Source organism: Thiemannella venezuelensis (assembly GCF_014203605.1).
GTDB lineage: Bacteria > Actinomycetota > Actinomycetes > Streptosporangiales > Streptosporangiaceae > Planomonospora_A > Planomonospora_A venezuelensis.
Genome location: NZ_JACHJJ010000021.1, coordinates 1 through 54407, shown reverse-complemented (window position 1 = coordinate 54407; position 54407 = coordinate 1). Strand labels below are relative to the sequence as shown.

Genomic DNA, 54407 nt, shown 5'->3' with positions numbered 1-54407 from the left:
GCGCGCCGCCTCCCGCGCCAGCCGGGCGCGGTTCGCCAGGCTCCCGCCGTAGGAGTCGTCGCGCCTGTTGAGGCGGGGGCTGAGGAAGGAGCTGATCAGGTAGTTGTGGCCGAGATGGATCTCCACGGCGTCGAACCCCGCCTCCGCGGCCAGCAGCGCCGCGTCGGCGTGGGCGCGGACGATCCGGTCGAGGTCGGCGACGGTCGCCGCGCGGGTCATGGTCATGCCGAGCGGGTTGAAGCGCCGGGACGGCCCCAGCGCGGGGAGCCGGTTGGAGGCGGGGTTGGCCACCGGCCCGGCGTGGCCGATCTGCGCGGAGACCGCCGCCCCCTCCGCGTGCACAGCCTCCGCCAGGCGGCGCAGCCCGGGGACGGCCTCGGGCCGCATCCAGATCTGCCGCCGCGTGGTACGGCCCTCCGGGGCGACCGCGCAGTAGGCCACCGTGGTCATCGCCACCCCCCCGGCGGCCGTCCGCCGGTGGAACTCGACCAGGTCGTCCGAGACGAGGGCCTCGGGGGTCCTGCCCTCGAAGGTCGCGGCCTTGATCAGGCGGTTGCGCAGGGTGATCGGCCCGAGCTTCGCGGGGGTGAAGACGTCGGGCGGGTTCGCGGTCATGCCTCACTGTGTACCAAACAAGCGCTTGCCTGAAAACCTCTCCGGTCCCCGCCGGGGCGTCCCGGCGCCCACCGGACCGCCAGGCGCGGGACCACGGCGGCGAGGGTCTGGGTGCACGGGTGCGGGGGCGACGGGAGCGGGATCGAATCTGTCTGCGCCGGCCTCTAGCGTTGCGGGCATGACCCAGATCCGAGAATTCCGCACCGGCCGCGGCCGGCCCCCCGCCGTCGTGACCGCGCACCGCTCCGCCGGCGCCGCGCGCGCGTGGTCGCGGTGATCACGACCCGCGGTCTGAACCGGGCCACCCTCCACCGGCAGCTGCTGCTGGAGCGGGCGGCCCGGTCCGCCTACGACACGGTCGAGCACCTGGTCGGGATGCAGGCCCAGGAGCCGTTCTCCGCCTACTACGGGCTGTGGTCGCGCCTGACGGCGTTCGACCCGGCCGAGCTGTCCGCGCTGCTGGAGGAGCGCCGGGCGGTGCGGGCGCCGCTGCACCGGGCGACGATCCACCTGGTCACCGACGCCGACCACGGCCGGATCGAGCCGCTCTTCCGCGACCTGCTGCACCGCAGGTTCGCCTCGTCCCCGTTCCGGGCGGTGCTGGACGGGTTCGATCCCGGCGAGTTCCGCGCGGTCGCCGCCGCGCTGGTCGCGGAGGCGCCCCGCACCCGGTCCGAGCTGGCCTCTCTGCTCGCCTCCCGGTGGCCCGCGCTGGACGCCGCATCGCTCGGATACGCCGTCACCTACCTGCTGCCGGTCGTCCAGGTGCCGCCGCGCGGGGTGTGGGGCCGCTCCGGGCGCGCGTCGTGGACCACCGCCGCGTCGTGGCTCGGACCGGCCGGGGAGCCGGCGGACGTGGAGTCGCTGGTGCGCCGCTACCTGGCCGCGTTCGGGCCGGCGTCGGTGAAGGACGTCCAGGTGTGGTCCGGCCTGACCAGGCTGCGGCCGGTGCTCGGGCGGATGGGTCTGCGGGTGCTGCGCGACTCGCGGGGCCGCGAGTTGTTCGACCTCCCGGACGCGGTGCTGCCCGACCCGGACACCCCGGCTCCGGTGCGGTTCCTGCCCGAGTTCGACAACCTCCTGCTCGGTCACGACGACCGCACCCGGGTGATCTCGGACGAGGACTACCGCCGGGGGATCGTGATCGGCGGCAAGCCGGCGCTTCTCGTGGACGGGTTCGTGCACGGCACGTGGGCGGTGTCGTCCGCCGGTCTGGAGGTGCGGGTCTTCCGGCCGCTGACCGCCCCGCAGCGGGCGGAGGTGGAGGAGGAAGGAGCGCGGCTGCTGGAGTTCGCCGGGCACGGGCACACGTCCGTCGCGATCGTCCGGTGACGGGCCGCGCCGGGCGAGGCAGCCCGCTCCCCGGGTGACGGGGCGCGCCCGCCCGTGCCCGCCGGGCGGGGCCCAGGCCTTCAGGAGAGCCGGTCCGGCGGGACCGGCCCTCCGCGCGCCGCGCCGCGACGCGGCGGCCCCGGTTCCCGCCGCCCACGCCCGCCGGCCGGCTCCCCCGTCCCGTTCACCGGGGCGCCGGGCAGGGAGTCGCGGGCGACGTGCGCGAGAGTGATCTCGGAGAGCATGGCCTCCTCGTGGTCGTGCAGCGCGCTCCACACGTCGGCCAGCGGCCGGGCCACACCCGGGTAACCGCCGTTTCCGCCCCCTTCGGGGACGCCCTCGACGATCGCGACGATCTCGGCGAGGTTGATCTCGCCGGCGGGGCGGGCCAGCCAGTAGCCGCCCTCGGGACCGCGCTGGCTGTGCAGCACCCCGGCCCGTCGCAGTTGCAGCAGGATGCTGTCGAGGAACCGGCGGGGAATGCCCTGGGCCGCCGCGATCCGCTCGGCGGGCACGGGACCGGGCGGCGCGGCGGCCAGCTCGGCCGCCGCGCGCAGGGCGTACTGGGTCCGGGCGGAGATCCGCATGACGGCGCCCGGTCAGGTGGTGACCTGGTGCAGGCCCCAGCGCCGGCGCAGCGCGGTGTCGGCCGCGCCGAACAGCAGGTCCACCCCGATGCCGACGACCAGGATCACGATCATCGTGGCGAGAAGGCCTGCGGAGTCGGCCAGTTCGCGGGCGAAGTGCAGCTGCTCGCCCAGGGACGGCCGGTTGGCGATGATGACCAGCAGTTCGCCGGCCATCAGCGAGCGCCAGGCGAACGCCCAGCCCTGCTTGAGCCCGGCCAGGAAGGAGGGCAGGGACGCGGGCAGGATGACGTGCCGGTACAGGCTCAGCCGGCGCAGGCCCAGCATGTGCCCGGCGCGCAGCAGCAGCGGCGGGGTGTAGTCGACGCCCGCGATGAGCCCGTTGGCCACGGACGGGGCCGCGCCGAGGACGACCACGAAGGTGATGGCGCTCTCGGTCAGTCCGAACAGCAGGATGGCCAGCGGGAACCAGGCGATCGACGGCATGGTCTGCAGGCCGGTGATCAGCGATCCGACCGCCCGGCGCAGCGGCCGGATCCGGGAGACCAGCGCGCCGACGACCAGGCCGGTGGCGATGGCCAGCGCGAAGCCGACGACCGCGCGCCGCATGGTGACGGCGACCGCCTGGTAGAACTCGGCCTCGCCCAGGCGCCGGCCGAGCTCGGCCAGGGTGGTGCCCGGCCCGGCGAAGACGTACTCGGGCCACCAGCCGGCCAGCACGACGGCCTGCCAGGCGGCCAGGACGATCGCGACCGCCGAGGCGACCGGCCACAGCCCCGCCCAGACGCGCACGGCCAGGCCGGTGCGGCGCCGGGTGCCCAGCTCCAGCGCGTCCAGCCCGGCGATCTGCCGCGCGTGGATGTCGGCCTGTCCTGCGCCGTCCCGGAGGGCACCGCCCTGGTCCCGGAGAGCGCTGTCCCCTCCGGCGCGGTCTCCGGTCTGCGGAGCGGGTGTGTCAACGGCCATGGCGGAGGACCTCCTGACGGAGCCGGTCGGTGATGGCGGCGGCCTGCCCGGCCACCTCGGCCGAGTCGGTGCGGCGCGGACGCTCCAGCTCGACCGGGAAGTCCTGCACGACCCGGCCGGGCCTGCTGGACAGCAGCACCACCCGGTCGCCGAGCCGTACGGCCTCGCGCACGTTGTGCGTGACGAACAGCACCGACAGGTTCCGCTCGCGCCAGATGCGCTCCAGTTCGTCGTGGAGCAGGTCGCGGGTCATCGCGTCCAGCGCGCCGAACGGCTCGTCCATCAGCAGCACGTCGGCGTCCTGCGCGAGCGCGCGGGCCAGCGCGACCCGCTGGCGCATGCCGCCCGACAGTTCGTGCGGGCGCTTGGCCCCGAAGGCGCCCAGGTGGACGATCTCCAGGAACTCCGCGGCGCGGGCGCGGCGCTCGGCGCGGGCCGGTTTCCCGGACCCCTCGCCGCCCTTCCGGGCCCGCAACGCCATCTCGACGTTGGCCGAGACCGTCAGCCACGGGAACAGCGCCGGTTCCTGGAACATCATCGCCACCCGCCCGGTCTCGGCGTCGATCCTCCCGGCGGTGGGCCGGTCGAGCCCGGCCACCAGCGACAGCAGCGTGCTCTTGCCGCAGCCGGAGGCGCCCAGCAGGCAGACGAACTCGCCGGGGGCCACGTCGAGCGAGACCCCGTCCAGGGCCAGCAGGCCGGCGGCGCCCTGGCCGTACATCTTGGAGACGCCGTCCAGCCGGATGGCGGTCTCCCTCCCGGCGGCCGGGGTCGCGTGCGAGGCGGTCAGCGGAGCGGTCATCGGTCATCTCCTTCCGGTGCCGGGCGACGGGGCCCGTCCCTCACTTGTCCGAGATCTGCGACTCGCCCTTGGCGGCGAGGATCTCGTTGAGGGTCTTCAGGTCGTAGATGCCGGTCAGGTCCACCGGGTCCAGCAGGCCGACCTTGACGGCGTGGTCGGCGCTGCCGACCAGTGACGAGGCGATGGGGTCGTTGGTGAAGGTGATGTTCTTGAACGCGCTGTCGAGCACCTCGGGCCTGAGCGGCTTGCCGGTCAGCTTCTCCAGCGCGGTGTTGACGGTCCGGGCCGCGCCCGCCGGATCGGCGTTGATCGCGGCGTTGGCCTCGACGTGGGCCTTCAGGAGCTGCTTGACCGTCTCGGGGTGCTCGGCGGCGAACTCCTGGCGGACGATCAGGTGGGTGATCACGAACTGCCTGCCCGGCCAGAGGTCGCGCTCGTCGATGAGGATCCTGCCCTTGCCCTCGGTGACCAGGCGGCTGGCGAACGGCTCGGGCACCCAGGCGCCGTCGATGTCGCCGGTGGCGAAGGTCTGGATGGTCTGGGAGTTCTCCTGCGGCACGATGGAGACCTCGCCGCCGCCCTTGGTGTCGGTCTTGATGCCCTGGGAGTCCAGCCAGTAGCGCAGGGCCACGTCCTGGGTGTTGCCGAGCTGAGGCGTGGCGATCTTCTTGCCCTTGAGGTCGGCGACGCTGCCGATCTCCGGCTTGACGACCAGGTAGACCCCGCCGGACGCCGCACCGGCGATGATCTTGATCGCCTTGCCCTTGGACTTGGCCCAGGCGTTGATGGCCGGGTTCGGGCCGACGTAGGTGGCGTCGATCGAGCCGGAGAAGACCGCCTCGATCGCGGCGGGACCGGCGTTGAAGGTGCTCGTGGTGAGCCTGGTGCCGCCGAGGTGCTCGGCGAACAGGCCCTTCTCCACGCCGACGAGGGCGGTGGAGTGGGTGATGTTGGGGAAGTAGCCGAGCCTGACCTCCACGGGCCCGGAGCCGCCGGCGGCGGCCTTCTCCACCGCCCCCGCGCCCCCTCCGCAGGCCGCCGCCGCGACCGTGAGCCCCAGCGCGGCCAGGGCGAGCGCCACTCCGCGAAGCCTGCGAGCGTTCATCATTCTCCCTATTTCCCACTTATTTAGTAGATTTAGTGTGTTTATAGAGTGCGGCGGGCGCCGCGTCAAGCCCCCGCCCCCGTCGCCTCCCACACCCCCGTCCCCGCCTGGTCCGTGACCGCTCCGGCCCGGCCGCTCCGGTGGCCGGGCCTTTCACGTACTGGGCCTTTCACGTACTGGGCCTTTCACGTACTGGGCCGGGTGCGGGGACGGCCGTCAGGTGTCCCTCATGCGGGGAGGTGGGGCGGGGCGAGCGGTACCGGGATGGCCGGGAACGGGTTGTCCGGCAGCAGGATGACCTGGCGGCCGGCGTCCCCCCGCAGGGCCGCGTCCACGTGGAGCAGCGCGGCGCCGATGCCGGCCGCCCCGACCATGTAGCCGGTGTCGGCCGACACCTCTCCCGGCCGGAGCCTCCGGTAGGCCTGGTACCAGCGCAGCCCCCTGCCGTCCCGGTCGGTGCCGCGGCCGATCAGGTCGTCGGCCAGCGTGCGGGCGAACTCCAGATGCCGCTCACGCCCCGTCGCGGCCCACAGCCCGGTGAACAGCTCCACCAGCCCGGCGGTGCCGCAGCACTGGCAGGCCGTGTTCCAGAACCCGGCCGTGCGCCGGTGCGGGACACCGCTGCGCACGATGCCGTGCGCCAGCCGCTCGGCCCAGTCCAGGTCGCCCGCCTCACCCGTCACCCGGTACAGCTCGTAGAACGTCCGCGCCGCCCCGGCCGATCCGGAGCAGAACCCCAGGTAGTGCAGGTCGCGTCCCTGCGGGAGGTGGTGCGGGACGACGGCGCACCTGCCGGTGACGGCGCTGACCGTGCGGACGAAGTCGGCCCCCCGTCGCGCGGCCTCCAGGAAGAACGGGTCGCCGGTGGCGCCGTACAGGCGGGCCAGCAGGAAGGCCGTGCCGGCCGTACCGGACAGGAACCCCGGGGCGACCGCGTCGGCGGGCAGCCTGGGCCAGGGTGAACACGGTGCCGGTCAGACCGTGGTACAGCGTCAGGTCCGGCCGATCCCGCCAGGTGGCGGCCAGGTAGCGGGCCCCGGCCCGGGCGTCCTCCAGGTACGCCTCGTGACCGGTCGCGGCGGCGAGCTCCAGGAAGAACAGCACGATGCCCGCCGCCCCGGCGTACAACGAGGCCGGCCCTCCGGCCGCGGCCGAGCGGCCGCGGGCGTCGGGGTTGGCCCGCCAGTGCCGCCCGCGCCCGTCGTCGACGGCCGCCGAGCGGATCCAGTGCCCGGCCATGATCGCGGCGGTCAGTGGGCTCTCGGCGCGCGCTCCCGGCGGGCGGGTCCGGTCCATGCTCACGACCCCATCGTCCCACAAAATTGGTAGGGAATTAAGGCTTCCTTCCCCGAAGGCGGGAGGGCTCCTGCGGACCGCACAGGATAGACGCCGGGCCGCTCCGCGTCACGCCACCCATCGAATCCGGCATTTCTCCTGCAATCGACCGACTTATCCGAGTTTCCCTGAATAAAGTTCGGCCTTATCGGACGGCGACCACCCCCTTCGCGGAAGGGCGGAGGCGAGTGGACGGAGCGGCTGACGGCCATGGATCCGATCGGCGACGATCTGCTGAAGGTCATGGTGGCGGAGCTGGGGTACCGCGAGGGCCCCGGGCAGCGCACCAAGTTCGGCGAGTGGTACTCCACCGAGGTCGTCCGGGACGCCCAGTACCGCACGGCTCCCTGGTGCGACATGTTCATCGCCTGGGCGGCGGAGCGGGCCGGGGTCGAGCAGTACGTCGGCCAGTTCGCCTGGACCCCCTCCCACGCCCGCTGGTTCGAGACCCGGGACGCCTGGTCCGACACACCCGAGCCCGGGGCGCTGGTCTTCTTCGACTGGTCCGGGGGCAAGGACATCAAGGGAGTCGACCACGTCGGCGTCGTCGAGCGGGTCGAAGGTGGAACGATCCACACCATCGAGGCCAACGTGGACCGGGTCTGGCTCAAGCGCAAGGCCCGCGACGAGCGCGACGTCGTCGGCTACGGCCTGCCGCGCAAGGTCGCCGAACACCTCGCGCAGGGCCCGGTCCAGGGCGGGCAGGCCCCCGGCCCGCAGGCGGTGGAGGTGCACCCCTCACCCGCCGCCGAGTCGGTCTCGCTGATCCTGCACTCCCCCGGCGGGACGTTCCCGCTCCTGGAGCCCGCCCCGCTGGCCACGCTGATCGCCCTCGTCCTGGGCTGGACCTTCCTGGTGGCCCGGTGGCAGCCCCGCCCTCCGGCGGGCGGCAGGCACCGCAGGCGGGCCCGGCGGCCGCCCGTCCCGCACGGGCCTCCGCATGCCGCCGCGAGCCGCCGGGACACCGGCCGGACGGCCCGCACGGAATCCCCGCCCTCCGAGTTGATTAATTAGGTTAGGCAAAGCTAAGTTGCTCTCACCGGCATTTCCGAGCGAAGGCAGCGCAACGACCGTGAGCAGCGAGCACACCCTGGAGCAGACCGCCGTCCCCACAGCGGAGGAGGCCGCGGAGGCTCCCGGCTACCGCCTCTTCGACCTGCGGGTCCTCCGGACGTCACGACTCAGCCCGAACTTCACGCGGATCACCTTCACGGGCGACGACCTGGCCTTCTTCGCCGACAAGGGATTCGACCAGCGGATCAAGGTGCTCTTCCCGCTGCCCGACGGCACCCTCACCCCGCTCGCCGACGGCGCCGACTGGTACATGCGGTGGCGGGCGCTCCCGGAGGAGCTGCGCAACCCGATCCGCACCTACACCGTGCGCGCCGTACGGCAGGAGCCGCGCGAGCTCGACGTCGACTTCGTGCTCCACGGCGACACCAGCCCCGCCTCCCGCTGGGCGACCCACGCCGCCCCCGGCGACCCGGTCCTGGTGGTCGGCCCCAACGCGGCCTGCCAGGGCCCGACCGGCGGCCAGGAGTGGGCGCCCCCGGCCGGCGCGGCCCGCCTGCTGCTGGCCGGCGACGAGACAGCGGTCCCGGCGATCTCCGCGATCGCCGAGTCCCTCTCCGGGGACGTGCGGGCCCGGGTCCTGCTGGAGGTGCCGGAGGCCGCCGACGCGCTTCCGCTGGCCGTCCCGCCGGGGGTGGAGGTCACCTGGCTGCCCCGCGAGGGGGCCCGCCACGGCGACCTGCTCGTGCCCGCCGTACGCGAGGCCCTCGCCGGGCTCCGCGTGTCCGGCGGCGCGGCGGGCCCGCTGGAGGACGTCGACGTGGACGCCGACATCCTCTGGGAGGTACCCGAGGAGGCCTCCGGCGGCGACGGCTTCTACGCCTGGCTGGCCGGTGAGGCGGGGGTGGTCAAGACGCTCCGCCGCCACCTGGTCCAGGAGGCCGGGGTCGACCGCTCGTCGGTGGCGTTCATGGGCTACTGGCGGATGGGCCGCTCCGAGGCCAACTAGGAGCCGTTCGGAGTTCGGATCATGTGGTTGAGGCGAGGAGTTTCAGCCGCATGACCGAACCTCGAAGGCAGAGTCCGGCCTCGTGGCTTTCCGGGGCCTTGCCGTAGCGGGTCGCCGGACCGCGCCAGGCCTTGATCTTCTGGAAGAAGCGTTCGACGGCGTGCCGCCCTCCTGCGCCTTATGCGGAGATCGTCAGTACCGCCTTGCCCTTCAGGCGGCCGCGCGCCAGCTTCTCCAGCACTGCCGCCGTATCGGCCCAATCTCCCCGGTGTCCCAGCTCCACGCGCAGCTGCCCCGAGGAAGCCAGTCTCAGCAGCTCGGCCATGTCACGGGAGTCGTCCGGACCTCCCTCGGTGTGCACGAAGTGCCGCAGCGTCAACCCCTGACCGCCTTCGAACAGCCGGAAGAAGTCCAGCTCGATCGGCTCCGCGCCGGCCTGCCCAAACCACAGGAACAACCCGCCGGTGCGCAGTTTGAGGGCCGCCTGCGAGCCGGTCCGGCCGCCGACCGACTCCAGGACGACGTCGTAGGCACCGGTGGCGGCCTCCTCCACCGTGTGGATCACCTTCGCCCCGGCCTCGATCAGATGCTGCCAGGGATCGTCGGGGCGGGCCACCGCGGTGACCGACGCACCCGCCGCCACCGCCAGCTGCACCAGGAACAGTCCGACACCGCCGGTAACCCCGGTCGCCAGCAGCCGCCGCCCCCGGACGTCTCCGGCCGCCCGCAGGAGCCGCAGCGCGACCATCCCTGCCAGCGGCAGCGCCGCCGCGACGGTCGTCTCAAGGCCGTCGGGGACGACCGCCAGCCGCCCGGGCGGCACCGCGACCCGCTCCGCCGCCGCGCCGCCGCCCGGCAGGTGCAGCACGACACGCTGGCCGGCCTTCGGTCCGCTGCCGTCGGCGGCCGCCCGCTCCACGGTTCCCACCGCGTCGATCCCGGGCCGGTAGGCACCCTGCCCTGCGGCGAGATACAGGAAGTCCGGGCGGTTCAGGGAGAAGGCCTCGACCGCCACCAGTGCCTCCCCGGGGCCGGGAACCGGTTCGGAAGCAGTGCCGAGCTCGACCAGAGCGCCAGTCCGGCCGGTGGGTATGAGAGCGCGCATGATGGTCTCCGATCAGGATGGATGCGTGACATCCGTGCTGTACTGGTAGCAGCACTACCGTTTCAACGTATCAGCAAAACGGTAGTTCTACTACCGCTTCATTCTCCTGAAGGACGCACCGGTGCCCGAAGCCCCAGCCGAACGCAGCCAGCGAAAAGACCAGCTACGCAACCGCCGCCGCCTGCTGACGGCGGCCAAAGACGTCCTGACCGAGTACGGGGCCGATGTCAGCCTCGCCGAGATCGCCCGCCGCGCCGGCGTCGGACCCACGACCCTGTACCGCCACTTCGCCAACAAGGACGCGCTGGTCGAGGCCCTGCTCGACGACCTGTCCGCAGGCGCCCTGCAGATCGCCGAACGCGCCCGCGCCCTCGACGACCCCTGGGAGGCCTTCCGCCTGGTCTTCACCGAATCGTGCGTGCTCTCACCCCAGGACCTGACGCTGTTCGACCTGCTGTCCCGCCACAGCCCCCACGCCGCCTCCCGCGCCCGAGCCCTCACCGCCGACGTCGTCGGCCCCCTCACCGCCCGGGCGCAACGGGCAGGCGAACTGCGCCCCGACATCGACGCGCAGGACGTGGCGGCGCTGATGCGTCTCACCGACGTCCTGCCACCTGGCCCTCAGCGCCGCAAGGCCTTGGAGGTACTGCTGGACGGTCTGCGCACCACAACGTGAGAGGTGACCCGCCTGCGGAAGGGGTCTTCCCGCCCCCGACCGGCTGCGGCCGGGCGGCGGAGCTTTCGGCCCTCGCCCAGGCCGGCGCGCGAAGGAAGGCGTCGGCCGGCGGCCGGCTGGGAACGCGGACGCCAGATGTGACAGGTCATCGGTGGGGTCGGTCGGGTCCGAGCCCTTTGCTGATTCGGGCGCGCAGGGAGTGCAGGGCCTGCCTGAGCTCGGCCGGTTCGATGTCGGTGATGTCGGCGTCGAAGGTGAGGAGCAGTCCTGCCAGCCCTGGCCATCACCATGCGCCGAGGGTGAGTCGGCACGTCGTTTCGGTGTCGTACCCGACTGTTGATCCGCCGGGGGCGAACCGGGCGACGGTGGAGGCGGGCAGGGCGAGGATGGCCGAGCCGCGGCATTGCCATTCGGCGGCGGCGTCTCCGCGATCATGTGCGGTCATGACGAAGGCGGCGGGATCGCCGTGCGGGATGTCACGCCGGTCGAAGGGGGTGTGCGTGGGCATGTGCGGTTCGATGCGGTCCACACGCATCGCGCGCCATCGGTCCGCATCCGGGTCGAAGGCGACCAGGTACCAGCATGCGGCCCAGACCACGAGGTCGTGCGGCTCCAGCGTGAGCGTGACGGGTTCGCCGTCACCGGTGTAGTCTACGCGAACGAGGTGCCGCCGGTTGATCGCGCTGCCGACAGCGCGGACGATCCCGGTGGTCCGTCGTCAAGGACGGCGACGATCCCGGATACCGGCTCCTCGCCCTCTTCATCGGTGGCCTCGGGCTCGGTCTCGCCGCGCCCATTCTCGTCAACGTCGTCCTCGCAGGCGTCCCCGGACGCACCGCAGGCGCCGCGGGCACGGCGCTCGTGATGCTCGCACTCCCGAAAGCGGCGGCCGAGCACGCCGGGTAGAAAACCCCTGCCGTCCCCGTCACGAGCGGCCGACCGGCCGGAAAGCCCGGACGCAGAAGCGCTCATGTACGTGATGGTCAGCTGTGATCCCGTACATGAGCGATCACGGTGGCGCCGTGACCAGGAGAGCCTCCCACCGGGGCGGCGCGGCGGGCGCCGCACCGCGTAGACGCGGATTCCCGGCTCACACCGCTCTGGCAGGATGTGGACCATGCCCATCGACCCCCATCTCCTCGCGCTCTTCACCGCGACCACGATCGTCGCGATGATCACTCCAGGTCCTGACATGCTGTTCGTGCTGGGGTGCGGGATGCGCGGGGGCCCGCGTGCCGGTCTGCTCGCCACGGCCGGCGTGGCGAGCAGCGAGGCCGTCCACGTCGCCGTGGCCGCCGCGGGGCTGGCCGCGCTGTTCGAGGCGGCGCCGGTCGCCTTCACCGTCGTGCGGATCGCCGGAGCCGCGTATCTGATCTACCTCGGCGTCCAGATCCTCCGCAACCGCGGCAAGGGCGACCTCGAACCGGCCGCCGCCGGCGGGGGCATGTCGGGCCGCCGGGCGTACCTCAGCGGGCTGATGACCAACCTGCTGAACCCCAAGATGGTCACCTTCACGATCGCCTTCCTGCCTCAGTTCGTCGACCCGGCTCTGGGCCGGGTCTGGCTGCAGTTCGCCGTACTCGGCGCCATCCTGATCGCGCTGGAGTTCCTGGTCGACGGCACGGTCGGCGTGCTCGCCGGCCGGATCGGCGGCTGGCTGCGCACCCGGCAGGCCGCCCGGCGCCGCATCGACACCGCCACGGGCGGCGTCTTCGTCGGGCTCGGGGTGAAACTGGCCGTCGACGGCTGACATCCCGCCCGTTCTCCGCGGCCGCGGCGACCGCGGCGCGGACGGCCGGCGGCGTGAACGTCGCGTGTCGCACCGGTCACCGGGCGCGGCCGGGGTGCCGTGCTGTGCCGTCCGGGGGTCGCGGGTCGGGTGCCGTTGTGGAACCCCGGAATTGCCCTTTACATTGTAGATTCGCCGCCTTCGCGCAGGCCGAGGGCCCCGTCCGAGCCGCCGGTGAGCGGGCGGACCGAGTGACTCCGTCGACTCCACCGCACCACGCACCGTCAGATCACTGCCTGCCGCTCCGCGCCCCGGAGGGGCGGGTCCGACGACGGCAGCGGCAGCCGGCGGGAGATCCGCGACGACGTGCATGAGGCCTCCGTGACGCCGGTCGCGCCCGTCGTCGGCCGGCGGCGCCTGGCCCGCTGACCGTTCTGTCAGGAGTCGTGAATCCGGCGCGCGTAGTCGTCGAGGCGGGCGGCCAGTTCCTTCGGCCGCGAGAGCATCACCATGTGGCTGCCGCCGATCTCGTCGAAGACGATGCCCAGCCGCTCGCGTGCGAGCCCGCGCATGAACTCCGGCCGGAAGAACCGGTCGTCGCGGCAGATCAGGAGCCTGGTCGGCACGTCGGGCCAGGCCTTGAGCGGCCAGGGCTCGACCACCGAGCGATCGGCGTGGCCCTGCCCCCGCCGCATCGCCTCGGCGGCCAGGCCGGGCGGGAGGTCGTGGCAGAAGGTGGCGACCTGGTCGTCTCCGCCGGGGTCCTCGAACCCGGTGGCGGCCCACCAGTCGCCCGGAGGCTCGCCCGGCGCGGGGATCATGGCGGCGCTCACCACACCAGCGGGAGCCGCTCGGGCGACCGGTGGATCATCGTCGGGGCCATGGTGACCGGCTCGCCGTCCGCCGGGCGCAGCCCCGGAAGTCTGCGGGTGATCAGCTCCAGTGTGATCCGCACCTGGTGGCGGGCCAGCTGGGAGCCGGGGCAGCCGTGCGGGCCGTGCCCGAACGCCAGGTGGCGGGCGGCGGGGGCGCGGGTGATGTCGAACCTGTCCGCGTCGGCGTGGACGGTCTCGTCCCGGCCCGCCGAGCCGTACGACACGAAGACTGCGTCGCCGGCCCGCAGCCCGGTCCCCGACAGCTCCAGCGGCCGGGTGACCGTACGGCGGAAGCCCTGGACGGGGGCGTCGTAGCGGGCGGCCTCCTCGACCGCGGCGGGGATCAGCTCGGGCCGCTCGCACAGCAGCTCCCACTGGCGGCGGTCGCGCAGCAGGTGGAGAAGGGCGGTGCCGAGCAGCGCGGTGGTGGTCAGGTGCCCGGCGAGCAGCAGGTTCTGCAGGTTCGACACCACCTCGCCGCGTGCTTCCCCGGCCAGGTCGCCGTCGCCGGGCGCGAGCGCCCGCACGATCTCACCGGTCATGTCGTCGCGCGGCTCCTTCTTCCGGCTGCGGGCGTAGCCGTCGAGGAGATGCTGCAGGGCGGCGACGCGGCGCGCCGCGGCGACCTGCCCCTCCTCGTCGAGGGGCCGGAACAGCAGTTCCTCGGCGTGCCCGGCGCCGCCGATCGCCTCCGGCACGTCGTCCGGGTCGAGACCGAGCAGGTGGCCGATGACCTCGGCCGGCAGCGGCCGGGCGTAGGCCGCCATCCACTCGACCTCGCCGGCGTCGGCGAAGGCGCCGACGAGCGCCTCGGCCCGTCCGGCGATGAACGGCAGCGCGGCGGAGACCCGGGCCGGGGAGAGCCCCCGGTTCAGCGGCCGGCGCAGCCGCCGGTGCTCGGGGCCGTCGGCGGAGAGCACGATCCGCCCCCCGCCGATCCCCCGGGCCAGCTCGGCGAGCGCGGCGCCGCCCGGCACGACGTCCGGCCGGAGCGCGTCCGCGGAGGAGAAGTCCTCCGGCCGGGACAGCACCTGGAGCACGTCGGCGTGCCGGGCGACCAGCCACGCGTCCAGTTCGGGGACGAAGGTGAGGCCCGGCGCCTGCCGGGCCGCGGCGTAGACGGGGTAGGGGTCGCGGTAGAACGCGTGCAGTCGGTCCACGCGTCCATCCTGGGCGACGCCCGCAGGCCGTACAAGATCCGGTTTCCCGGCCGGTGGGCGCCGCGCCGTCCCCGGGCGGGTCTACCCCCGGCCGTCCTCCAGGTCTCCTTCGGCCTTGAGGTAGACCTCCTGCAGCCCGGCCAGGACCTCCGGATCGGGGTGCTCCCACATGCCCCGCTCGGCGGCCTCCAGCAGGCGTTCGGCGATGCCGTGCAGCGCCCACGGGTTGCACTCGGCCAGGAACGCCTGGTTCTCCGGGTCCAGGACGTAGGCCTCGGCGAGCCTGTCGTACATCCAGTCGGCGACGACGCCGGTGGTGGCGTCGTAGCCGAACAGGTAGTCGACGGTGGCGGCGAGCTCGAAGGCCCCCTTGTAGCCGTGCCTGCGCATGGCGGCCAGCCAGCGGGGGTTGACCACCCGGGCGCGGAAGATCCGGGAGGTCTCCTCCGAGAGCGTGCGGGTGCGGACGGCCTCCGGGCGGGTGCTGTCGCCGATGTAGGCGGCCGGTGCCCGGCCGGTGAGGGCGCGGACGGTGGCGACCATGCCGCCGTGGTACTGGAAGTAGTCGTCGGAGTCGGCGATGTCGTGCTCGCGGGTGTCGACGTTCTTGGCCGCCACGGCGATGCGCCGGTAGGCGCTCTCCATGTCCTCGCGCGCCGGGACGCCGTCGAGGCCCCGGCCGTAGGCGAACCCGCCCCAGACGGCGTAGACCTCGGCGAGGTCGGCGTCGTCGCGCCAGTTGCGGCTGTCGATGAGCGGGAGCAGCCCCGCGCCGTAGGCCCCGGGCCGGGAGCCGAAGATCCTCATGAGCGCCCGGTCCCCGCGGCCGGCGTCGGCCAGCACGTGGGCCCGGACGTAGTTGTCCTCCTCGGGCTCCTCCAGCGCGGCGGCCAGCCGTACGGCGTCGTCGAGCATGGCCACGACGTGCGGGAACGCGTCGCGGAAGAACCCGCTGATGCGGACCGTGACGTCGATGCGGGGGCGGCCCAGCTCGGCGGCCGGAACCGCCTCCAGGCCGGTGACCCGCCGGGACGCCTCGTCCCAGACGGGCCTGACCCCGAGCAGCGCGAGCACCTCGGCCACGTCGTCACCGGAGGTGCGCATGGCGCTGGTCCCCCAGACCGAGAGCCCGACGGAGCGGGGCCACTGCCCGGTGTCGGCGCGGTAGCGCTGGAGGAGCGAGTCGGCCATGGCCTGCCCGGTCTCCCAGGCCAGCCGGCTCGGCACGGCCTTGGGGTCGACCGAGTAGAAGTTGCGGCCGGTGGGCAGCACGTTGACCAGGCCGCGCAGCGGGGAGCCGCTCGGCCCGGCGGGCACGTACCCGCCGTCGAGCGCGTGCAGGATCGCGCCGATCTCGTCCGTGGTCCGCGCCAGCCTCGGCACGATCTCGGTGGCCGCGAACCGCAGGATCCGCTCCACCGGCCCCCGGTCCCCGGCGGGGAGGGCGGACGCCGCCTCGGGGACGGCGTCCGGGTCCCAGCCGCGGGCCTCCATGGCCTCGACGAGGGAGCGGGCCAGGGCCTCGGCCTCGTCGGTCCCGGTGCGGCCGGCGGTGCCGTCCTCCGCCAGGCCCAGGGCCTCCCGCAGGCCGGGCAGGGCCTCGGCGCCGCCCCACAGCTGGCGGGCCCTGAGCATGGCCAGGACCAGGTCGACGCGGACCGCGCCCTCGGGCGCCGCGCCGAGGACGTGCAGGCCGTCGCGGATCTGGACGTCCTTGACCTCGCAGAGCCAGCCGTCCAGGTGGAGCAGGAAGTCGTCGAACTCGGCGTCGTGCGGGCGGTCCCCGACCCCGAGGTCGTGGTCGAGCCTGGCGGCCTGGATCAGGGTCCAGATCTGGGCGCGGATGGCGGGGAGCTTGGCGGGGTCCATGGCGGCGATGGAGGCGTGCTCGTCGAGGAGCTGCTCCAGCCGGGCCAGGTCCCCGTAGGCGTCGGCGCGGGCCATCGGCGGGACCAGGTGGTCCACCAGCGTGGCGTGGGCGCGGCGCTTGGCCTGGGTGCCCTCGCCGGGGTCGTTGACCAGGAACGGGTAGATGAGCGGCAGGTCGCCGAGGGCGGCGTCCGGGCCGCAGGAGGCGGACATCCCGGCGGACTTTCCGGGCAGCCACTCCAGGTTGCCGTGCTTGCCGACGTGCACCACGGCGTGCGCGCCGAACCCGTCGGCCAGCCAGCGGTAGGCCGCCAGGTAGTGGTGGCTGGGCGGCAGGTCGGGGTCGTGGTAGATGGCGATCGGGTTCTCGCCGAAGCCGCGGGGCGGCTGGACCATCACCACGACGTTCCCGGCGCGGAGCGCGGCCAGCACGATCTCGCCGTCGGGGTCGTGCGAGCGGTCCACGAACAGCTCGCCGGGAGGCGGGCCCCAGTGCCGCTCGATCCCTTCCCGCAGGTCGGCGGGGAGCGTGCCGTACCACGCGGCGTAGTCGCGTGCCGCGATGCGCACCGGGTTGGCGGCGAGCTGCTCCTCGGTGAGCCACTCGGAGTCCTGGCCGCCCGCGGCGATCAGCGCGTGGACGAGCGCGTCGCCGTCCTGCGCGGCCACGCCCGGCAGCTCGTCGTCGGCGCCGATGTCGTAGCCGTGCCCGCGCATCGCGGCCAGCAGCCGGACCAGGCTCGCGGGGGTGTCCAGGCCGACGGCGTTGCCGATCCGGGAGTGCTTGGTGGGGTAGGCCGAGAGCATCAGCACGATCCGCCGCTCGGCTGCCGGGACGTGCCGCAGCACGGCGTGCCGTACCGCGATCCCGGCGACCCGCGCGGCCCGCTCGGGGTCGGCGGCGTAGACCGTCAGCCCGTCGGCGTCGATCTCCTTGAACGAGAACGGCACCGTGATGATCCGGCCGTCGAACTCGGGGATCGCGACCTGGGTGGCGGCGTCCAGCGGGGAGAGGCCGTCGTCGTTCGACTCCCACGCGGCGCGGCTGCTCGTCAGGCAGAGCCCCTGCAGGATCGGCACGTCCAGCTCGGCCAGGGCGCCGACGTCCCACGCCTCGTCGTCGCCGCCGGCCGAGGCGGTCGCCGGGCGGGTGCCTCCGGCCGCGAGCACGGTCACCACCAGGGCGTCCGCCTGCCGCAGGGTCGCGAGCAGCTCCGGCTCGGCCGTGCGCAGCGAGGCGCAGTAGACGGGCAGCGCCCGCCCGCCCGCGTCCTCGATCGCCGCGCACAGGGTCTCGACGAAGGCGGTGTTGCCCGCGACGTGGTGGGCCCGGTAGTACAGGACGCCGACGACGGGCCCCTCCGTGCGGCGCGCCTCGCGCTCCGCCACGCCCCACGACGGCGTGGGCTCGGGGGCGGCGAAGCCGTGCCCGGTGAGCAGCACGGTGTCGGACAGGAAGCGGTGCAGTTCGGCGAGGTTGGCCGGGCCGCCGTGGGCGAGGTAGGCGTGCGCCTCGGCGCAGACGCCGCCGGGCACGGTGGACAGCTCCATCAGCTCGGCGTCGGGCGCCTGCTCGCCGCCGAGCACGACGACGGGCAGGTCCCCGGCGAGCAGGGCGTCCAGGCCCTCCTCCCAGGCGCGGCGCCCGCCCAGCAGCCGGACCACGACCAGGTCGACGCCCTCCAGCAGCGGCGGCAGGTCCTCCGCGGTGAGCCGGGCGGGGTTGCCCAGCCGGTAGGCGGCGTCGGCGGCGCGGGCGCTGAGCAGGTCGGTGTCGGAGGTCGAGAGCAGGAGGATCACGCGGCACGCCCCGCCGGAGTCGCGGTGCGGCCCCGCTCGGCGGCGGGCCGTACGCGTCCCCGCGGCTGCGCGGGGCAGCGGGAAGAACCCATGGGGCGGCGGGGGGACGGCGAAGAGCGCACGGCGGTTTCCTCCCTCGGGGTCCTCGCCCCGGGTCGTCGTCGGACACGACGGCCGGAGTCTCCTGGCTCCCGGATCAGTGCTCCCCCCGGCCTTCCCGTCCGTCACCGGACAGTGGCCGCGGTGGGGTTCGCTCCCCGGTCACAGTGGCGGGACCGCGCCGGATTCGCACCGGCTTCCTCCCTCTGCCATCGATGACCATGAGACTACGGCAGACCGGTCCCCGCCGGAAACTGGCGTTAGCATCCCCTGCGTGGTCAATCTCGACTTATCAGGACGAACCCGGCTCGATGCGTGCCCGGGAGCCCTCCAGGTCCACGCCGCCGCCGACGGGGGGCTGGCGCGCGTCCGGGTGCCCGGCGGCAGGCTCACGACCGCCCAGCTGCGCGAACTCGCCCGCGCGGCCTCCGGGTACGGCACCGGCGTCATCGAACTGACCTCCCGCGCCAACGTCCAGGTGCGCGGTCTGCGGACCGGGGTGGACGCGGAGGACGGGAGCGGGGGCGCGCCCGGTTTCGCGGACCGGATGGCGCGGGCGGGGCTGCTGCCCTCCCCCACCCACGAGCGGGTCCGCAACATCCTGGCCTCCCCGCTGACCGGTTGCGACGGCGCGGGCACGATGGACGTCGAGCCCCTGGTCGCCGCGCTGGACCGGGCGCTGTGCGCCCGCCCCGCCCTGGCCGCCCTCCCCGGCCGGTTCCTGTTCGCCCTCGACGACGGGCGGGGCGACGTCGCCGGGCTCGGCGCCGACGCCGGGATCCTGCCGGTCGGCGCGGACGAGATCGCGTTGATCGTCGCGGGCGCCGACAGCGGCCTGCGCGTGTCCCCGGACGGTACGGTGCCCGCGCTGCTCGCCGCGGCCGAGGCGTTCCTGGCAGAGCTGTCCGCCCGCGGGGTCACCGCCTGGCGGATCGCGGAACTGCCCGGCGGACCCGCCGCGGTGACCGCCCGCGTCCGCGCCGCCCTCGGCACGGACGTCCACGCCGTCCCGGGCTCCGGAGCACCGGAGCCGGTACGGCTCCGGCCCGCCGTCCGGGGGCCCGTGGGGATCGTCCCCGGCCGGGACGGCCGCGTCGCCCTGGGGGTGGCGGTGCCGCTGGGACGGCTGGCCTCGGCCCAGGCGGAGGTGCTCGCCGACGTCGCCGCCTCGGGCGAGGTACGGCTCACGCCGTGGCGAGGAGTGGTGCTGCCCGGCCTGGCCCTTCCCCGGTCCGAGGCGGCGATCACCCGGCTCTCGGACGCGGGGCTGGTGACCGGCTCCGGATCTTCGTGGGACGGGGTGAGCGCCTGCACCGGCCGCCCCGGCTGCTCCAGATCCCTGACCGACGTCCAGGCCGATGCGGCCGCCGCCGTCGCGACCGCCGTCGCCTCCGGCTCCGGACCCGCGCCGTCGCCTCTGCCCGGGAACGGGCGGCGGTCCGCGGGTGAGCGGAGGGACACGGGTGAGGCCGGGGGCGGTACGCTCCCGGTGCACTGGGCGGGCTGTGCGCGGCGCTGCGGCCGTCCCAGGGGGCGGGTCGTGGAGGTGGTCGCGACCGGTGACGGCTACCGCGTGGAGCTGGACGGCCGGAGCCTGACCTGTACGGACATCGGACGGACCGCGGCCGCGGTGGCGGCCCTCAGAGGGGAAAAGTGATCGACTACATCCGCGACGGCGCGGAGATCTACCGCCGTTCCTTCGCCACCATCCGCGCCGAGACCGACCTGGGCGGGCTGCCCGAGGACGTCGCCCGGGTGGCGGTCCGCATGGTCCACGCCTGCGGCATGGTGGACCTGGTCGCCGACCTCGGCTGGTCGCCCGGTGTCGTGGCCGCGGCCCGGACCGCGCTGGACGCCGGGGCCCCGGTGCTGTGCGACGCGATGATGGTCGCCTCCGGGGTGACCCGCCGCCGCCTCCCCGCCGGCAACGACGTCGTCTGCACCCTCGGGGACCCGCGCGTCCCGGAGCTCGCCGAACGGCTGGGCACCACGCGCAGCGCCGCCGCCCTGGAGCTGTGGCGGGACCGGCTGGAGGGTTCCGTCGTCGCGATCGGCAACGCGCCGACCGCGCTGTTCCGGCTGCTGGAGATGGTCGGGGAGGGCGCCGGGCGGCCGGCCGCCGTCCTGGGCGTCCCGGTCGGTTTCATCGGCGCCGCCGAGTCCAAGCAGGCCCTCGCCGAACACCCGGCGGGCCTGGAGTACCTGGTCGTGCACGGCCGCCGCGGGGGCAGCGCGATGACCGCCGCCGCCGTCAACGCGATCGCCAGCGAGGAAGAGTGATGACTGACATGAACCCGGCGGGGCGGCTCTGGGGAGTGGGGCTGGGGCCCGGCGATCCCGAACTGGTGACCGTCAAGGCCGCCCGGCTCCTCGGCTCGGCCGACGTGATCGCCTACCACAGCGCCCGGCACGGCCGGAGCATCGCCCGCTCGGTCGCCGCGCCGTACCTGCGGGAGGGCCAGATCGAGGAGGCCCTCATCTACCCGCTCACCACGGAGACCACCGACCATCCCGGCGGCTACCAGGGGGCGATCGACGACTTCTACGCCGAGTGCGCGCTCCGGCTCGCCGCCCACCTGGACGCCGGGCGCGACGTGGTGGTGCTGTGCGAGGGCGACCCGCTCTTCTACGGCTCCTACATGCACATGCACAAGCGCCTGTCGCACCGCTACGCCACCGAGGTCGTCCCCGGAGTGACCTCGGTCAGCGCGGCGGCGGCGGTCCTGGGCCGGCCGCTGGTCGAGCGGGACGAGACGCTGACGGTCCTGCCCGGCACCCTCCCCGCCGAGGTGCTGGCCGAGCGGCTGGCCGCCACCGACTCGGCGGCGGTCCTCAAGCTCGGCCGGACGTTCACCAAGGTCCGCGACGCGCTGGAGAAGGCGGGCCGCCTGGGCGAGGCCTGGTACGTGGAGCGCGCCACCACCGGCGGCCAGCGCCTGGCCCCGCTGGCCGAGGTGGACCCGGCCGGCGTGCCGTACTTCTCGCTGGCCCTGATCACCAGCCCGGTCAACGCGGGCCTTCCCGCACCGGAGGGTCGCGCGGACGCGGGTACGGCCCCCGCCGCGGAGACCGGAACGGCCGGCCGGGACCGGACGGAGGCGGCGGCGGCGGGTACGGCGGGCCGGGCCGGTGAGGTCGTGGTGGTCGGGCTGGGCCCGGCGGGGCGGCCGTGGCTGACCCCGGAGGCGCAGGAGGCGCTGGCCGCCGCCGACGAGCTCGTCGGGTACGGCCCCTACCTGGACCGGGTCCCGCCCAACCCGCGCCAGCGCCGCCACGCCACCGACAACCGGGTGGAGGCGGAGCGGGCCGCGCACGCGCTGGGGCTGGCCGCGGCCGGGGCCCGCGTGGCGGTCGTCTCCTCCGGCGACCCGGGGGTGTTCGCGATGGCGAGCGCGGTGCTGGAGGTGGCCTGCGAGCCCCGCTTCTCCGGCGTCCCGGTGCGGGTCCTGCCCGGCCTGACCGCGGCGCACGCGGTGGCGAGCCGGGCGGGTGCGCCGCTCGGCCACGACTACTGCGTGCTGTCGCTGTCGGACCTGCTCAAGCCGTGGGACGTGGTGGCGGAGCGGATCAGCGCGGCGGCCAGGGCCGACCTGGTTCTGGCGATCTACAACCCGGCGTCGAAGAGCCGGACCTGGCAGGTGGCCGCCGCCCGCGACCTGCTGCTGGAGCACCGCGCCCCGCAGACCCCGGTGGTCATCGGCCGGGACGTCGGCGGGGCGGGCGAGACCATGACGGTGACCACGCTCGCCGAGCTGGACCCGGCGGCGGTGGACATGCGCTGCCTGCTGCTGGTCGGGTCCTCGACCACGCGGGTGGCCGAGCGGGGCGACGGCCGCCGGGTGGTCTTCACCCCCCGGCGCTACCCGGCATGAGCGACGGCCGCCAGCCAGGAGAGCGCCGCCTCGACGGTCTCCACCGCGGGCACGCCGCCGGGTGCGGGCGGGCGCCGTACCATCACGACCGGCAGGCCCAGCTCGCGGGCGGCGCGGAGCTTGGCCGTGGTCATCTCTCCGCCGCTGTCCTTGGTGACCACGACGTCGATCCGGTGCTCCCGCATCAGGGCCAGCTCGCCCTCGACGGTGAACGGGCCCCGGCTGAGCAGGATCTCCACGCGGCGCGGCATCGGCGGCTCGGGCGGGTCCACCGCGCGGGCCAGGAACCACAGGCCGTCCAGGTCCGCGAAGACCGGCAGGCTGCGGCGGCCGGTGGTGAGGAAGACCCGCTCCCCCAGGGCGGGCAGCAGCCCGGCCGCGGCCTCCAGCGACGGGACCGGCCGCCAGTCGTCGCCCGGCGCCGCCTGCCAGCCGGGCCTGCGCAGGACCAGCAGCGGGAGTCCGGTCGCCCGGGCCGCCGCCGCGGCCGAAGCGCTCATCCGGGCGGCGAACGGGTGCGTCGCGTCCACGACGGCGCCGATCCGGTGCTCCGCCAGCCAGGCCGCGAGCCCCTCCGGGCCGCCGAAGCCCCCCTCGCGCACCTCGCCCACCGGCAGTTTCGGGTCGCGCACCCGCCCGGCCAGCGAGGACACCACGTGCGTCCCGGCCCGTCCGGCGAGCGCGGCGGCCAGCCTCCGCGCCTCGCCGGTGCCGCCCAGCACGAGGACGTTCAGCACCCCGCCACCTCTCTCCCGTCTCCTGTCCCGCCCGGCGCCCGGCCCCTCCCCTCGCGGGGCGCGGGGGCCGTCCCGCCGCGGGGCGGCCGGGCCCTCCCGCTCCGGTCCCGCGGCTCCGGGACACCGTACCGGCCGGCGGGCGGGCCGTGAGCGCGCCCCTGCGCCACGGCTGGACCACGGGCGCGTGCGCGACCGCGGCGACCACCGCCGCCTACACCGCTCTGCTGACCGGCGCTTTCCCCGACCCGGTGGAGATCACCCTGCCGCGGGGGCAGCGTCCGGCGTTCGCGCTGGCCCGCGAGGGGCTCGCGGACGGCGCGGCGACGGCCTCGGTGGTCAAGGACGCCGGGGACGACCCCGACGTGACGCACGGCGCACTGATCTCCTCGACCGTACGGCGCGGCGCCCCGGGCACCGGCGTGGTGTTCGCCGCGGGGCCCGGCGTGGGCACGGTCACCAAGCCGGGCCTCCCGCTGGAGGTGGGCGAGCCGGCGATCAACCCGGTCCCCCGGCGGATGATGCGCGAGCACGTGGCCGAGGTCGCCGCCCGGCACGGCGGGACCGGGGACGTGGTCGTGGAGATCTCCGTGGAGCGCGGCGAGGAACTGGCCGGGAGGACCTGGAACCCGCGGCTGGGCATACTGGGCGGCCTGTCCATCCTCGGCACCACCGGCGTCGTCGTGCCGTACTCGTGCTCGGCGTGGATCGACAGCATCCGCCGCGGGATCGACGTCGCCCGGGCGGCGGGCTACGCGCACGTCGCCGGGTGCACCGGGAGCACCTCGGAACGGGTCGCCGCCGAGTTGTACGGCCTGCCGGAGGACGCCCTGCTCGACATGGGCGACTTCGCGGGAGCGGTGCTGAAGTACCTGCGGCGGCACCCGGTGCCCCGGTTGACGGTCGCCGGGGGCATCGGCAAGCTGTCCAAACTCGCCGACGGCCACCTCGACCTCCACTCGGGCCGCTCCCAGGTCAATCCGGAGCTGCTGGCCGCGCTCACCCGCGAGGCGGGCGGGGACGAGGCCCTGGCCGGACGGGTCCGCGGGGCCAACACCGCCCTGCACGCCCTGCGCCTGTGCCAGGAGGCCGGCCTCCCGCTCGGCGACCTGGTCGCCGAGCGGGCCCGCCGCAGCGCGGAGGCCGTGCTCCGGGGAGCCCCGGTCGCGGTCGACGTCGTGGTCGTCGACCGCGCGGGCGCGATCGTCGGCCGCGCCTAGGTTCACCCGGCCGGCGACGGCGACCGGCGGGACGACGTCGGGGGATCCGGGTCCGGCGACGTCCCGGCGTTCCTGCGCCGGGCCCGGTACGGCGGGCGGGTCGCGGGCGGGCCCGGTTTCGCGTCGGCCCGTTATGACCCGAACCGGCGGGGAACCGAGGGGAGGGTAAGGGGAAAGCGCAGGCAGGAGGGGCCATGAGAGAGCACACGCCGGAGCACGACCCTCACTCGCGGTTCGAGGACGAGGGGATTCCGGATCTGCAGGACGGCACTCCGCAGCAGCAGTGGGCGGTGGACCCGCAGGAGGCGCCGCTGCCCGGGGACCGCCCGATGGCCGTCGACGACTTCGGGACCACGGTCGACGAGCAGATCCAGGGTGAGTCCCTGGAGGGCAGGATCAGCAGGGAGGTGCCCGAGGAGCAGCCGATGTTCGGCGTCGCCGACGAGCCGGCCGGCGGGCCCCGCGGCGACCGGGACGACCTGGAGACGGGCGGGGCCGACGAGCTCGGGCCGCGGGTGTCGGCCGAGGGCGGCCTGGGCGTGGGCTCCGACCTCGACACCGGTTACGAGCCCGACACCGGTGCCGGCCAGGACTGGTCCGCCCAGCCCGAGGAGCCGTCGGGCGCCGTCTGGGACGAGCCCCGCCGGGCGGGCCGGCTGGTGGCCGCCGACGAGGGCGTCAGGGAGGACGCCGAGGCCGACCTGGTCGCCGACGAGGTCGGCCCGGACGCGGGCGGCTACTCGGCGGAGGAGGCCGCCATGCGGGTGGAGCCGGAGTGAGCCGCGTACCAGGCGGCCGCCGAACGGGAGGGAGCACCGTGAACGAGGACGAGCGGGAGAAGGAACGGGCCAGGGAACGGGAGAGCTTGAAGGGCACCACCTTCGATCCCGGGCTGCACGACATGGGCGGCGACATCGGCCCCGCGTCGATCCGCGGCTCCAACGCCCACCCGGGCGGGCGCCCCGGCGACGACGCCGAACCCAGGAGCGGCTGGTCCCGGTCCACGGGATATGTCGCCGGCCGTGACGACGAGCGGCCGGGGACGGCCGGCTCGGACGAGAAGGCGGTGGGCGCGCGGACCGACGAGATCGAGGGGCGCACCGAGACGGCGGCCGGACCGAGCCCGCACCCCATGCCCGCGGACGAGACCGGGCCCGTGGACGCCCCGGACGCCGGTCGCCGGGCGAAGGGCCCGGTGGAGGGCGGCCCGGACGACGACGGGCCCCGGCCGAGCCGTACCGCCGGACCGGACGGCGGGCATGTGGGAGCCGGCATGGACTGGGTCGCCTCCGACGAGGACGACCCCGACGCCGGATCCGGCCGGACGGCGGAGGGTGACGGAGGCTACCTGCCCGGTGAGGGGACCGGCCGCCCCGCCGGGTGATCGTTCCTGTTCCTCCCCCGGCGGATCCCGGCGCCGCCGGGCATAGGGACGGGGCGGGAGCGCAAGCGCGCCTCGGCGCGGTCGCGGCTCACGGCTGCTCCGCGTCCCGCACGGATGGGCCCGCCCCCGCCGCCAGCAGTCTCTCCGCCAGCGCACGGCAGCGCCTCCCCAGCTCCGGAGGATCGATCACCTCGAAGTCATGCCCGAGCAGGAGCACGTGCAGGAGCACGAAGTCGAGGCTGCCGGCACCGCTGAGCACCTCGCAGCGCCCGCTTCCCCGCGGTCGTACGACGGCCGCCGACGCCGGGACCTGCGCGCGCACCGTGTCCGCCGGCGCGTGCACGAGGAAGCGCGCCTGGTGCGGGTAGACCCGGCTCGCCACGCTCTCCTGCACGTACGCCGCCGCGTCGGGCGCCGCGCGCGGGCGGAAGCGCCAGGTCCGTGCGGCCACATCGGTCATCCGGTCGACGCGGAAGCTGCGCCAGTCGTCACGGTCGAGGTCGTAGGCGAGGAGGTACCAGCGCCGGTCGGAGGCGACCAGGCGGTAGGGCTCGACCCGCCGCCGTCGCACCTCGCTCCCGGACGGGTAGTCGAAACCGGCCTCGACCTCGTCACGGCAGGCTCCGGCCAGCGTCATGAGCACCTCGGGGTCGACCGGCGTACGGCCTCCGCCGAAGAACTCCACCGAGTCGGAGAGCGCGCGCACCTCGTGGCGCAGCCGGGCGGGGAGCACCCGGTCGAGCTTGGTCAGCGCCCGGAGCGCGGCGTCGCCGGCCCCGGCGACCGCGCCCCCCGCGCCGGCGAGCAGCGAGACCGCGGTGGCGATCGCCTCCTCGTCGTCGAGGAGCAGCGGCGGCAGGTCCTGCCCCGGGCCGAGCTGGTAGCCGCCGCCGACCCCCTGGCCGGCGTGCACCCGGTAGCCGAGGGTGCGCAGCCGTTCGACGTCACGCCGCACCGTCCGCGGTGTGACCCCGAGCCGGTCGGCGAGTTCGGGGCCGGTCCAGACCCGGCGCTGCTGCAGCAGCCCGAGCAGGGTGAGCACCCGTTCCGTCGTACCCCGCTCGTCACCGATCGCCGCGTCCATGCCGTCCACCCTGCCAGAGAAAGCGGACCGTTTCTGTCCGCTTTGGGTGCCAGAATGCTCTCCAGGGCGCGGCCCGCCCGCTGCGCGGCCTTCCCGCCCGCACGTGAAATCCGCTACGAACGGAGCACCCGATGAGCCGCCATATCCAGGTCACCTTCGACGCCCACGACCCGCGGGCGCTGTCGTCCTTCTGGCGCGACGTGCTGGGCTACGTCCACCCCGGCCCGCCCGGAGTCGAGCTGCCCGAGGGCGCCGACCCGCTGGCCGCGTGGGACGACTTCCTCGCGCGGGCCGGCGTACCGGAGGGGCAGCGCAACACGGCCTCGGCCGTCGAGGACCCGGACGGGCACGGCCCGCGGCTGTTCTTCCAGCAGGTCCCGGAGGACAAGACCGCCAAGAACCGCGTCCACCTCGACGTCCGCGCGGCTCCCGGGCTGCAGGGAGACGAGCGGATGGCGGCGCTGGAGGCCGAGTGCGACCGGCTCGTCGCGCTGGGTGCGACGCGGGTGCGCCGCCACGAGCCCGAGCCCCCGATGAGCGCCGGCTTCATCGTGATGACCGACCCCGAGGGCAACGAGTTCTGCCTGGACTGACGCGGCGCGCCCGGCCTGATCAGGTGTTGCGCCGGGATGCAAGTGATCTCCAAGAGGAGAGGATCATTCTCCGGTCATGCATGACCGGAGAACGGCCCGATCACCGGCATCGCCGGCCGTGGCCCCCGTCCGCCCGGCCGTGCCGGCGCGGCCGTCCCCGGGACCGGGAGCGCCGGCTCCGGCGGGACCGGCCTCGTCATGATCCGGCTGTTGTCGATCACGCACGTCCGCCTGATGCTCCTGCCGGCGCTCGGCGGCACGGTGACGATGTCCGTGTTCTTGTGGTCTCGCTTTCGCGACTGGGACCAGGGCCCTGCCGCGCTGCAGCGGTGGGGGGCGCCGGGTTCGCCGGGGAGGCGCACGCGATCTCCGCCCTCGGCGTGTTCGTCGCCGTCACAGCGTTCCTGTACGTCATCGCCGCGGCAGGAACCGCCCTGCTGAAGCGGGGCACTCTGCTTGCCCGTCTGCGGCCGCAGGGCGAGGTCCACATCAGCCCGGTGGGTGTCTACCGCCGGCCGGGCGCGTATGCGGCGCTGCTCAATCTGCGCGAGGTGGATTTCGTCGACCGCACCGGCGGGACGCCGGCGCTCCTGCGGTTCACCGGGACCTGGAGGGGACAGCCGTGGCAGATCGCCGACATCGCGGTGCCCTGCGGGCGGGAGGAGGAGGCCAGGGCGCTGGCCCGGCGGTTCCGGCTCGAGGTGATCGAACCGGTCTGACGGATCCCGCTCCCCGCCCGTGCGGAGTCGAGATCACAGGGATTCCCCCGACCGGTCTTCTCCGCGGTGGCCGCCGGCCGGGCCCAGCCCTCCCGTGGCGGCCGCGTCGATCGGCTGCCGGTTCAGCACCTGGAAGTTGACGAGGTGGACGTGCATCGGGTGGGCGTCGTGGTTGGAATTGATGTACTTCCAGATCTCGGTCGATCCCGCCTCGACGAAGTCCTCGGACGGCGCCCTGAACGGCACGCCGCTGAAGGTCAGCGTATGGAGGATCGCGTGCTGGTGCACGACCCATTCCCGCCGGCGGGGTCGTTGACGAGGTAGAGCCCGGCGAGGCCCGCGTAGACGTTGAGGCCGGTGAGTCCCATGGCGTGATCGTGGTACCACAGCATGGCCGAGCGCCTCACCGGGATCACGATGACGCCGCGGTTGCCGGAGGAGTCCGCCTACCTGTGCGGAGGCGTTCCCCGACCGAGGTGAACGCCTCCGCCGTCCACCGGCCGCGGCGACCGGGACCGGTCAGCCGAGCCGCTTGTAGAAGAAGCTGCAGTCCCGCAGGGAGCCGGCCGGCTCGGCGGCGTAGTCCGGGACGATGCCGTAGCGGGTCCAACCGGCGGCCTGGTAGAGGCGCTCCGCGGGACTGCCGGTCTCGGTGTCCAGGAGCAGCAGGGACGCTCCCGCCCGGGCGGCGCCCTCCTCGGCGGCGGCGAGGAGGGCGCGTGCCACTCCCCGGCCCCGGGCCCGGCGGTGGACCATCAGTTTGGCGATCTCGGCGCGGTGCCGCCCGTTGGCCTTGCCCTCCAGGGCGAGGCTGACCGTGCCGCTGGCGCCTCCGGGACCACGGGAGATCCAGACGACGAGGCTGCCGTCGGCCACGGCGGACGCCCGGGCGCGCCACCAGTCCGCCGCCGAGTCCCGCCCGAAGGGGGCGAGGAAGCCGAGGGACGCGCCGCCGTCGACGACGTCGGCGAGGAGCTCGGCGAGTTCCTTCACGCTGTCGTGGAAGTCACCGGCGGACAGGCGGGTGATCGTGTGCATCATGGCCCTTCTGCGTGCGGGGAGTCTGCGTGCGCGGGAGGCTGACGGCGCCCGGGGGCGGAGCGGGGCGGGAGGCGGCGGCCGGGAGCGGCTCCGGACGGCCGGTGGCCGGATCACGGCAGGACGACCACCAGGGCGTAGCGGACCGGCCCGGGGCCGGGGCAGCGGAAGCGCGAGCGGCCCCACAACCGGAACCGCAGGCAGTCCCCGGCCCGGACCTCGTGCACGTGGCCGTCGGCGGTGACCTCCAGTGTCCCGTCCAGCACCCAGATGTGCTGTTCCAGGCCCGGTACGGGCGGCCCCTCGTAGGAGATGTCCGACCCCGGGTGCAGGACGCCCTCGACGACCTCGCCGCGCAGCCCGGCGTGGGGCGGGGACACCGACCGCCGGACGAAGCCCGACGCCTCGTCCCGCCACACCGGCTGCTGCCCGGCGCGCACCAGTTGCGGCGGCTCCGACTCCACCTCGGACAGGAGCCTCGACATCGTCCGCCCGTAGGCGGCGCACAGCCTGCCCAGCAGGGCCGCCGTCGGGCTGATCTCCGCCCGTTCCAGCCGCGAGAGGGTCGATCGGCTCACTCCCGTCCGGCGCGCCAGCTCGTCCAGCGACCAGCCGCGCTCCGTCCGGAGCCCGGCGAGGCGGGCCGCCAGCCGGACCTCCATCTCCCCGGGCCCGGGGTCTGGGGGCGGTTCCGTCCCGCCGTCTCTCATAAAAGAGAGGATATCCCGAATGTGGGAAACACTTCCAGCCCGCAGACGCTCTCCCGGGCCGCGGCGGGCAGGAGGCCGCCGGGAATCTCCGCGCGGCCGCCGTCGTTGTCGTCCATGCGGACCCGACCGGGCCCGCCCGGACGAGACGCGCCGTACCCGGCCTGCAAAGACGACGCTCCTTGAGGGAAGGGAGCCGTCATGGCCTGGCTCATGCTCGTCGCCGCCGGTCTGTTCGAGGTCGTCATGGCCTACTCGCTCAAACTCAGCGACGGGTTCTCCGTACCGCTGCCGAGCGTCGGCTTCGCCGTATCCGCCCTGCTCAGCTTCGGCCTCCTCGCCTCCGCCCTCAAGAGCCTCGACGTCGGTACGGCCTATGCCGTCTGGACCGGCATCGGCGCCGTCGGCACCGCCGCCCTGGGCATGATCGCCCTGGGCGAGGACACGTCTCCCATCAAGATCATATCCGTGGCCCTCATCCTCGCCGGCGTCGTCGGCCTCAACCTGGCGGGCGGCGGCCACTGACCGGAGCGTCGGGACCCGGCCAGAGCACGTGGACCTCGATCGAGGTGGCGCCCGGAGCCCGTCTTCACGCGATCACGGCCGGAGCGGGAACCTCGGGAGGACGACATCCTCGGCGGCGAGCTCATGGACGACGGGCTGACGGTGGATCGGCGGGTTCTGGCCAGGGACCCGCGGACCAGGCAGATCCTCGTCTCCGGCATCGTAACGATCCTGCGCCGCGATCACGACAGGCGCGGCTGCGGCGACACCGCCTGGTACACGGTGCGCGGCGCCGAGCCGCACATCGATCTGCGGGCGGCCCACGGGAGCCGGGAGAGGCGAGGGCCGGCCCTCGCCGCACGGCGAGGGCGCGCGGCCGGGCCGGACGGGCCGTCCCCGGGAGGAGGACCGGCGCGTGCGGGCGCACCGGCACACGGCCGTCACCGCCCGTCCGGCTCCTCCTCCCCTTCACCGGAGGACTCCCCGACCGGTTCGGGACCGAGGCCGAACGTGGTGTCCGCCAGTTCGTCGTCGGGCACCCGGCCGGTCGGCGGCTGCCCCGCCGTACCGCCCGGACCGCCTCCGCCGGTGGTGCCGATCCCGCCCACGCCCGCGCGGCCCGCGATGTCGGCGTCCGCCTGCTCCACGGAGCCCTGCCGGGTCGCCCGGACACCGGGCGTGCGGTCCTTGAAACGAGGGTCGTCGGACGCGTCCGTCGCGAGTTCCTCGGCCAGTCGCCTGGCGCTTTTCTCCTGAGCCATACCGGCGCCCCTACCCTGCGGCCCCGCTCCTTACCGCCATTCCATCTCGGCTTGACCTGGGAAAACCAGAAAAGTTCCGTCCCCTGGGCCGGGCGGACCCGCCGCCCGGCCGGTACGGACCGGCTCATCGTCCGGCGCGACGGCGGCACGGCGCCGACCGCGCCACCGGCATGCCGTCGCGGGTCGAGGGGATCGGCCGGCCGCGCATGGAGCCCGCCTTCGTCCCCCGCCTGGTCGGCCCGAGCGCCCCGCCTGCGGCGCGCCGTCCTGCTCCGGAGACCGTCGAGACCGACCGCTTCCCGGAAGGAAAGGAGTCATGGAATATGATCGGCCGAATGAAGCGGCATTCGTTTTTCGAATGAAAGCGCCGGTTCACGCTCCATCCCTGCGTAAAATCATCGCCATACCCGTCGAAAGGGAAGCCGAATAACAGCGCTGGAATAAATAACGACGTAAAACGTCGGGTCTGATTTTCGCCACGCCTCCCCCCCATAACGTTTCCCTCGCCCGGACGACGCCGGAGCCCGGTCTCCGGAGGACCGCGGGTCTGCGGAGAGCATGAAGGAGGAGATCGCGCTGGCCGGTGAACCGGACATGCATGACGTCGATGAGGTGCTCCAGCAGGCGCTGGCCCGGTTGACGCTGCTCAGCGAGGTGACGGCGGCCCTGTCCAGCACGCTGTCCACCGAGGAGGCCGTCCGCCGGCTCTGCCGGATCCTGGTTCCGCAGCTGGCCGACTGGTGCGTGGTCGACCTGCTGGACGAGCACGACCGGCCGCACCGGGCGGCCGTGGCGCACCGGGACTCCGCGCGGTTGCCCGCCGACCGGTTCGAGGGGCCGCTCCCACCGGTCCAGGAGAACACGACCGACCCGCTGGCCCAGGTGCTGCGCGGAGCGGGACCGCTGCTGCTGGCCTCGTTCCCGGCCGTTCAGCAGGCCTGCGACCCGCTGCACGCCGTACAGGCGGAGCTCTTCGAGCGGCTGGACCCGGACAGTGTGATCATCGCCCCGCTGCGCGCCCGCCGGCAGGTCCTCGGCGCGCTGACCGTCGCCAGGGTCCGGCCCGAGCGGCCGCTGACCGCCGACGACCAGTCCCTGGTCGAGGACCTGGCGCATCGCGTCGCCCTGGCCGTGGACAACGGCCGCCTCTACCAGACGGTGCAGCACATCGCCGAGCGGCTGCAGCGGTCGCTGCTGCCGGACCGGCTGCCCGAGGTCGGCAGGCTCCGGCTCGCCGCCCGCTACAGCCCGGCCCACGAGGCCGCCGAGGTGGGCGGCGACTGGTACGACGCCTTCGTCACCCCGGGGGGCGAACTCGCCCTGATCATCGGGGACGTGGCCGGCCACGACCTGCCCGCCGCGGTGGTCATGAGCCAGCTGCGCAACATGCTCCGGGCTCTGGCCTGCGACCGCCAGGAGCCGCCGGGGGAGATCCTGCGCCGCCTGGACGCCGCCAACGAGACCCTGTACGGCATGCACACCGCCACCTGCATCTACGGCCTGGTCACGGGGGGCGGTGACGGGCCCTGGGAGTTCCGGCACTCCAGCGCCGGGCATCCGCCGCCGCTGCTGGTCACCGGCGACGGCGAGACCTGCTACCTGGAGGACGGCGCGGGGCTCCTGCTCGGCGTGGACCCGGGCGTCTCGCGGCGCAACGCCTTCGACGCGCTGCCTCCGGAGTCCACGCTGCTGCTCTACACCGACGGACTGGTCGAACGGCCGGAGGAGCACCTGAACCACGGCATGACCCGGCTGCGCCAGCACGCCGCCGCGCTGTCCCGCGAGCCCGTGGAGACCTTCTGCGACGGGGTCCTCTCCGCGCTGGGCGCCTCGGACGACGACATCGCGCTCATCGCCCTGCGCATCCCGCCCGCCGCGCCCTGACGCGGGTCGTCCGCGGCGGCGGGGCGGAGACGGCCCCGTCAGCCGCGGCAGCGGGCGGCGGAGTAGAGGTGGCTGTCGGGGAACTCCGCGGCGTTCAGGACCCTGCCGACGACGATCACCGCGGTGCGCAGCACGCCCGCGGCCCGGACCTGCCCGGCGATGTCGGCGAGGGTCCCGCGCAGGACGACCTCGTCGGCGCGGCTGGCCCTGGCCACCACCGCCACCGGGCAGTCGGCGCCGTAGTTGGGCACCAGCTCGCCGACGACCTCCTCGATGCGCTGCACGGCCAGGTGGAGCACCATCGTCGCCCGGCTCCTGCCGAGCGTGTCCAGGTCCTCGCCCTCGGGCATGGGCGTGGCCCGCGCCGAGGTCCGGGTCAACGTGATCGTCTGGCCCACGCCGGGAACGGTCAGCTCCCGCTTCAGCGCCGCCGCCGCCGCGGCGAACGCCGGCACCCCGGGGATCACCTCGTACGGCACCGCGGCCGCGTCGAGCCGCCGCATCTGCTCGGCCATGGCGCTGAACACCGACGGGTCGCCGGAGTGCAGGCGGGCCACGTCCTGCCCGGCCCCGTGGGCGGCGAGCATCTCCGCCACGATCTCCTCCAGCGTCATCCGCGCGGTGTCCACCAGCCGGGCCCCGGGCGGGCAGCTCTCCAGCAGCTCGGCGGGGACCAGCGATCCGGCGTAGAGGCAGACCGGCGAGGCCGCGATCGCCCGCTGCCCCCGCACGGTGATCAGGTCGGCCGCGCCGGGGCCCGCCCCGATGAAGCGGACCGTCATCGGCCGCCCCCGCCGCGCGCCGCCGTCGTCATCGCCGCACCCGTCGTCATCGGCCCCGTCATCGGCCCCGTCATCGTTCGTCCTCCGGTTTGACCGCGGTCCAGATCGTCACGGGCATCAGGGGCTTCCAGCCGGTGAAGCCGCCCACCGGGGCGGCCCTGCCGACCGCCAGCCGCACCAGGTCGCCGCCCAGCTCGCCGTACCAGGATGCCAGGACCGCCTCCGACTCGACGGTCACCGCGTTGGCCACCAGGCGCCCGCCGGGCCGCAGCGCCGCCCAGCAGGCCTCCACCACCCCGGGCGCGGTCACCCCGCCGCCGATGAAGACGGCGTCCGGCGGTTCGAGCCCGGCCAGCGCGCCGGGAGCCGGGCCGTTCACCACGCTCAGCCCGGGGACGCCGAGCCCGGCCGCGTTCCCGGCCGCCCGGGCGGCGCGCCGGGGGTCGCGCTCCACGGCCACGGCCCGGTTCGCCCGGTGGCAGCGCATCCACTCGATCGCGACGCTGCCCGCCCCGGCGCCGACGTCCCAGAGCAGTTCGCCGGGGACCGGCGCGAGCCGGGAGAGGGTGACCGCGCGGACCTCGGCCTTGGTGAGCTGCCCGTCGTGCTCGAAGGCCTCGTCCGGCAGGCCCGGCACGCACGGCAGCGGCACCGTCCCCGGGTCCGCCCTGCACTCCGCGGCGACGATGTTCAGGTCCTGGGCGACCGGCAGCGCCCAGCGGGCCGCCGTGCCGGAGACCACCCGCTCCTCGGGGCCGCCGAGCCGCTCCAGGACGGCCATCGGGCTGCGGCCGTACCCGCGCGCGGTGAGCAGGGCCGCGACCTGCGCGGCGGCGCGGCCGTCGGCGCCGAGGACCAGGATCCGGCGCCCCTCGTGGACGGCGGTGTGCAGTGACTCGACCGGCCCCGTCACCAGGCTGACGACCTCGACCTGGTCGGCGGCCCAGCCCAGGCGGGCGCAGGCCAGCGAGACCGAGGACGGGGCCGGCAGCACCCGGATCCGCTCCGGGCCCAGCAGGCGGACCAGCGTCGTGCCGATGCCGTGGAACATGGGGTCGCCGCTGGCGAGCACGCACACCCGGCGGCCCTGCTGGGCGGCCATCAGCGCGGGCAGGGCGGGAAGCAGCGGCGAGGGCCACACCACCCGCTCGGCGGTGGGCTCGGGGACCAGGGCGAGCTGGCGGGCGCTGCCCATGAGGACCTCGGCGGCGTGCAGCTCCCGGCGGGCGGCCTGCGCCAGGCCTGCCCAGCCGTCGGCGCCGATGCCGACGACCGTGACGGTGCCGGGCACGGCGAGGGCCCGGGAGCCGGTGGCGGATCCGGGCACGGTGGCGGCCTCGGACGCCGCAGGCCCGGTGACGGCCTCAGACATTGCCCATCACCCGGGTGACCCGGATCTCGATCACGACGCGGGACGGGTTCTCCCGGGGCGGCTTGTAGCGCTCGGCGTAGCGGCGTTCGGCGTCGGCGACCGACTCGCGGTCGGCGCGGACCACCGCGCGTCCCTCCAGCGTCGACCAGCGCCGCCCGTCCACCTGGCAGACCGCGACCGCCGCCTCCCCGGTCCCGTCCCCGGCCGCTCCGGCGGCCAGGACGTTGCGGACCTTGCGGGAGCTTCCAGAGGAGATCACCCGGGCCGTCGCGGTCTCCGGGTCCAGGGTCACCCCCACCGGGACGACGTGCGGGGTGCCGTCGGCCCGCATCGTGGTCAGCGTGCACAGGTGGCGCTCCCGCCAGAAGGCGCGGAGCCCCTCTCCGAGATCGTTCAACACCGGCCCTTCCCGTCGTCACGGTTCAGGGCGACATGTTAGCCGTCGCGTCGATCTCCCGTTCTATCCGCTGACCACGGCGGACCCGGCGGGCCCCGCGGGGGCGGGCCGGTGCGGATCAGCTCCCCGGGTTGAAGATCACCTTGTCGGGGGCGACCCGGACCGTGATGCGCTGCTCGCCCGGCTGGCGGTAGGGGTAGGTCTCCACGCCCAGATACTTCTTGGCCAGGCCGTCGATGACCTCGTCGGCGCCCTCCAGCTCCAGCCGGGCCGTACCCGAGATGCTGACCAGGTGGAAGGCGTCCTTCGGGTCCAGGACGCTCACCGACACCTGGGGGTTGGCCCGCAGGTGCCTCTCCTTGGCCCGGCCGACGGCCGTGTTGAACACGACCTCGTCGCCTTCGACGTCCACCCAGACCACCGTGTTGTGCAGCGAGCCGTCGGGCCGCAGGGTGGTCGCCCAGCCGTGCACCGGCCGCCGGAGCAGCTCCTTGGCCTCGTCGGTCAGCTGTCCCATGAGAACCTCCACGATCTCGGCGATGTTGCGTGCGCGACGATCGAACCCCGCGGGCCGTGGTCCGCTCGGCTCCGCCACGCGTTCCGGGAGCCGGCATTCCTCTTTCACATCCCTCCGTTTACGGGAGGGATCCGGCGCATGCCGTACGGACCGCCCGGGAGCGGTCGCGCGGCCTCATGTGAGGCCGCCGCCTGGGTAGAGGGGGGCCGTGACAGAGCTACGCCAGAGTGATCCCGCCGAACCCGGCATCCGCCGCCGCCGCAGGGGCCGGGGGTTCAGCTACCACCATCCGGACGGCCGGCCGGTCCGCGACCGCCGCGTCCTCGCCCGGATCAGGGCGCTGGCGCTTCCTCCCGCCTGGACCGACGTGTGGATCTGCCGCACGCACGACGGGCACATCCAGGCGGTCGGCACCGACGCGGCCGGGCGGCGGCAGTACCGGTACCACGACGTCTGGCGCGAGGAGCAGGACCGGATCAAGTTCGACCGGGTGCTGGAGATGGCCGAGCGGCTGCCGGTGTTCCGCGAGCGCGTCGCCGGGCACCTGGCGGGGACCGGGCTCGGCCGCGAGCGGGTGCTCGCCGCGGCCGCCCGCATGCTCGACGTCGGCTTCTTCCGGGTGGGCGGCGAGTCCTACGACTCGTTCGGGCTGGCCACGCTCCGGATGGAGCACGTCACCTGTACGGCGGGCCTCGTGGTCTGCTCCTACCCGGCCAAGGGCGGCAAGCACCGCGAGGTGGAGATCGCCGACCCGGACGTGTGCTCGGTCGTCACCGCCCTGCACACGACCGGGGAGGAGGGGGAACTGCTGCGCTACGAGAACGGCTCCGGGTGGACGGACGTGCGCAGCGGCGACATCAACGCCTACCTGCGCGAGACGTTCGAATGCGAGGTCTCGGCGAAGGACTTCCGCACCTGGCACGCGACCGTGCTGGCCGCGGTGGGACTGGCGGTCTCCTCCCCCGTCCGCTCCAGGACCGGCAGGCGGCGGGCGGTGGTCAGGGTGATGAAGGAGGTGGCCGGCTACCTGGGGAACACCCCGGCCGTGGCCCGCGCCTCCTACGTGGACCCGCGCGTCATCGAGGCCTACGGCCGGGGGCGGACCATCGCGCGGGCGCTCACCGCCCTCGGCGCCGAGGCGGGCTTCGGGCAGCCGGCCACGCGGGGCGGTGTGGAACGGGCGGTCGTCTCCCTGCTGCGCAGGTCGTGACCGGCCGCCCGCGTCCCCTGCGCAGGCCGTGACCGCCGTCGCCGCCACCGGCCGATCATGATTTCCCGGCCCTGATTTTGCCGACTTTTCTCTCCCCAAATCGTATGAAGCCGACAGTCAGGGGCATCCGAATGAGCAGTTGGGCCGACGGTAGTCGGGTTTCGCCCAGACTCATTGGATTCGCCATGCCTTCTCACGCTGACATTTCCTTCATCACCCACTGGTCCCGCCAGGCCGCCTGTCTCAGCGAGGATCCGGAGCTGTTCTTCCCCATCTCGCCGCAGGGGCCCGGTCAGATGCAGCACGAGCACGCCAAGGCCGTCTGCCGCCGCTGCCCGGTGCGCATGCAGTGCCTGGAGTACGCGCTCAACACGCACCAGGCCCACGGCGTCTGGGGAGGCACCAGCCCCGACGAGCGCGCCGCGGCCGCCCTGGCCAGGGCCGGGCAGCGGGCGGGCGCGTGACGGCGGCGCGCCCCGATCCGGCGCCCGCGGCCCGCTGCGCGGCCGCGGCCCGCTCCCCCTGACACGGCCCGCGGCCCCCCGCACCCGGCCGTACGGTCAGATCTTGATCCAGATGGCCCGGGCGGCGCCGACCAGCCTGCCGTCCACCTCGTACACCGCCGAGCTCGCGAAGAGCTTGCGCCGCTCCCTGCCCTCCTTGCGGGCGACGACCACGTAGGTCCGCCCCGGGGCGACCGGCCGGTACGTCCGCGCGGTGAGCCTGCCCAGCAGGGCCGCCCCGCCCGGCTCGATGTGCGCCCAGCCCGAGGGGCAGTCGAGCGCCCCCCACACGTGGGTCAGCGGCAGGGCCGCCGACCACTCGGCCAGTCCCGGATGGGCGAACCAGGAGGCCGCGACGGTGTCCGGCGGACCGGCCGGGCCGGGGTGGATCCGCAGCCCGTCTCCGGGCTCCCGGTCGCCGCAGACGAAGCAGCCGGGGAACGGGTGCTCCTGCGCGCCGGCGAAGTCCCGCTCCGCCCTCGTGGCCTGGTGGAGCGAGACGAAGGGCGGGGGCACCGGGTCGCCGTCCGCCGCCCTGGCCTCGGCGAGCCGCTCGGCCCCCTGGAAGAGCTTCACCAGGCCGTCCTCCCGCTCGACCCGCAGACCGGTGTCGAGCGGGGTCGGAGCCAGCAGCGTCACCTCGACGGCGCCCCCGGCCGGCAGGTAGCTCGCCAGCAGGCCCGACACCCATCCCCCGTTCACCATGCCCGCCGGACCCCGGTACCGGTCCGGCACGCTGAACTCCTGCATGAGGGCCTTCATCGTCTTCCCATCTCCATTCTCGGCGAATGGTGATCAGGATGTCCCCGCGTGCTTGCATCCGGCTGTCACACCGCTGTCACGCGACCCGTGGCCGGCTCTTCCCCGCCCGTCTCCTCTCACCTCCAGCCTCGCACCAGGCGGGGAGCCGGATCGGACGGGGGTGGCCGTTACGGAATCCGTGCCCCAAACGTTCACCTCCGTGTGATGACGAGCCCCGCGCGCAGGGGGCATACTCCTCCACGTGCAGCGCCGTTACGCCTTCCTCGACCATCCCGGCCCGCTCGCCTTCGCCCATCGGGGCGGGGCCTCCGAGGGCAGGGAGAACACCCACGCGGCCTTCGCGCGCGCGGTGGAGCTCGGATACACCTACCTGGAGACCGACGCCCACGCCACCGCCGACGGCGTGCTGCTGGCCTTCCACGACCACACCCTGGACCGGATGACCGACCGGAGCGGCCGGATCGCCGCGCTGCCGTACCGGACGGTGCGCGAGGCGCGGATCGGCGGGGTGGACGAGATCCCGCTCATGGAGGACCTGATCGGCTCCTGGCCGCAGGCGCGCTTCAACATCGACGTCAAGGAGGCCGCGGCCATCGCGCCGCTGGCCGAGGTGGTCAGGCGGACCAACGCCTACGACCGGATCTGCCTGACCTCCTTCTCCGACGAGCGGCTGGCCCGCGCCCGCGCCGCGATCGGCCGGGACGTGTGCTCCTCGCTCGGCCCGCGCGGCGTCGCCGCCCTGCGCGCCGCCGCCGTGACCTCGGCCTACGGCCGCCTGCTCACCCGCCTGGCCCGCGCCGGGGTGCCGTGCGCGCAGGTGCCGATCGGCTTCCGCGGCCTGCGGGTCACCACCCCGGCCCTGGTCCGTACGGCGCACGCCCTCGGCATGCAGATCCACGTGTGGACCGTCAACGACACCCGGGAGATGGAGCGCCTGCTGGACCTGGGCGTGGACGGCGTGATGACCGACAACATCTCCGGCCTGCGGGGGGTCCTCCGGTCGCGCGGCCAGTGGCATCCGGGCCGGCTCGTCGCCTGACGCCGGCGCGGGCCCTGTCCCGGCCGCATCTCCCCCTCCCGAGACCCCCTCCCCCCGAGCGAACCGAGGACCGCCCATGACCGCCGCACCGGCCGTCGAAGACACCCCCCAGTCCCGCCGCCGTGAGCAACGCGGCTGGTACTGGTACGACTGGGCCAACTCGGCCTTCCCCACCACGGTCCTGACCGTCTTCCTGGGCCCGTACCTGACGACGGTCGCCGAGAAGGCCGCCGCCGGAGCGGCGTACGTCCCGGTGCTCTGGTTCGACGTGCGCCCGAGCGCCTACTACTCCTTCGTGGTCGGCGTCGCCGCCATCCTCCAGATCATCCTGATGCCCATGGTGGGGGCCCTGGCCGACCACACCGGCCGGAAGAAGGAGATCATGGCCGCCTTCGCCTACCTGGGCGCGGGAGCGACGGTCTGCTTCTGGTTCCTGTCCGGCGACCGCTACCTGCTGGGCGGACTGCTTTTCCTGCTCGCCAGCGTGAGCTTCGCCGCCGCGTTCGTCGTCTACAACTCGTTCCTGCCCGAGATCGCCACGGCCGACGAGCGCGACGGGGTCTCCGCCCGCGGCTGGGGCTTCGGCTACCTCGGCGGCGGCCTGCTGCTCGCGATCCACCTGGCTCTGTTCCTTTATCACGAGTCCCTCGGTGTAGCCGAGGGTGACGCGGTGCGCCTCGCGCTGGCCTCCTCCGGCCTGTGGTGGGGCGGGTTCACGGTCATCCCGATGCTGCGGCTGCGCAACCGGCGGGCGCTCGCCCCGGGCGCGGAGACCACGGGGCAGGCCGTGACCGGCAGCTTCCGGCAGCTCGGCCGCACCCTCAAGGACCTGCGCAACTACCCGCTGACGCTGGGCTTCCTGGTCACCTACCTGATCTACAACGACGGCGTGCAGACGGTCATCTCCTTCTCGGCCACCTACGCCGACAAGGAGCTCGGGCTGAGCCAGGATGTGCGGATCCAGGCGATCCTGATGGTGCAGTTCGTGGCCTTCGGCGGCGCGCTGCTGCTGGGCAGGCTCGCCGGCTCCTTCGGGGCCAAGCGGATCGTGATGTGCGCCCTGGCGGCCTGGACCGCCGTGGTGGCCGTGGCGTACTTCCTGCCCAAGGGGTCGGCGGCGGCGTTCTTCGCGCTCGGCTTCGCCATCGCGATCGTGATGGGCGGCACCCAGGCCCTGTCGCGGTCGCTGTTCTCCCACGTGATCCCCAGGGGCAAGGAGGCGGAGTACTACAGCCTGTACGAGATCAGCGACAAGGGCTCGACGTTCCTCGGCTCGTTCACCCTCGGCCTGGCCCTGCAGCTGACCGACAGCTACCGGCTGGGCATCCTCACGCTGGTGGTCTTCTTCGTGGTCGGCCTCGCCGGTCTGGCCGCGATCAACCTGCCCAGGGCCATCCGCGCCGCCGGGAACCCGGTCCCCGAGCGCATCTGAAATCCGTCCGAAAAGGTCTCTCTGCGGATCCCATGGAAAACGCGCGATTGGATCACGCCGTGTGTGGGAATCCACACACGGTATCAAGCGTTGTACGCCGTGGGAGACGAACCCCTCACGACGGGGCCCTCAGGAGGCATTGAGACATGGGCGAGCGTGCGCTGCGCGGTACCCGACTCGGGGCGACCAGCTACGAGAACGACCGCAACACCGATCTGGCCCCGCGCCAGGAGGTGTCCTACATTTGCCCGAAGGGCCATCAATTCGACGTTCCGCTTGCCGCCGAGGCCGAGATCCCGGCGACGTGGGAGTGCCGCATGTGCGGCATCACCGCCCTGCGGGTGGACGGCGAACTGCCCGAGGCCAAGAAGTCCAAGCCCCCGCGGACCCACTGGGACATGCTGCTGGAGCGCCGCACGATCGAGGACCTGGAGGAGGTGCTCAACGAGCGCCTGGCGATCCTGCGCGCCCAACGCCGCAAGAGCGCCTGACCCCCGGTCCTCCGAGGGCACGGTTACACCGGAGCCTCCGGCACCTCCACGGTGCCGGAGGCTCCGCCTTTTCCCCGGCCGGCGCCGCACCGGCGGGCGCCTCGCGGACGTTCTGTCCTTCGCTGCTGCTATAGATTGCGCCACCGGCCCGTCCGGTGCCCACCGGAACCATCCCGACAGGAATCGTCCGCATGCACCTCTCCCCCCTCGCGCAGCGCCTGCTCAACCTGATCACCGGGACCGCGGACGACCCCTGGTACTGGCCGGAGACCTCCCAGCTGAGCACCGGGCTGGGCACACCCGTCGGCGACGGCGACCCGGCGTCGCAGCGGTACGCGGTCGACGAGCAGCGGCTGGCCGCGGCGGCCCGCGAGCTGGTCGGATTCCTGCTCCGGGACGAAAGACCGCTCTACGAACCCTTCCCCGTGCTGGTGGCGGCGGGGCTGGCGGGCATGGACGCCGAGGTGGGCGCCCGGCTCGCCGGAACGTGGGGGCCGATCGCGGTCGCCGAGATGGAGGTGCTGCTCGGCTGGGACGTGGAGCGGCGGGCGCTGTTCGCCGAGGCCGTGCGGGGACGGGTCCACCACGCCGCCCCGCCGCTGTCCGGTGTGGTCGAATGGCTCGGCGGCCTGCCCGGCTACCCGGACTTCGCCCGGACGGCCCTGGAGGCCGCCGGTGCCCGCGTCGCGGCGATCCACGCCGGCGAGATCCCCTACCGGGCGGAGAAGGCGTTCGAGGACGCGGAGAAGGCGGCCCTCGGCCGGGCCGTACGGCTGGCGCTCCTGCGGGACGAGCCCTGGCTGCCCGCGCTGCTGGACGGTCTGCTGCCTGGGGTCGCGGTGGCTCCGACCCACGCCAGGACCCTGCCCTCCCAGGGACTGCTGTTCGAGGTCGCCCGCGCGGTGGAGGAGCACCCGACTCCGGAGGCGGTCTCCGCGCTGTACGCCGCCCGCCGGGCCACCCGGCACGCCGGGGTGCCCAAGCAGCTGGACCGCGTGTTCAAGCGCATCGAGCCCGCCCTGGCCGACCGGCTGGAGGTGGCGTTCCGGCTGCCCGACGGGCGGGTACGGCAGGCCGTCGGCGAGCACACGGCGGTGATCTCGACCGACGGCGGGGTCGAGCTGTCGTGGTGGCACGGGGACAGGAGGCTGAAGGCGGTCCCGGCGGCGGTCCGGCGGGAGCATCCCGAGGAGGTCAAGCGGCTGCGTGAGCTGGCCAAGCAGGCCCAGCAGCGGCAGACCACCCTGATCAGGGCGCTGGAGGCCGGATACACCGGCGAGACGGCTCCGCCGTACCGGCAGTTGGAGGGTCACCCGGTCACCGACCGGCTGATCTGGGAGTTCGAGGTCGCGCCCGGCGTGTGGTGCGGCGAGCTGGGGATGACCGTGCCGGACGTGCCGGTGCGGCTGTGGCATCCGGCCCGCGCGCCGGTGGAGGAGGTGCGCGCCTGGCGGGAGGCGGTGCAGGGCAAGGAGTTGCGCCAGCCGTTCAAGCAGGCCTTCCGCGAGGTCTACCTGCTCACTCCGGCCGAGGAGGCGACGCGCGACCACTCGCTCCGGTTCGACGGGCACGTGGTGGACTACCGCAGGCTCCGCGCGCTGTTCAAGGGGCGGGGCTGGCAGTCCAATTTCATGGGGCCGTGGGACGGTGGCTACGACAACGGGGACGCCCGGCGGATGCTGGCGGGCGGACGGTGGCGGGTGACGCTCGACCACAGTCTGTACGACGAGGGCTACGCGTTCACCCACGAGGTCCACTTCGACCGGCTGACCGACGGTGGATGGCACCGGGCGCCGCTGGCGGAGGTCCCGGCGCTGGTGTTCAGCGAGGCCATGCGGGACGTCGACCTGTTCGTGGCCGCCGCCTCGATCGCGGTCGATCCCCGGTGGGCCGAACAGGGGCCGGACCGGTTCCAGGACTACTGGCGGACCGGCTCGTTCGCGGCCCTGCCGCCCTCCGCCGAGGTGCGCCGCGACGCGCTGTCCCGGCTGATCGGGCGTACGGCCATCGCCGACCGGTGCACCATGACCGACCGGTTCCTGGTGGTCCGGGGGGACATCCGCACCTACCGGATCCACCTGGGGTCGGCGAACGTCCTGATGGAGCCCAACGACGCCTACCTGTGCATCGTCTCCGCCCGCGATCCCCACGCCGGGCTGTTCCTTCCCTTCGAGGAGGACGGCCGGCTGGCGCTCATCCTCAGCAAGGCCTTCCTGCTGGCGAACGACACCGCCATCACCGACCCCTCCATCGTCCGCCAGCTCCGGACCTGATCCGCGCGGAGAGGAACCCCGGCGGCCGCGAGCCGCCCGGCGTCAGGTGGCGGCGGCCCGCTGGTGCGGGTAGACGTGGTCCAGCAGGTGGCCGGGCGGCAGGACGCACCGGCGGCGCGCCTCCTGGTGGGCGCAGCGGGGAGTCTCGCCGCGGCGCGGCAGGGACGCGGGCTCCGCGATCCCGGACGCGCCACGGGCTCCGTTATCGACATCCGCCATCGAACGCTCCCAACCGAGTGACCCAGCGGTGGTGACCGCGGACGTGAAAGCCTAGTCCTGCACGGAAAAAACCACCACAACATCCCATTTGACGGGATCGGCGACCGCCACTGTCAGACGTACGGGACCGTTCCGCCCTCCGCCGCACCGCCCGCGAACGTCCCGGATCGCGATCGATCCGGCGCCCACTCGTGGTCGGCAGCGCCATACCACCGCGATAGGGGTTTTTTAGGACATCCCTCTGCCGGGCCCGGCTCCGTATCTTGACTGCACCCCTCACTCTGGAGTGAAGATGACGAGAACCCACTCGTTCCTCGCCGGAGCAGCCGCCGCGGTCCTGTTCCTGACCGCCTCCCCCGCCGCCTCCGCCTCCCCTGCGCCCCCGTCTCCCCCGTCTCCCCCGTCTCCGATGGCCGACGCCCTCCAACGCGACCTCGGCCTCACCCCCGAGCAGGCCGCCGTACGGCTGGCACGCGAGGAGCGGGCCGTCGCCGTGGAGTCCTCCCTTCGCCGGGAGCTCGGCGAGACATACGGCGGAGCCTGGTTGACCGGGGACGACGCGCAGCTCGTCGTGGCCACCACCGATCCCGCGCTGTTCGGCGCGATCGGCGCCCGGGGCGCGCGACCCGTCCTCGCCACCCGTACCCTGGCGCAGCTCGACGCGGTCAAGAACCGGCTCGACCGGGCCCCCGCCCCGGCGCGGGCCGCCGCCTCCCTGTGGTACGTCGACGTCCCGACCGGCACCGTCGTCGTCCAGGCCACCGGGCAGGCCGGTGCCGAAGCCCTGCTCGCCGCAGCGGGCGTGGACCCCTCCTCCGTCCGGGTCGTGATCTCCGCCGAGCGGCCCCGCCCTCTCGTCGACGTCGCGGGCGGAGACCCCTTCTCCGTCGGATCCAGCCGCTGCACCGTCGGCTTCACCGTCACCCGGGGGACCACGCAGGGGTTCGTCACCGCGGGCCACTGCGGCAGGGCGGGCGCCACCACGCGACCGCCGGGCACCGTCCGGGGTTCCTCCTTCCCCGGCAACGACTACGCCTGGGTCGCGCTCGGGCCCGGCTACACGGCCCAGCCGTGGGTGCGCGGTCCCGGCGGGAGCATCGTCCTCGTCCGGGGGTCCGCGCAGGCCGTCGTCGGCTCCTCGATCTGCCGTTCCGGCACCACCACCGGCTGGCGCTGCGGCACCGTCCAGCAGCACAACGCCAGCGTGACCTACCCGCAGGGCACGGTGACCGGACTCACCCGCACCAGCGTGTGCGCCGAGCCGGGCGACTCCGGCGGCCCCTTCATCTCCGGCAGCCAGGCGCAGGGCGTCACCTCGGGCGGCTCCGGCACCTGCTCCTCCGGAGGGACGACCTTCCACCAGCCGGTCAACGAGATCCTGCGGGCGTACGGGCTCACCCTGCGCGTCGCCTGACCCCCACGACAGCGAAAGGCCCGCCGACCATGTCAAAGATCCTCCGTTACGTGCTCGCGCTGGTGCTGGGACTCGCCTTCCTCTCGACGGCGGTCCCCGCGCAGGCCGAACCCGCCCCGTCGTCGGCCGCGGTGCGCACACTCCGGTACGACGCCGGCCGAGCCGCCGAGTTCCGCGCCACCGTGGACCAGGCGGCGCAGATCTGGAACGCCTCGGTGAGCAATGTGCGCCTGGTCCCCGGTGTCCCGGCGGACTTCGTGGTGCTGGCCGACAACGGCTGGCCCCGTGCCCTGCCCACCAGGCTGGGGCGCGGCACCGTGTGGATCGGCCGCCAGGCGACCGCTCAGGGCCACGACGCCCTGCGCATCGCCACCCACGAGATCGGCCACATCCTGGGGCTGCCTGACCGGCGCACCGGCCGCTGCACCGACCTGATGTCCGGCGCGAGCGCGGGTACCGGCTGCACCAACCCCTATCCCAACAGCGCCGAACGGGCCGAGGTGAACCGGAACTTCGCCGGTTTCGCCCCGTCCATCGAGTTCGGTGAGCTGCACGTCGACAGCCCTCGGACCACCACCCGGTGACCGGCCGAACCTGGCGGCCGAAGGTCAGGGAGAGCTAGCTCAACGCCAGGTTCACCAGGACTGAGCCGACCGTGGCCGTGATCGCACCCAGCATCAGCCAGAAGCCCCATCGGATCAGCCGGTACTTCCGGTTGACGATCTTGCTGACCTGATGCAACTGGTGGGCGATCCGCTCCAGATCGAGGGTGGATGATCGCAGCAACGCGTCGGATACCGCCTTTACCGACGTGTAGCGCAGAACGTCGGCGAAGTACGTGACGCCGTCAGGCAGGTGCCGGTCCCTGCTGTCGAAACGGGGGTAGACCGCTCCGGCGAGGGTGGCGACGGCGGCCACCGCGGAGCCGGCCCCCGCCCACCACAGCCATTCGACGGCGTTCTCCAGCTCGAACGGTGACCAACCGCCCGCCAGCAGACCGCCGGTGATGGCGCCCAGTCCCACTCCGACGATGCCCAGGAGCACCTGCGCCTTGCCATCCGCCTTGTGCAGTTCCTCCCTGGCCTCGTCGAGCAACCGGGAACCGTAGTCGCAGGCGTCCTGCTCCGCCGCCTGCCGCTCATCGGCGGCGCGCTTCGCCAACCGGCGGGACCACCATTCAAACAACGCTGTCACGGCTGGGGACGGTCCTCTCGGAGGGAGAGCGTTCTCGTGAGTTCGGCGAGGTATCCGATCGTTCCTGCCCGGTCGCACGCCTGGCCGACGACCTCGCTCAGCTGCGAGGCGTAGGTCTCCGCGGTCCGCCGATCGGAGACGATCGTTGTCGCGAGATTCGTGCCCGCGAAGACCAGCTCGGCGTCATCGGGCGGGAAGCGCATGTGGGTGACCGGCCCGCCCGGGCTCGGCGGGCCGCCTGCCGCGAACGGATGCAGCCGGAGTTCGATGTTGGGGCGGCCGCCGAGGAGCTCCAGCCGGACGATCTGCTCCAGTTGGTCGGTGACGCCGCCCCAGTCGTAGCGCAGTGCCGCCTCGGTGATGACAGCGATCACGACGGGGGCGGTGCCGTCGTCCCGGAGCAGGACCCGCTGGCGGTGGCGGACGGTCTCCATCAACCGGATGCCCTGCTCGGCGGGGATCCGCAGCCGGTGCTGCTGAAGTTCGGCGTACCTGCGGGTCTGGAGGAGTACCGGGAGCGTCAGCGGGCAGAACACCCTGATCTCACTCGCGTCGTTCTCGAATCCGGGATACTCGGTGTCGAACACATCACCGTACTCTCGCCACCAGGGCCGCTTGCGTGCCAGCAGCGCAAGCTTGATGATCTCGTCTCGCTCGTTCCGTCCAACCTGATAGAACTGCAACAGGTCACGGATATCGCTCATATTCGGACGCTTCCATTGATTCGCCTCGAACCGCCCTAATTTCCCTCTCCCCCACCCCAGCTTCCGGCAGACGTGGGTCGCGGTCAGGCCACGCCCGAGACGGAGTCGGACCAGGATGCCCGCCAGCCTCCGTTTCGCGATCGTCGCCCCGTAAGCGTCATCGCCCATCACTGGTCGACGTACTCCAGCGGCACCGACTTGAACCCGCTGACCTCTTCGGGGACAAGCAGCCGCTGAGCGGCCGCCGAAGCCACCAGAGAGTTCAGCAGGGAGTTCAACGCCAAGGAAAGGGCCTTCTTGTTCTCCTCCTCGCGGCCCTTCTCCGCGATGTACGCGGCCAGCGTGGACACTCGTCTCAGAACCGCTTCGCTCGCCTCTCCGAAACCGTAGGTGATGATATGCGGCCGGGGACGCCAGTTCGGATCGGTCAACGGCTGGAGGGCTCTCTCCCAGCTGTCGTCCGGATCGTCGGTCGGATTCCCGTCGGTGAGCAGGAAGACGACCGGACGGATGACCATGACACCTTTCTTGCTCAGGTCGATAATGTCGTTCTTGACGCGCTCTCTGAGGAGCCGGAGCATCGGTGCGAAGTTGGTGACGCCGCTGCAGCCGACCGTGGGCAGCGCGGTCAGGCGGGATATCTCCGTCATCTCCAGGACCATGTGCGGACTGGTGTTGAACGAGAGAATCGACAGGTGAATGAAATCAGACACCCTGGGACTGGAGTAGAGCGTGTCCACGATCTCGGTGAGGGTCTCGTTCAGCAGGGATTCGAACGGAGCCATCGAGCCCGAGGTATCGAGCACGACGTACGTCGGCAGGCCTTTCGTCCCACCGTCGCGCGCGGCGGGAGCGGAGTCTTCGGAACGATGCATGATCTCTCCTCAAGGTCAGAAGACGCGGGTGGCCAGGAAGTGGACAGCGATGATCACTACGGTGAGGACGACTGCCATGATCAGGCAGCCGACGGCGACGGCCGAGGTGGACGGGGAGACCGTCGGGTCGATCGGAGGCTTCGGTACCGCGCCCGGAGAGGCGGATCCGCCTGGAGACGCCGAGGCGGGAGCCGACATCCCGGCGATCTTCGCCCGAGCCGGGCTCCTCGACGGAGCGGTGCCCGGAGCATGGCCGGGGGTGAGCGGTGACGACGCGGACGGCTCCGGGCGGGCCACCGGCGGACGCCAAGGCCTCAGGACGGTGACATTGGACCCGCCGGGCGGCCGGGACTTCGGTACGGTCTGCCCGGCGGGGCTCACGATGGCCTGGTGGAGTTCGGCGAGGGTCGGCCGGAGGTCGATCGTCTTGGCCTCCAGGGCGCGGCGCAGCAGGCCGGTGAGACGGGAATGGTCCGGACAGGTCCTTTCCATTTCGGCAAGCGCCGCCCACCTGTCCCCACGGTGCCCGGTCACCGCACGTGTCACCAGCAGAGCGACCTTGTACCGGTCGGTGTGGGTGGTCATCGCCCGGCCCTTCCCCATCAGCGGGTCCTCCCAGTTGGGAGTCTCCACGAAACCACGGCACCCGATTCCCGACGCGTCCACGTCGATGATCAATGTGCTCTGTGTGCGGGGAGACCAGAACGCGTTGGCGAACGACCAGTCGGCATAGACGATGTCATATTTCTCGAAGAGGGCGGCGCAGGCGACCACAGTACGCATCACACCGAGCCGTTCCTTCACGGAAGGCACGGGGAAACCGAAGCCGCGAAGCCTGTCCGCGGTGTTCGCCAGGTAGTCGATCTCCACTGTCTTGCGTACGGTGCGCTCACCGATCAGTTTGACGTCCCAGAAGAACTCCGGCTCCGCTTTCGCCATGATCGAACCAACGGTTCGATAGCCTTCGACGACCCGCGCGACCGGCCATGCGATGCCCCGGTCTATCAGGGAGAGCTCGCCCGGCAGCATGGTTTCCGGCAGCTCGATCAACCGGCCCAGAGTCTTGTGATCCACATTCTTCTCGGGTCGGTACATCTTGACGAGCCAGCCTCTGAACCCGGGCGGCTCGTAGATCACAGAAGATTCGCCGTTGTCCCGGGCGATGACGTCTTCGTCGGTGTACCGGGCGACCGTGGAGAGCGGCACCGTCCGGTCGAAGGGCGAATCCGACCAGGTTCTCATGGCTGTCTTTCCGGACACCAGATGACGATCGCCGTCCGGTCGTCCAATTGCCCCCTCGCCTCGAACCCGACCGTGTCGATGAACCGCCCGATGAAAGGAGGACTCTTCCACTCGTCGGCGAACCATGCGGCGAGCTCGCCGGAGGCGAGCAGCGCGTCGCCGATCCCGTCGGTGGTCAGCGCCAGGACGTCACCCGGATCCAGTCTCCGGGTCATGAGCCTGACGGCGCTGGGAAAGTGGGGAAGGAAATCGGAGAGCCGCCCCGCGTCCAGACCGTGCTTTCCGTCGCCCGCGATCCGGCACCAGGACCGCCCCCTCCTCAGCCAGGCGCTCACGTCCGCGATGGCCGCGAAGAAGACCGCTCTCCCGCCGTGGACGTCCGGATTCAGTTCCACGACCGCGGCGAGAACAGCCGCCCGGACGTCCTCCGGCGCCAGCCCGCGTTGCCGGGCGGTGGCGGTCATCCGCTCGGCCGCGCTGCCGAAACACTCCCGCATGTCCTGCTCGTTCACGGTCCGCCCGGTCAGAACGGCCCGGAGACGCCTGACGACGGTGTCCACCGCCACATTCGCCCCGAGGTCCGAGTGAGAGCTGTCGGACATTCCATCGGCGACCGCGACGATCAGGTAGCGGCCCGTGCCGTCGACCCCGATGCGGTAGGCGTCCTGGCGTGGTGTCGCGGGCTCCTCGCACCGGTGACCGGGACCGACGATCGAGGCGGCCCGTACCTGGAGGTCCCCTACGAGGGCCGAGTCGGCGCAGATCCCCGCCGGACCGGGCTGGCCGGGTAGCCGCCAGGGCTGCAGGTTCGCCTGCCCGGGCCGTCCCACCGGCCGGGGGAAGTGCCGTTCCGGGAGAGGCTCTCCGGCCGGTCGCGCAGGCACGGCCGCCGCCGGTGGAGCCGGCTGCGCCGGGGCATCGGAGGGGCCGCCTTCCTCCGGAGGCCGACGCCCCGTCGCCCCTGCGCGCCCGGCGGGACCGACCGAGGCGACCTGCCGGTGCAGCAGGAAGGTGAACACGGACGCGAGCACCAGCGCCGTGCAGACGCCGATCACCGTCCCGGGCCGCCCTGCGAGAAAGCGGCCCACCGCCGCAGACAAAAAGATCATCAAGCCCCACCCGATGACGAGGAACACTTGGCGTGATCGGAAGTTCTTCGTGTGGTCACTGGTAAGCCGGACAGACCTCTCCGGGGTCACGGAGTGTCCTGATCACCCGGGGCGCGGTCGAACCTGACCCAGCCGACGACCCCGTCGGCGGACGGCGCCCGCGTGGAGGGCGGGGGCTCCGCCGCTCCGGGGGCGGGTGCGGTTCCCGGTTCGAGTGCTCTGGGCGGAGCGGCTCCTCCGAGCACCCGGGACGAATCGGAGTCGGCGATCTGTTCCATGGGCCTGATGAGGAGCTGCCGCATGGACTCGATGTCGGCCTCCTGGATGAACCCTTTGTCGACCATCTTGTCGAACAGCGCCGTCTGGGCGCTCAGGTTGATCTCCCGGCGCTTCCCCACCTGCTCGATGATGGAGCCGACCTGGTCGGGGTGGCGAGCGAGGAAGAGGAAGAGGAGGTCGTCCTCACCGGTGGCGACCTGCTTGAGCGCGGCGATCCGGTCCCGCTCCAGCCCGGCGTTCCACCGCTCCTGTCTGGTCCGATTCTCGTGGACCGTCTGATCGGTGATGCCGGTGCGTCTGAGATGGCGCTGATCCGCTTGGAACTGGGCGGTCGGGGCGTCCGAGTGAAGCTTGATGATCGCCCTGAAGATGGTGATCCCCTCCTCGAGGATCATCGTGCCCGACTCGAACTGCCCCTGCAGCTGCTCTTCGGCGGCGTCGCACTGCTCGATGTCGAACCGGCGGGTGATCCGCCATGCCCGATCGATGAGCTGGGACCGCACCGGGCCGACCCCGTCCGTCGTGCCGTATCGAACGATCGCCGCCGGGTCGCTCACCCCCCAGGTCACCTCGGCCTGAAGACGGAACTGCATGGAATCGACCTTGCTGCGGACATCCGCCTGGACCATGTCCTGGTGGCGGGTGATGTCCACCTCGTGCCACGTCTGGTAGCGACGGACCTCCAGACCGGACGGGCGTCGCGGGAGAACCACCGCATCGCCTGTCCTCGTCGCGTAGACGACGGCGACCCCCGGCCTCGGGAGAGGCCCGCGGGCCCCGAACGTGACCGGCCCGCTCTGGCCGATCAGGCCCGTCGACGCGAACGCGGGATCGGGGGGCCGGCTCATCGAGGACTCCTTTCCGAGTGAACGGCGTTGAGGACGGCGGCTCTGCTCCGTGGCGCGTGCGCCCAGCCGGAGGCCGCGAGCGCGATGATGCGCCCGGTGCGCGGGGTCGTGGCCGCGGCGGCCATCAGCCGCCCCAGCGCGTTCGCCGCTTCGAGGTTCCGGTCCACGGACCGCGCCCATTCGGCGAGCACGTCCTTCGCGACCTGATGCATGTCCGCGGAGTTCAGCACCGCTGACCACAGTCCCGCGATCGCCCGTGCCTGCCTCGGGTCGTGGTCGGCGATGCCGAGAAGGGCGGGCATCGCTCCGCCGGGCAGTTCACGTACGAGGTCGGCGGCGGCCAGCAGGAAAGCGAGCCGTGCCGTGACCTGCCGGTCGGGGTTCCGCCCCGACATCCAGGTCCCGAGCAGGGCGATGGCCTCCGAGGCGAAGGCGGAACCGTCGAGTTCCACCATCTCGGCGATGCTCTCGCAGAGTGCCTCGATCACCACGGGCTCTTGACTGTCGCCGAGCGCGTCGAGGAATTCGACCGCCCGGGCGCATCCCTCCGGCCCGGCCTTGACCCTCCAGGCCCGGACCGCGGTGGCCTGCAGCCGGGCGGTGGAGCCGTCAGCACTCCACGCCGACACCAGGCTGCGCACCGCCTCCCCCAGCTCAGGGCTGTCGGCGGCGACACCGAGGGCGGCGGCGGCCACGTCCCGGAGTTCGGGGGCGGCGGCACGTGCCCAGGGAAGGATGATCGCGGAACGGACATGGTCGAATGCCCGGGCGGCGAGCAGGCCCGCGGCGACCGCGGCGCGGATCCGGACCGCGGGCACCTCGCTGCGTGCGCACAGCCGTAGCCAGGCCAGCAGCTCCGGCCGCATCTCGTCGTACTCGTTCCAGACATGCAGGAGAACCTGCTGGGAGCGCGCCGGATCCTGATATCGGACGACCTCTCCGGGGGCGGTGCCGCCGTGGCGGGCGACCGTGTCGGACGGGACGAGGTGGGCGTTCAGCGCGCGGAGCCGCGCCCCTCTGGTGGCGCCGAACGGCCTGGGCAGCCGGGGCGGCTGGTCGGGGGGCTCCAGTCGTCTGGTCAGCGCCGCGGACGCCGAGGCCACCAGCTCGTACGGCTCACCGCCCAGCACCGCGATCCCCACCGCCAGGCTCTGGGTCTCGAGATCCGGCAATGCGGCGAACCACGCCTCCAGGTCGGCCCCCGCGTTGACGTCCAGATGGCGGCGGACCGTCACCGCGATCGGGTCGGGTGCCTGCGCGACCAGCTCCGCGAGCTGTACCGCCTGGCTCGGCGTACCGTTGCGCAGCTGTTCCCGGCAGAGCCCGCCGACGTCGTCGTCGCCCAGGATCAGGGCGGCCCGGTCGGCGGACCCGAGTATGCGCCCCAGATGGGCCTGCAGCACCTCGAACGGTGCCGGAGGGCGGACGTCGACGATGTAACGTTCCATCTCCGGCTCGGAGAACCGGACCTCATCGGTGATCGTCACGATCAGCTTGTGGTCGCCGGTCAGTTCGGCCGTCAGCCGGTCGACGTCGAAGGCGTGCAGCCGCGCAGCCTGCTGCGGCGTGAGGTCGGCCAGCAGGTAGCCGCCGGGCTCCAGGCCGGTGACGGCGAGCAGGCTGAGGTCCGTCTCGGGATGGAGCTGCCTGACCGGCTCGGGTGCCAGGCCCAGCAGCAGCCGCCGGGACAGCGCGAACCGCCCGGAGCCGGCGGAGCCGCGTAGGATCAGCACCCGGCGCGAACGGGCCTCCGCCTCCGCCCGGCCGAAGTCCGGCGGTTCGACGAACGCCGCGTCGAGCTGCAGGTTCTCCGCGGGCAGGGCGAACAGTCTGAGCTGTGTCCCGCCGGCCGACACCGTGATGTAGGTGATCTCGTCTCCGCCGACGACCTTGCCGGCCACCACCCGGGCACCGGCGAGGTTGGACCGGGCGTCCCGTTCGGCGCTGAGGCGTTCTCCGGTGCCGCCGGGCTGCGCCGCCCGGTTGGAGAACTCACGTCCCAGGGTCCGGGCGTCCTTCTGGGCCGGCTCTTCCTGGCCGTGTGCGACGGCATCCGGCGGTCCGGCTTCCGGCTCTGCGGCTTCCGCATCCGGGGTGGCGGTCACTGACGTCTCACCTCGTGGTAGTTGATCTCGTCTCCGCCGACGACCTTCCGGGCTCGGACGTCGGCGTGCGCGAAGTTGCCGTGGATCTCGTGGGCGCCCTGGGAGGGCGGCTCCCGCCGGGGCGCCGCGGCGGGCGGAACCTCCGGCGGCGGACCGGTGTCCATCTGGGCGTCGGGAATCCGCAGGTCGCCGATGTCATGGCCGGGAACCCAGACCCATGCTTCGTCCGCGAACTCCTTGACCCGTACGGTGACCTTGCGGAACATCGCGGGTTCGAGGGAGGTGTGCTCCTGCGCGACGGTCTCGGAGAAGACGCGCTGGGACAGAATGACCGCGAGCGCCGCGCCGGAGGAGTCGAGCGCCGTACGCACCGCCTCGCAGTCGCACAACCGGCGGACGTCGATCGGGCCCCTGCCGGCGAACCCGTTCCCCGCGATGATGGCGGGCCCGAAGTGCACCGCGAGCCGCAATCGCAGGTGCTTGCCCTCGGGCACGTCGCGGTTGTGCCTGCGCAACTCGGCCGCCAGATGTCGGGGGAAGTCGTCCACGACCCGCGGTTCCGGCTCGCCGGGAGGCAGCACGGCGAGCTCGCCGTCGCCCGCGCCCTGGACCTTCCACGTCGCGCGGGACAGCCCCGCCCGCTCGGCCGCCCGGTCGAGCACCGTCAGAAGCGCGGCCTGCAGCCGTCCCTGCCAGTGCGCGGTGCTGCTGCTGTATCCTTTCGCGTCCACGGAGACCAGGAGCCGCCGCTCGAACTCGTCACCCTCGGCCAACTTGTCCGACCTCCTCGCATCTGCCCCAGGTTTTACGACAGCGTGCCATCGACATCAGGGCGAGATGCCGTATTTTTACGGAGTCTCCCGCGCTTCCCAAGATGCGATTCACAAAATATTTGATCATTCCCCCGAAAAGGGATTGATATAGAACTATCGTCTGGAAAAATAAGTGGAAATGTCCCAAAAATCCACTACTGAGCTTTAACTCGCGGAGTTACACCAAGTTGAAGGCCAGACCGGTCCCTGCCAGGCAGCCGTCGATCAGATGCGGCCGGTACTGGATCTTCTT

Annotated in this window: 56 protein-coding genes, 1 pseudogene and 2 riboswitches (1 of these 59 running past the window's edge); of the genes and pseudogenes, 23 read left to right on the top strand and 34 right to left on the bottom strand. The window is 73.3% G+C overall.

Annotated elements, in window-relative coordinates; translation table 11 throughout:
- A protein-coding gene (locus FHS22_RS26530; protein WP_184945933.1) for an NADH:flavin oxidoreductase crosses the window boundary here: on the bottom strand, positions 1–615 show its 5' portion. The gene continues 558 nt to the left of window position 1, outside the view; the window shows 615 of its 1173 coding nt (coding positions 1–615); its start codon is at positions 613–615; its stop codon lies beyond the left edge, outside the window.
- 273 nt (positions 616–888) lie between these two features.
- Here FHS22_RS26530 and FHS22_RS26525 point away from each other — a divergent pair, with 273 nt between their 5' ends.
- Positions 889–1947 (top strand): winged helix DNA-binding domain-containing protein, encoded by a 1059-nt coding sequence (locus FHS22_RS26525; protein WP_338047957.1) that lies wholly within the window; start codon positions 889–891, stop codon positions 1945–1947.
- Positions 1948–2027: 80 nt separating this feature from the next.
- On the opposite strand, the gene FHS22_RS26520 is transcribed toward FHS22_RS26525, so the two are convergent.
- The 6 genes and pseudogenes from FHS22_RS26520 to FHS22_RS38410 form a co-directional block, all read right to left on the bottom strand.
- Positions 2028–2534, bottom strand: coding sequence for an RrF2 family transcriptional regulator (locus FHS22_RS26520; protein ID WP_184945930.1), 507 nt, complete (start codon positions 2532–2534; stop codon positions 2028–2030).
- Between the two features lie 12 nt (positions 2535–2546).
- On the bottom strand, positions 2547–3500 hold the full coding sequence (locus FHS22_RS26515) for an ABC transporter permease (RefSeq protein ID WP_184945928.1): 954 nt from the start codon (positions 3498–3500) through the stop codon (positions 2547–2549).
- Positions 3490–4302, bottom strand: coding sequence for an ABC transporter ATP-binding protein (locus FHS22_RS26510; RefSeq protein ID WP_184945926.1), 813 nt, complete (start codon positions 4300–4302; stop codon positions 3490–3492). Before FHS22_RS26510 ends, FHS22_RS26515 begins: the two co-directional genes overlap by 11 nt.
- Positions 4303–4342: 40 nt before the next feature.
- Entirely contained in the window at positions 4343–5407 is a 1065-nt protein-coding gene (locus FHS22_RS26505; protein ID WP_184945924.1) for an ABC transporter substrate-binding protein, read from the bottom strand.
- A gap of 227 nt (positions 5408–5634) precedes the next feature.
- Complete coding sequence (locus tag FHS22_RS38415; RefSeq protein WP_260408318.1) at positions 5635–6285, bottom strand: lanthionine synthetase LanC family protein; 651 nt, start codon at positions 6283–6285, stop codon at positions 5635–5637.
- Positions 6286–6394: 109 nt separating this feature from the next.
- A pseudogene (locus tag FHS22_RS38410) lies at positions 6395–6646 on the bottom strand (lanthionine synthetase LanC family protein); the annotation flags it as partial.
- A 306-nt stretch (positions 6647–6952) separates the two neighbouring features.
- On the opposite strand from FHS22_RS38410, the gene FHS22_RS26495 reads away from it, so the two are divergent.
- The gene (locus tag FHS22_RS26495; protein WP_184945922.1) at positions 6953–7756 is read left to right on the top strand and encodes a CHAP domain-containing protein; all 804 of its coding nucleotides are present in this window, start codon (positions 6953–6955) and stop codon (positions 7754–7756) included.
- A gap of 58 nt (positions 7757–7814) precedes the next feature.
- On the top strand, positions 7815–8762 hold the full coding sequence (locus FHS22_RS26490) for a siderophore-interacting protein (protein WP_338047956.1): 948 nt from the start codon (positions 7815–7817) through the stop codon (positions 8760–8762).
- Positions 8763–8940: 178 nt separating this feature from the next.
- Here FHS22_RS26490 and FHS22_RS26485 read toward each other — a convergent pair whose 3' ends face one another.
- On the bottom strand, positions 8941–9867 hold the full coding sequence (locus FHS22_RS26485; protein WP_184945920.1) for a zinc-binding dehydrogenase: 927 nt from the start codon (positions 9865–9867) through the stop codon (positions 8941–8943).
- A gap of 121 nt (positions 9868–9988) precedes the next feature.
- Here FHS22_RS26485 and FHS22_RS26480 point away from each other — a divergent pair, with 121 nt between their 5' ends.
- Entirely contained in the window at positions 9989–10543 is a 555-nt protein-coding gene (locus FHS22_RS26480; RefSeq protein ID WP_184945918.1) for a TetR/AcrR family transcriptional regulator, read from the top strand.
- A 283-nt stretch (positions 10544–10826) separates the two neighbouring features.
- Here the strand turns inward: FHS22_RS26480 and FHS22_RS26475 are convergent, their stop codons facing one another.
- Together FHS22_RS26475 and FHS22_RS26470 are read right to left on the bottom strand one after the other, a co-directional pair.
- A complete protein-coding gene (locus FHS22_RS26475) occupies positions 10827–11222 on the bottom strand; it encodes a helix-turn-helix transcriptional regulator (RefSeq protein WP_338047970.1) in 396 nt (131 codons plus the stop codon).
- Positions 11195–11515, bottom strand: coding sequence for a hypothetical protein (locus tag FHS22_RS26470; protein ID WP_184945916.1), 321 nt, complete (start codon positions 11513–11515; stop codon positions 11195–11197). Before FHS22_RS26470 ends, FHS22_RS26475 begins: the two co-directional genes overlap by 28 nt.
- A 145-nt stretch (positions 11516–11660) precedes the next feature.
- Here FHS22_RS26470 and FHS22_RS26465 point away from each other — a divergent pair, with 145 nt between their 5' ends.
- The gene (locus FHS22_RS26465; RefSeq protein WP_184945914.1) at positions 11661–12293 is read left to right on the top strand and encodes a LysE family translocator; all 633 of its coding nucleotides are present in this window, start codon (positions 11661–11663) and stop codon (positions 12291–12293) included.
- A gap of 416 nt (positions 12294–12709) precedes the next feature.
- Here the strand turns inward: FHS22_RS26465 and FHS22_RS26460 are convergent, their stop codons facing one another.
- The 3 genes from FHS22_RS26460 to cobN all read right to left on the bottom strand — a co-directional run bounded on the left by FHS22_RS26460 (position 12710) and on the right by cobN (position 17976).
- Positions 12710–13105 (bottom strand): alpha/beta fold hydrolase, encoded by a 396-nt coding sequence (locus tag FHS22_RS26460; protein ID WP_184945912.1) that lies wholly within the window; start codon positions 13103–13105, stop codon positions 12710–12712.
- On the bottom strand, positions 13102–14307 hold the full coding sequence (locus tag FHS22_RS26455; RefSeq protein WP_184945910.1) for a cytochrome P450: 1206 nt from the start codon (positions 14305–14307) through the stop codon (positions 13102–13104). The genes FHS22_RS26460 and FHS22_RS26455 overlap by 4 nt, the downstream gene beginning before the upstream one ends.
- A gap of 81 nt (positions 14308–14388) precedes the next feature.
- A complete protein-coding gene (gene cobN / locus FHS22_RS26450; protein ID WP_184945907.1) occupies positions 14389–17976 on the bottom strand; it encodes a cobaltochelatase subunit CobN in 3588 nt (1195 codons plus the stop codon).
- Positions 17977–18136: 160 nt separating this feature from the next.
- A riboswitch (cobalamin riboswitch) is annotated at positions 18137–18331 on the bottom strand.
- Positions 18332–18349: 18 nt separating this feature from the next.
- On the opposite strand from cobN, the gene FHS22_RS26445 reads away from it, so the two are divergent.
- The 3 genes from FHS22_RS26445 to FHS22_RS26435 are packed head-to-tail and all read left to right on the top strand — an operon-like array spanning position 18350 to position 21947.
- Positions 18350–19732 carry a precorrin-3B synthase gene (locus FHS22_RS26445; protein WP_184945905.1) on the top strand — a complete coding sequence of 461 codons (1383 nt, stop codon included), beginning with the start codon at positions 18350–18352 and terminating at the stop codon, positions 19730–19732.
- Complete coding sequence (locus tag FHS22_RS26440; RefSeq protein WP_184945903.1) at positions 19729–20355, top strand: precorrin-8X methylmutase; 627 nt, start codon at positions 19729–19731, stop codon at positions 20353–20355. Before FHS22_RS26445 ends, FHS22_RS26440 begins: the two co-directional genes overlap by 4 nt.
- Positions 20355–21947: a precorrin-2 C(20)-methyltransferase gene (locus FHS22_RS26435; RefSeq protein WP_184945901.1), complete on the top strand. Its 1593-nt coding sequence runs from the start codon at positions 20355–20357 to the stop codon at positions 21945–21947. Before FHS22_RS26440 ends, FHS22_RS26435 begins: the two co-directional genes overlap by 1 nt.
- Here the strand turns inward: FHS22_RS26435 and FHS22_RS26430 are convergent.
- A complete protein-coding gene (locus FHS22_RS26430) occupies positions 21935–22681 on the bottom strand; it encodes a cobalt-precorrin-6A reductase (RefSeq protein ID WP_221474154.1) in 747 nt (248 codons plus the stop codon). The two genes, FHS22_RS26435 and FHS22_RS26430, sit on opposite strands and share 13 nt — an antisense overlap.
- Before the next feature lie 149 nt (positions 22682–22830).
- On the opposite strand from FHS22_RS26430, the gene FHS22_RS26425 reads away from it, so the two are divergent.
- The 3 genes from FHS22_RS26425 (at position 22831) to FHS22_RS26415 (ending at position 25285) form a co-directional block, all read left to right on the top strand.
- Positions 22831–23901 (top strand): cobalt-precorrin-5B (C(1))-methyltransferase, encoded by a 1071-nt coding sequence (locus FHS22_RS26425; RefSeq protein WP_184945897.1) that lies wholly within the window; start codon positions 22831–22833, stop codon positions 23899–23901.
- A gap of 194 nt (positions 23902–24095) precedes the next feature.
- On the top strand, positions 24096–24680 hold the full coding sequence (locus FHS22_RS26420) for a DUF5709 domain-containing protein (RefSeq protein WP_184945895.1): 585 nt from the start codon (positions 24096–24098) through the stop codon (positions 24678–24680).
- A 38-nt stretch (positions 24681–24718) separates the two neighbouring features.
- Positions 24719–25285 (top strand): hypothetical protein, encoded by a 567-nt coding sequence (locus tag FHS22_RS26415; RefSeq protein ID WP_184945893.1) that lies wholly within the window; start codon positions 24719–24721, stop codon positions 25283–25285.
- Positions 25286–25373: 88 nt separating this feature from the next.
- Here FHS22_RS26415 and FHS22_RS26410 read toward each other — a convergent pair whose 3' ends face one another.
- Entirely contained in the window at positions 25374–26369 is a 996-nt protein-coding gene (locus FHS22_RS26410) for a helix-turn-helix transcriptional regulator (protein WP_184945891.1), read from the bottom strand.
- A 131-nt stretch (positions 26370–26500) separates the two neighbouring features.
- Between FHS22_RS26410 and FHS22_RS26405 the strand changes: the two genes are divergently transcribed.
- Positions 26501–26962 carry a VOC family protein gene (locus FHS22_RS26405; RefSeq protein ID WP_184945889.1) on the top strand — a complete coding sequence of 154 codons (462 nt, stop codon included), beginning with the start codon at positions 26501–26503 and terminating at the stop codon, positions 26960–26962.
- A 329-nt stretch (positions 26963–27291) separates the two neighbouring features.
- Entirely contained in the window at positions 27292–27681 is a 390-nt protein-coding gene (locus tag FHS22_RS26400) for a cupin domain-containing protein (protein WP_184945887.1), read from the top strand.
- A 33-nt stretch (positions 27682–27714) separates the two neighbouring features.
- Here the strand turns inward: FHS22_RS26400 and FHS22_RS26395 are convergent, their stop codons facing one another.
- The 4 genes from FHS22_RS26395 to FHS22_RS26385 all read right to left on the bottom strand — a co-directional run bounded on the left by FHS22_RS26395 (position 27715) and on the right by FHS22_RS26385 (position 29429).
- On the bottom strand, positions 27715–27969 hold the full coding sequence (locus FHS22_RS26395) for a multicopper oxidase domain-containing protein (RefSeq protein ID WP_221474146.1): 255 nt from the start codon (positions 27967–27969) through the stop codon (positions 27715–27717).
- A complete protein-coding gene (locus FHS22_RS37445; RefSeq protein WP_221474145.1) occupies positions 27939–28088 on the bottom strand; it encodes a cupredoxin domain-containing protein in 150 nt (49 codons plus the stop codon). Before FHS22_RS37445 ends, FHS22_RS26395 begins: the two co-directional genes overlap by 31 nt.
- A gap of 112 nt (positions 28089–28200) precedes the next feature.
- The gene (locus FHS22_RS26390; protein ID WP_260408307.1) at positions 28201–28722 is read right to left on the bottom strand and encodes a GNAT family N-acetyltransferase; all 522 of its coding nucleotides are present in this window, start codon (positions 28720–28722) and stop codon (positions 28201–28203) included.
- 110 nt (positions 28723–28832) lie between these two features.
- Complete coding sequence (locus tag FHS22_RS26385; protein WP_184945883.1) at positions 28833–29429, bottom strand: helix-turn-helix domain-containing protein; 597 nt, start codon at positions 29427–29429, stop codon at positions 28833–28835.
- A gap of 113 nt (positions 29430–29542) precedes the next feature.
- Positions 29543–29608, top strand: a riboswitch (guanidine-III (ykkC-III) riboswitch).
- A 19-nt stretch (positions 29609–29627) separates the two neighbouring features.
- Here FHS22_RS26385 and FHS22_RS26380 point away from each other — a divergent pair.
- Entirely contained in the window at positions 29628–29951 is a 324-nt protein-coding gene (locus FHS22_RS26380; RefSeq protein WP_184945881.1) for a DMT family transporter, read from the top strand.
- Positions 29952–30370: 419 nt separating this feature from the next.
- Here FHS22_RS26380 and FHS22_RS26375 read toward each other — a convergent pair whose 3' ends face one another.
- Positions 30371–30691, bottom strand: a complete 321-nt coding sequence (locus FHS22_RS26375) for a hypothetical protein (RefSeq protein ID WP_184945879.1) — start codon at positions 30689–30691, stop codon at positions 30371–30373.
- A gap of 558 nt (positions 30692–31249) precedes the next feature.
- On the opposite strand from FHS22_RS26375, the gene FHS22_RS26370 reads away from it, so the two are divergent.
- The gene (locus FHS22_RS26370; RefSeq protein WP_184945878.1) at positions 31250–32575 is read left to right on the top strand and encodes a PP2C family protein-serine/threonine phosphatase; all 1326 of its coding nucleotides are present in this window, start codon (positions 31250–31252) and stop codon (positions 32573–32575) included.
- A gap of 38 nt (positions 32576–32613) precedes the next feature.
- Here FHS22_RS26370 and cobM read toward each other — a convergent pair whose 3' ends face one another.
- From cobM to FHS22_RS26350, 4 genes are all read right to left on the bottom strand, one after another.
- Positions 32614–33357 (bottom strand): precorrin-4 C(11)-methyltransferase, encoded by a 744-nt coding sequence (gene cobM / locus FHS22_RS26365; RefSeq protein ID WP_184945875.1) that lies wholly within the window; start codon positions 33355–33357, stop codon positions 32614–32616.
- A gap of 70 nt (positions 33358–33427) precedes the next feature.
- A complete protein-coding gene (cbiE, locus tag FHS22_RS26360) occupies positions 33428–34729 on the bottom strand; it encodes a precorrin-6y C5,15-methyltransferase (decarboxylating) subunit CbiE (RefSeq protein ID WP_184945873.1) in 1302 nt (433 codons plus the stop codon).
- On the bottom strand, positions 34722–35126 hold the full coding sequence (locus FHS22_RS26355; RefSeq protein ID WP_260408306.1) for a pyridoxamine 5'-phosphate oxidase family protein: 405 nt from the start codon (positions 35124–35126) through the stop codon (positions 34722–34724). Before FHS22_RS26355 ends, cbiE begins: the two co-directional genes overlap by 8 nt.
- 118 nt (positions 35127–35244) lie before the next feature.
- Positions 35245–35643 (bottom strand): PPOX class F420-dependent oxidoreductase, encoded by a 399-nt coding sequence (locus FHS22_RS26350; RefSeq protein WP_184945870.1) that lies wholly within the window; start codon positions 35641–35643, stop codon positions 35245–35247.
- Between the two features lie 208 nt (positions 35644–35851).
- Here FHS22_RS26350 and FHS22_RS26345 point away from each other — a divergent pair, with 208 nt between their 5' ends.
- On the top strand, positions 35852–36853 hold the full coding sequence (locus FHS22_RS26345) for a DNA topoisomerase IB (RefSeq protein ID WP_184945868.1): 1002 nt from the start codon (positions 35852–35854) through the stop codon (positions 36851–36853).
- Positions 36854–37038: 185 nt separating this feature from the next.
- A complete protein-coding gene (locus FHS22_RS26340; RefSeq protein WP_184945866.1) occupies positions 37039–37317 on the top strand; it encodes a WhiB family transcriptional regulator in 279 nt (92 codons plus the stop codon).
- A gap of 96 nt (positions 37318–37413) precedes the next feature.
- On the opposite strand, the gene FHS22_RS26335 is transcribed toward FHS22_RS26340, so the two are convergent.
- Positions 37414–38118 (bottom strand): hypothetical protein, encoded by a 705-nt coding sequence (locus FHS22_RS26335; RefSeq protein ID WP_184945864.1) that lies wholly within the window; start codon positions 38116–38118, stop codon positions 37414–37416.
- Positions 38119–38359: 241 nt separating this feature from the next.
- Here FHS22_RS26335 and FHS22_RS26330 point away from each other — a divergent pair, with 241 nt between their 5' ends.
- The 4 genes from FHS22_RS26330 (at position 38360) to FHS22_RS26315 (ending at position 43353) form a co-directional block, all read left to right on the top strand.
- Positions 38360–39157: a glycerophosphodiester phosphodiesterase family protein gene (locus FHS22_RS26330; RefSeq protein ID WP_184945862.1), complete on the top strand. Its 798-nt coding sequence runs from the start codon at positions 38360–38362 to the stop codon at positions 39155–39157.
- Positions 39158–39233: 76 nt separating this feature from the next.
- Complete coding sequence (locus tag FHS22_RS26325) at positions 39234–40589, top strand: MFS transporter (RefSeq protein WP_184945860.1); 1356 nt, start codon at positions 39234–39236, stop codon at positions 40587–40589.
- Between the two features lie 146 nt (positions 40590–40735).
- Positions 40736–41080 carry an RNA polymerase-binding protein RbpA gene (locus tag FHS22_RS26320; protein WP_184945858.1) on the top strand — a complete coding sequence of 115 codons (345 nt, stop codon included), beginning with the start codon at positions 40736–40738 and terminating at the stop codon, positions 41078–41080.
- 191 nt (positions 41081–41271) lie between these two features.
- The gene (locus FHS22_RS26315; RefSeq protein ID WP_184945856.1) at positions 41272–43353 is read left to right on the top strand and encodes a DUF4132 domain-containing protein; all 2082 of its coding nucleotides are present in this window, start codon (positions 41272–41274) and stop codon (positions 43351–43353) included.
- 42 nt (positions 43354–43395) lie between these two features.
- Here the strand turns inward: FHS22_RS26315 and FHS22_RS26310 are convergent, their stop codons facing one another.
- Positions 43396–43572 carry a hypothetical protein gene (locus FHS22_RS26310; RefSeq protein WP_184945854.1) on the bottom strand — a complete coding sequence of 59 codons (177 nt, stop codon included), beginning with the start codon at positions 43570–43572 and terminating at the stop codon, positions 43396–43398.
- Between the two features lie 292 nt (positions 43573–43864).
- Here FHS22_RS26310 and FHS22_RS26305 point away from each other — a divergent pair, with 292 nt between their 5' ends.
- Positions 43865–44986: a S1 family peptidase gene (locus FHS22_RS26305; RefSeq protein ID WP_184945852.1), complete on the top strand. Its 1122-nt coding sequence runs from the start codon at positions 43865–43867 to the stop codon at positions 44984–44986.
- A 29-nt stretch (positions 44987–45015) separates the two neighbouring features.
- A complete protein-coding gene (locus FHS22_RS26300) occupies positions 45016–45570 on the top strand; it encodes a snapalysin family zinc-dependent metalloprotease (protein ID WP_184945850.1) in 555 nt (184 codons plus the stop codon).
- A 34-nt stretch (positions 45571–45604) separates the two neighbouring features.
- On the opposite strand, the gene FHS22_RS26295 is transcribed toward FHS22_RS26300, so the two are convergent.
- The 8 genes from FHS22_RS26295 to FHS22_RS26260 form a co-directional block, all read right to left on the bottom strand.
- Positions 45605–46180 (bottom strand): Pycsar system effector family protein, encoded by a 576-nt coding sequence (locus FHS22_RS26295; protein ID WP_184945848.1) that lies wholly within the window; start codon positions 46178–46180, stop codon positions 45605–45607.
- Positions 46177–47052, bottom strand: coding sequence for a helix-turn-helix domain-containing protein (locus FHS22_RS26290; protein WP_184945846.1), 876 nt, complete (start codon positions 47050–47052; stop codon positions 46177–46179). The genes FHS22_RS26295 and FHS22_RS26290 overlap by 4 nt, the downstream gene beginning before the upstream one ends.
- A complete protein-coding gene (locus tag FHS22_RS26285) occupies positions 47052–47759 on the bottom strand; it encodes a vWA domain-containing protein (RefSeq protein WP_184945844.1) in 708 nt (235 codons plus the stop codon). The genes FHS22_RS26290 and FHS22_RS26285 overlap by 1 nt, the downstream gene beginning before the upstream one ends.
- Before the next feature lie 15 nt (positions 47760–47774).
- Positions 47775–49001 (bottom strand): hypothetical protein, encoded by a 1227-nt coding sequence (locus tag FHS22_RS26280; protein WP_184945842.1) that lies wholly within the window; start codon positions 48999–49001, stop codon positions 47775–47777.
- The gene (locus FHS22_RS26275; protein WP_184945841.1) at positions 48998–50110 is read right to left on the bottom strand and encodes a protein phosphatase 2C domain-containing protein; all 1113 of its coding nucleotides are present in this window, start codon (positions 50108–50110) and stop codon (positions 48998–49000) included. Before FHS22_RS26275 ends, FHS22_RS26280 begins: the two co-directional genes overlap by 4 nt.
- Positions 50111–50196: 86 nt before the next feature.
- Positions 50197–51237 carry a hypothetical protein gene (locus FHS22_RS26270; RefSeq protein ID WP_184945839.1) on the bottom strand — a complete coding sequence of 347 codons (1041 nt, stop codon included), beginning with the start codon at positions 51235–51237 and terminating at the stop codon, positions 50197–50199.
- On the bottom strand, positions 51234–53342 hold the full coding sequence (locus FHS22_RS26265) for a hypothetical protein (RefSeq protein ID WP_184945837.1): 2109 nt from the start codon (positions 53340–53342) through the stop codon (positions 51234–51236). Before FHS22_RS26265 ends, FHS22_RS26270 begins: the two co-directional genes overlap by 4 nt.
- On the bottom strand, positions 53339–54115 hold the full coding sequence (locus FHS22_RS26260) for a hypothetical protein (protein ID WP_184945835.1): 777 nt from the start codon (positions 54113–54115) through the stop codon (positions 53339–53341). Before FHS22_RS26260 ends, FHS22_RS26265 begins: the two co-directional genes overlap by 4 nt.
- Positions 54116–54407 lie beyond the last annotated feature (292 nt).

Bases quoted from the DNA above. Each gene is read 5' to 3' on its own strand.
- FHS22_RS26370 (WP_184945878.1), top strand. From the start codon at position 31,250: ATGAAGGAGGAGATCGCGCTGGCCGGTGAACCGGACATGCATGACGTC.
- FHS22_RS26380 (WP_184945881.1), top strand. From the start codon at position 29,628: ATGGCCTGGCTCATGCTCGTCGCCGCCGGTCTGTTCGAGGTCGTCATG.
- FHS22_RS26410 (WP_184945891.1), bottom strand. From the start codon at position 26,369: ATGGACGCGGCGATCGGTGACGAGCGGGGTACGACGGAACGGGTGCTC.
- FHS22_RS26495 (WP_184945922.1), top strand. From the start codon at position 6,953: ATGGATCCGATCGGCGACGATCTGCTGAAGGTCATGGTGGCGGAGCTG.
- FHS22_RS26335 (WP_184945864.1), bottom strand. From the start codon at position 38,118: ATGAAGGCCCTCATGCAGGAGTTCAGCGTGCCGGACCGGTACCGGGGT.
- FHS22_RS26435 (WP_184945901.1), top strand. From the start codon at position 20,355: ATGACTGACATGAACCCGGCGGGGCGGCTCTGGGGAGTGGGGCTGGGG.
- FHS22_RS26350 (WP_184945870.1), bottom strand. From the start codon at position 35,643: ATGGGACAGCTGACCGACGAGGCCAAGGAGCTGCTCCGGCGGCCGGTG.
- FHS22_RS26305 (WP_184945852.1), top strand. From the start codon at position 43,865: ATGACGAGAACCCACTCGTTCCTCGCCGGAGCAGCCGCCGCGGTCCTG.
- FHS22_RS26465 (WP_184945914.1), top strand. From the start codon at position 11,661: ATGCCCATCGACCCCCATCTCCTCGCGCTCTTCACCGCGACCACGATC.
- FHS22_RS26390 (WP_260408307.1), bottom strand. From the start codon at position 28,722: ATGATGCACACGATCACCCGCCTGTCCGCCGGTGACTTCCACGACAGC.
- FHS22_RS26420 (WP_184945895.1), top strand. From the start codon at position 24,096: ATGAGAGAGCACACGCCGGAGCACGACCCTCACTCGCGGTTCGAGGAC.
- cbiE (WP_184945873.1), bottom strand. From the start codon at position 34,729: ATGTCTGAGGCCGTCACCGGGCCTGCGGCGTCCGAGGCCGCCACCGTG.
- FHS22_RS26520 (WP_184945930.1), bottom strand. From the start codon at position 2,534: ATGCGGATCTCCGCCCGGACCCAGTACGCCCTGCGCGCGGCGGCCGAG.
- FHS22_RS26485 (WP_184945920.1), bottom strand. From the start codon at position 9,867: ATGCGCGCTCTCATACCCACCGGCCGGACTGGCGCTCTGGTCGAGCTC.
- FHS22_RS26300 (WP_184945850.1), top strand. From the start codon at position 45,016: ATGTCAAAGATCCTCCGTTACGTGCTCGCGCTGGTGCTGGGACTCGCC.
- FHS22_RS26285 (WP_184945844.1), bottom strand. From the start codon at position 47,759: ATGCATCGTTCCGAAGACTCCGCTCCCGCCGCGCGCGACGGTGGGACG.
- FHS22_RS26310 (WP_184945854.1), bottom strand. From the start codon at position 43,572: ATGGCGGATGTCGATAACGGAGCCCGTGGCGCGTCCGGGATCGCGGAG.
- FHS22_RS26325 (WP_184945860.1), top strand. From the start codon at position 39,234: ATGACCGCCGCACCGGCCGTCGAAGACACCCCCCAGTCCCGCCGCCGT.
- FHS22_RS26505 (WP_184945924.1), bottom strand. From the start codon at position 5,407: ATGAACGCTCGCAGGCTTCGCGGAGTGGCGCTCGCCCTGGCCGCGCTG.
- FHS22_RS26315 (WP_184945856.1), top strand. From the start codon at position 41,272: ATGCACCTCTCCCCCCTCGCGCAGCGCCTGCTCAACCTGATCACCGGG.
- FHS22_RS26320 (WP_184945858.1), top strand. From the start codon at position 40,736: ATGGGCGAGCGTGCGCTGCGCGGTACCCGACTCGGGGCGACCAGCTAC.
- FHS22_RS26275 (WP_184945841.1), bottom strand. From the start codon at position 50,110: ATGATCTTTTTGTCTGCGGCGGTGGGCCGCTTTCTCGCAGGGCGGCCC.
- FHS22_RS26470 (WP_184945916.1), bottom strand. From the start codon at position 11,515: ATGAGCGCTTCTGCGTCCGGGCTTTCCGGCCGGTCGGCCGCTCGTGAC.
- FHS22_RS26340 (WP_184945866.1), top strand. From the start codon at position 37,039: ATGCCTTCTCACGCTGACATTTCCTTCATCACCCACTGGTCCCGCCAG.
- FHS22_RS26290 (WP_184945846.1), bottom strand. From the start codon at position 47,052: ATGGGCGATGACGCTTACGGGGCGACGATCGCGAAACGGAGGCTGGCG.
- FHS22_RS26515 (WP_184945928.1), bottom strand. From the start codon at position 3,500: ATGGCCGTTGACACACCCGCTCCGCAGACCGGAGACCGCGCCGGAGGG.
- FHS22_RS26270 (WP_184945839.1), bottom strand. From the start codon at position 51,237: ATGAGCCGGCCCCCCGATCCCGCGTTCGCGTCGACGGGCCTGATCGGC.
- FHS22_RS26510 (WP_184945926.1), bottom strand. From the start codon at position 4,302: ATGACCGCTCCGCTGACCGCCTCGCACGCGACCCCGGCCGCCGGGAGG.
- FHS22_RS26385 (WP_184945883.1), bottom strand. From the start codon at position 29,429: ATGAGAGACGGCGGGACGGAACCGCCCCCAGACCCCGGGCCCGGGGAG.
- FHS22_RS26280 (WP_184945842.1), bottom strand. From the start codon at position 49,001: ATGAGAACCTGGTCGGATTCGCCCTTCGACCGGACGGTGCCGCTCTCC.
- FHS22_RS26375 (WP_184945879.1), bottom strand. From the start codon at position 30,691: ATGGCTCAGGAGAAAAGCGCCAGGCGACTGGCCGAGGAACTCGCGACG.
- FHS22_RS26405 (WP_184945889.1), top strand. From the start codon at position 26,501: ATGAGCCGCCATATCCAGGTCACCTTCGACGCCCACGACCCGCGGGCG.
- cobM (WP_184945875.1), bottom strand. From the start codon at position 33,357: ATGACGGTCCGCTTCATCGGGGCGGGCCCCGGCGCGGCCGACCTGATC.